The 56972-nt window shown below is 32.9% G+C and carries 65 protein-coding genes, 1 tRNA gene and 2 pseudogenes (1 of these 68 only partly in view); 37 read left to right on the top strand and 31 right to left on the bottom strand.

The genetic code is table 11. The annotated features are described in order from the left end of the window. Window positions 1–1999, top strand: partial view of a M56 family metallopeptidase gene (locus ES674_RS07095; protein ID WP_148403251.1) — the 3' portion only. Its footprint begins 83 nt before the window's first position; 1999 of the gene's 2082 nt are visible here — the last part of the coding sequence; the start codon falls outside the window, past its left edge; it ends in the stop codon at window positions 1997–1999. Window positions 2000–2068: 69 nt separating this feature from the next. Here ES674_RS07095 and ES674_RS07090 read toward each other — a convergent pair whose 3' ends face one another. Beyond that, a complete protein-coding gene (locus ES674_RS07090; RefSeq protein WP_148403250.1) occupies window positions 2069–4033 on the bottom strand; it encodes an endonuclease in 1965 nt (654 codons plus the stop codon). 107 nt (window positions 4034–4140) lie between these two features. Here ES674_RS07090 and ES674_RS07085 point away from each other — a divergent pair, with 107 nt between their 5' ends. The 7 genes and pseudogenes from ES674_RS07085 to ES674_RS07065 all read left to right on the top strand — a co-directional run bounded on the left by ES674_RS07085 (window position 4141) and on the right by ES674_RS07065 (window position 7355). Continuing rightward, a complete protein-coding gene (locus tag ES674_RS07085; protein WP_148403249.1) occupies window positions 4141–4293 on the top strand; it encodes an SsrA-binding protein in 153 nt (50 codons plus the stop codon). 56 nt (window positions 4294–4349) lie between these two features. Beyond that, window positions 4350–4423 (top strand) — tRNA-Arg (locus ES674_RS07080). A gap of 290 nt (window positions 4424–4713) precedes the next feature. After that, on the top strand, window positions 4714–4905 hold the full coding sequence (locus ES674_RS15575) for an Arm DNA-binding domain-containing protein (RefSeq protein ID WP_317132045.1): 192 nt from the start codon (window positions 4714–4716) through the stop codon (window positions 4903–4905). A 234-nt stretch (window positions 4906–5139) separates the two neighbouring features. Then, window positions 5140–5292, top strand: a pseudogene (locus tag ES674_RS15710) (phage integrase SAM-like domain-containing protein); the annotation flags it as partial. Continuing rightward, window positions 5272–5880: a site-specific integrase gene (locus ES674_RS15705; RefSeq protein ID WP_317132044.1), complete on the top strand. Its 609-nt coding sequence runs from the start codon at window positions 5272–5274 to the stop codon at window positions 5878–5880. The pseudogene ES674_RS15710 and the gene ES674_RS15705, both read left to right, overlap by 21 nt. A 161-nt stretch (window positions 5881–6041) precedes the next feature. After that, on the top strand, window positions 6042–6428 hold the full coding sequence (locus ES674_RS07070) for a hypothetical protein (RefSeq protein ID WP_148403248.1): 387 nt from the start codon (window positions 6042–6044) through the stop codon (window positions 6426–6428). Between the two features lie 87 nt (window positions 6429–6515). Continuing rightward, entirely contained in the window at window positions 6516–7355 is an 840-nt protein-coding gene (locus ES674_RS07065) for a universal stress protein (RefSeq protein WP_148403247.1), read from the top strand. A 379-nt stretch (window positions 7356–7734) separates the two neighbouring features. On the opposite strand, the gene ES674_RS07060 is transcribed toward ES674_RS07065, so the two are convergent. Next, window positions 7735–8607, bottom strand: coding sequence for a universal stress protein (locus tag ES674_RS07060; protein WP_148403246.1), 873 nt, complete (start codon window positions 8605–8607; stop codon window positions 7735–7737). 147 nt (window positions 8608–8754) lie between these two features. Here ES674_RS07060 and ES674_RS07055 point away from each other — a divergent pair, with 147 nt between their 5' ends. The 22 genes from ES674_RS07055 (at window position 8755) to ES674_RS06950 (ending at window position 23647) form a co-directional block, all read left to right on the top strand. Continuing rightward, on the top strand, window positions 8755–9213 hold the full coding sequence (locus tag ES674_RS07055; RefSeq protein ID WP_148403245.1) for an OsmC family protein: 459 nt from the start codon (window positions 8755–8757) through the stop codon (window positions 9211–9213). 29 nt (window positions 9214–9242) lie between these two features. Continuing rightward, the gene (locus tag ES674_RS07050) at window positions 9243–9701 is read left to right on the top strand and encodes a hypothetical protein (protein WP_148403244.1); all 459 of its coding nucleotides are present in this window, start codon (window positions 9243–9245) and stop codon (window positions 9699–9701) included. Window positions 9702–9743: 42 nt separating this feature from the next. Further along, the gene (locus tag ES674_RS07045; RefSeq protein WP_148403243.1) at window positions 9744–9965 is read left to right on the top strand and encodes a hypothetical protein; all 222 of its coding nucleotides are present in this window, start codon (window positions 9744–9746) and stop codon (window positions 9963–9965) included. A gap of 4 nt (window positions 9966–9969) precedes the next feature. Continuing rightward, entirely contained in the window at window positions 9970–10335 is a 366-nt protein-coding gene (locus ES674_RS07040) for an arsenate reductase family protein (protein WP_148403242.1), read from the top strand. Window positions 10336–10434: 99 nt separating this feature from the next. Beyond that, window positions 10435–10821 carry a hypothetical protein gene (locus ES674_RS07035; RefSeq protein WP_148403241.1) on the top strand — a complete coding sequence of 129 codons (387 nt, stop codon included), beginning with the start codon at window positions 10435–10437 and terminating at the stop codon, window positions 10819–10821. A 187-nt stretch (window positions 10822–11008) separates the two neighbouring features. Further along, a complete protein-coding gene (locus tag ES674_RS07030) occupies window positions 11009–11518 on the top strand; it encodes a ferritin (RefSeq protein WP_148403240.1) in 510 nt (169 codons plus the stop codon). 48 nt (window positions 11519–11566) lie between these two features. Then, window positions 11567–12385, top strand: coding sequence for a DUF1269 domain-containing protein (locus tag ES674_RS07025; protein ID WP_148403239.1), 819 nt, complete (start codon window positions 11567–11569; stop codon window positions 12383–12385). 35 nt (window positions 12386–12420) lie between these two features. Continuing rightward, the gene (locus ES674_RS07020) at window positions 12421–13131 is read left to right on the top strand and encodes a 2,3-bisphosphoglycerate-dependent phosphoglycerate mutase (protein ID WP_148403238.1); all 711 of its coding nucleotides are present in this window, start codon (window positions 12421–12423) and stop codon (window positions 13129–13131) included. A gap of 10 nt (window positions 13132–13141) precedes the next feature. Beyond that, entirely contained in the window at window positions 13142–13639 is a 498-nt protein-coding gene (locus ES674_RS07015; protein WP_148403237.1) for a hypothetical protein, read from the top strand. A gap of 28 nt (window positions 13640–13667) precedes the next feature. Further along, window positions 13668–14213, top strand: coding sequence for a hypothetical protein (locus tag ES674_RS07010; protein WP_148403236.1), 546 nt, complete (start codon window positions 13668–13670; stop codon window positions 14211–14213). 16 nt (window positions 14214–14229) lie between these two features. Continuing rightward, the gene (locus ES674_RS07005) at window positions 14230–14799 is read left to right on the top strand and encodes an HdeD family acid-resistance protein (RefSeq protein ID WP_148403235.1); all 570 of its coding nucleotides are present in this window, start codon (window positions 14230–14232) and stop codon (window positions 14797–14799) included. A gap of 164 nt (window positions 14800–14963) precedes the next feature. Continuing rightward, the gene (locus ES674_RS07000; protein WP_148403234.1) at window positions 14964–16229 is read left to right on the top strand and encodes an NAD(P)/FAD-dependent oxidoreductase; all 1266 of its coding nucleotides are present in this window, start codon (window positions 14964–14966) and stop codon (window positions 16227–16229) included. A 49-nt stretch (window positions 16230–16278) separates the two neighbouring features. Continuing rightward, complete coding sequence (locus tag ES674_RS06995; RefSeq protein ID WP_246125984.1) at window positions 16279–16881, top strand: DUF2238 domain-containing protein; 603 nt, start codon at window positions 16279–16281, stop codon at window positions 16879–16881. A gap of 78 nt (window positions 16882–16959) precedes the next feature. Further along, entirely contained in the window at window positions 16960–17436 is a 477-nt protein-coding gene (locus ES674_RS06990) for a Dps family protein (RefSeq protein WP_148403232.1), read from the top strand. Between the two features lie 213 nt (window positions 17437–17649). Continuing rightward, complete coding sequence (locus ES674_RS06985) at window positions 17650–18303, top strand: BON domain-containing protein (RefSeq protein ID WP_148403231.1); 654 nt, start codon at window positions 17650–17652, stop codon at window positions 18301–18303. Between the two features lie 173 nt (window positions 18304–18476). After that, window positions 18477–19151, top strand: a complete 675-nt coding sequence (locus ES674_RS06980) for a BON domain-containing protein (RefSeq protein ID WP_148403230.1) — start codon at window positions 18477–18479, stop codon at window positions 19149–19151. Between the two features lie 12 nt (window positions 19152–19163). Beyond that, the gene (locus ES674_RS06975) at window positions 19164–19796 is read left to right on the top strand and encodes a nitroreductase family protein (RefSeq protein ID WP_148403229.1); all 633 of its coding nucleotides are present in this window, start codon (window positions 19164–19166) and stop codon (window positions 19794–19796) included. 44 nt (window positions 19797–19840) lie between these two features. Further along, window positions 19841–20737, top strand: a complete 897-nt coding sequence (locus tag ES674_RS06970) for a 3-hydroxyacyl-CoA dehydrogenase (RefSeq protein WP_148403228.1) — start codon at window positions 19841–19843, stop codon at window positions 20735–20737. Between the two features lie 112 nt (window positions 20738–20849). Further along, window positions 20850–21503, top strand: a complete 654-nt coding sequence (locus tag ES674_RS06965) for a BON domain-containing protein (protein WP_148403227.1) — start codon at window positions 20850–20852, stop codon at window positions 21501–21503. Between the two features lie 14 nt (window positions 21504–21517). Next, window positions 21518–22171 (top strand): BON domain-containing protein, encoded by a 654-nt coding sequence (locus ES674_RS06960; RefSeq protein WP_148403226.1) that lies wholly within the window; start codon window positions 21518–21520, stop codon window positions 22169–22171. Between the two features lie 2 nt (window positions 22172–22173). After that, entirely contained in the window at window positions 22174–22938 is a 765-nt protein-coding gene (locus tag ES674_RS06955; protein ID WP_148403225.1) for an exodeoxyribonuclease III, read from the top strand. Window positions 22939–23032: 94 nt separating this feature from the next. Continuing rightward, entirely contained in the window at window positions 23033–23647 is a 615-nt protein-coding gene (locus ES674_RS06950; protein WP_148403224.1) for a WG repeat-containing protein, read from the top strand. A gap of 57 nt (window positions 23648–23704) precedes the next feature. Here ES674_RS06950 and ES674_RS06945 read toward each other — a convergent pair whose 3' ends face one another. Beyond that, complete coding sequence (locus ES674_RS06945; RefSeq protein ID WP_148403223.1) at window positions 23705–24154, bottom strand: pyridoxamine 5'-phosphate oxidase family protein; 450 nt, start codon at window positions 24152–24154, stop codon at window positions 23705–23707. Between the two features lie 113 nt (window positions 24155–24267). Here ES674_RS06945 and ES674_RS06940 point away from each other — a divergent pair, with 113 nt between their 5' ends. Continuing rightward, window positions 24268–24993 (top strand): LOG family protein, encoded by a 726-nt coding sequence (locus ES674_RS06940; protein WP_148403222.1) that lies wholly within the window; start codon window positions 24268–24270, stop codon window positions 24991–24993. 3 nt (window positions 24994–24996) lie between these two features. Here the strand turns inward: ES674_RS06940 and ES674_RS06935 are convergent, their stop codons facing one another. The 5 genes from ES674_RS06935 to ES674_RS06915 are packed head-to-tail and all read right to left on the bottom strand — an operon-like array spanning window position 24997 to window position 27913. After that, on the bottom strand, window positions 24997–25356 hold the full coding sequence (locus ES674_RS06935) for a hypothetical protein (protein WP_148403221.1): 360 nt from the start codon (window positions 25354–25356) through the stop codon (window positions 24997–24999). A 35-nt stretch (window positions 25357–25391) separates the two neighbouring features. Continuing rightward, window positions 25392–25691, bottom strand: a complete 300-nt coding sequence (gene trxA / locus ES674_RS06930; protein ID WP_148403220.1) for a thioredoxin — start codon at window positions 25689–25691, stop codon at window positions 25392–25394. 58 nt (window positions 25692–25749) lie between these two features. Beyond that, the gene (locus ES674_RS06925) at window positions 25750–26157 is read right to left on the bottom strand and encodes a hypothetical protein (protein WP_148403219.1); all 408 of its coding nucleotides are present in this window, start codon (window positions 26155–26157) and stop codon (window positions 25750–25752) included. Window positions 26158–26170: 13 nt separating this feature from the next. Further along, window positions 26171–27127: a DnaJ C-terminal domain-containing protein gene (locus ES674_RS06920; RefSeq protein WP_148403218.1), complete on the bottom strand. Its 957-nt coding sequence runs from the start codon at window positions 27125–27127 to the stop codon at window positions 26171–26173. A 15-nt stretch (window positions 27128–27142) separates the two neighbouring features. Continuing rightward, a complete protein-coding gene (locus ES674_RS06915) occupies window positions 27143–27913 on the bottom strand; it encodes an RNA polymerase sigma factor (RefSeq protein ID WP_148403217.1) in 771 nt (256 codons plus the stop codon). A gap of 152 nt (window positions 27914–28065) precedes the next feature. Here ES674_RS06915 and ES674_RS06910 point away from each other — a divergent pair, with 152 nt between their 5' ends. Beyond that, window positions 28066–28770, top strand: coding sequence for a BON domain-containing protein (locus ES674_RS06910; protein WP_317132043.1), 705 nt, complete (start codon window positions 28066–28068; stop codon window positions 28768–28770). Window positions 28771–28842: 72 nt separating this feature from the next. Here ES674_RS06910 and ES674_RS06905 read toward each other — a convergent pair whose 3' ends face one another. The 3 genes from ES674_RS06905 to ES674_RS06895 form a co-directional block, all read right to left on the bottom strand. Further along, window positions 28843–29601 carry an SDR family NAD(P)-dependent oxidoreductase gene (locus ES674_RS06905; protein WP_148403215.1) on the bottom strand — a complete coding sequence of 253 codons (759 nt, stop codon included), beginning with the start codon at window positions 29599–29601 and terminating at the stop codon, window positions 28843–28845. A 220-nt stretch (window positions 29602–29821) separates the two neighbouring features. Then, the gene (locus tag ES674_RS06900) at window positions 29822–30481 is read right to left on the bottom strand and encodes a carboxymuconolactone decarboxylase family protein (RefSeq protein ID WP_148403214.1); all 660 of its coding nucleotides are present in this window, start codon (window positions 30479–30481) and stop codon (window positions 29822–29824) included. 135 nt (window positions 30482–30616) lie between these two features. Continuing rightward, window positions 30617–31105 (bottom strand): hypothetical protein, encoded by a 489-nt coding sequence (locus ES674_RS06895; RefSeq protein WP_148403213.1) that lies wholly within the window; start codon window positions 31103–31105, stop codon window positions 30617–30619. Between the two features lie 226 nt (window positions 31106–31331). Between ES674_RS06895 and ES674_RS06890 the strand changes: the two genes are divergently transcribed. Further along, complete coding sequence (locus ES674_RS06890; protein WP_148403212.1) at window positions 31332–31664, top strand: YtxH domain-containing protein; 333 nt, start codon at window positions 31332–31334, stop codon at window positions 31662–31664. A 347-nt stretch (window positions 31665–32011) separates the two neighbouring features. Next, on the top strand, window positions 32012–32251 hold the full coding sequence (locus ES674_RS06885; protein ID WP_148403211.1) for a DUF6327 family protein: 240 nt from the start codon (window positions 32012–32014) through the stop codon (window positions 32249–32251). A 21-nt stretch (window positions 32252–32272) separates the two neighbouring features. Here the strand turns inward: ES674_RS06885 and ES674_RS06880 are convergent, their stop codons facing one another. The 8 genes and pseudogenes from ES674_RS06880 to ES674_RS15700 form a co-directional block, all read right to left on the bottom strand. Then, window positions 32273–33343: a response regulator gene (locus tag ES674_RS06880; protein WP_148403210.1), complete on the bottom strand. Its 1071-nt coding sequence runs from the start codon at window positions 33341–33343 to the stop codon at window positions 32273–32275. Next, window positions 33321–36557 (bottom strand): PAS domain S-box protein, encoded by a 3237-nt coding sequence (locus ES674_RS06875; RefSeq protein ID WP_148403209.1) that lies wholly within the window; start codon window positions 36555–36557, stop codon window positions 33321–33323. Before ES674_RS06875 ends, ES674_RS06880 begins: the two co-directional genes overlap by 23 nt. Window positions 36558–36587: 30 nt before the next feature. Then, the gene (locus ES674_RS06870) at window positions 36588–37325 is read right to left on the bottom strand and encodes a mechanosensitive ion channel family protein (protein ID WP_170233974.1); all 738 of its coding nucleotides are present in this window, start codon (window positions 37323–37325) and stop codon (window positions 36588–36590) included. A gap of 510 nt (window positions 37326–37835) precedes the next feature. Further along, window positions 37836–38603: a patatin-like phospholipase family protein gene (locus tag ES674_RS15725; protein WP_148403207.1), complete on the bottom strand. Its 768-nt coding sequence runs from the start codon at window positions 38601–38603 to the stop codon at window positions 37836–37838. Between the two features lie 71 nt (window positions 38604–38674). Next, the gene (gene cls, locus ES674_RS06860; RefSeq protein WP_148403206.1) at window positions 38675–40105 is read right to left on the bottom strand and encodes a cardiolipin synthase; all 1431 of its coding nucleotides are present in this window, start codon (window positions 40103–40105) and stop codon (window positions 38675–38677) included. A gap of 6 nt (window positions 40106–40111) precedes the next feature. After that, window positions 40112–40708 (bottom strand): DUF6134 family protein, encoded by a 597-nt coding sequence (locus tag ES674_RS06855; protein WP_148403205.1) that lies wholly within the window; start codon window positions 40706–40708, stop codon window positions 40112–40114. Window positions 40709–40876: 168 nt separating this feature from the next. Then, window positions 40877–41044, bottom strand: a complete 168-nt coding sequence (locus ES674_RS06850; protein WP_170233973.1) for a hypothetical protein — start codon at window positions 41042–41044, stop codon at window positions 40877–40879. A gap of 141 nt (window positions 41045–41185) precedes the next feature. Then, window positions 41186–42443, bottom strand: a pseudogene (locus ES674_RS15700) (cation:proton antiporter). A 186-nt stretch (window positions 42444–42629) separates the two neighbouring features. On the opposite strand from ES674_RS15700, the gene ES674_RS06840 reads away from it, so the two are divergent. Then, complete coding sequence (locus ES674_RS06840) at window positions 42630–43352, top strand: peroxiredoxin (protein WP_148403204.1); 723 nt, start codon at window positions 42630–42632, stop codon at window positions 43350–43352. A 41-nt stretch (window positions 43353–43393) separates the two neighbouring features. After that, window positions 43394–44122 carry a superoxide dismutase gene (locus ES674_RS06835; protein WP_317132039.1) on the top strand — a complete coding sequence of 243 codons (729 nt, stop codon included), beginning with the start codon at window positions 43394–43396 and terminating at the stop codon, window positions 44120–44122. A gap of 180 nt (window positions 44123–44302) precedes the next feature. Here ES674_RS06835 and ES674_RS06830 read toward each other — a convergent pair whose 3' ends face one another. Continuing rightward, window positions 44303–44737: an Hsp20/alpha crystallin family protein gene (locus ES674_RS06830; protein ID WP_148403203.1), complete on the bottom strand. Its 435-nt coding sequence runs from the start codon at window positions 44735–44737 to the stop codon at window positions 44303–44305. Window positions 44738–45661: 924 nt separating this feature from the next. Then, window positions 45662–47224: an IS1182 family transposase gene (locus ES674_RS06825; RefSeq protein ID WP_246125982.1), complete on the bottom strand. Its 1563-nt coding sequence runs from the start codon at window positions 47222–47224 to the stop codon at window positions 45662–45664. A 230-nt stretch (window positions 47225–47454) separates the two neighbouring features. On the opposite strand from ES674_RS06825, the gene ES674_RS06820 reads away from it, so the two are divergent. Next, a complete protein-coding gene (locus ES674_RS06820) occupies window positions 47455–48132 on the top strand; it encodes a T9SS type A sorting domain-containing protein (protein WP_148403202.1) in 678 nt (225 codons plus the stop codon). A gap of 1486 nt (window positions 48133–49618) precedes the next feature. Here ES674_RS06820 and ES674_RS06815 read toward each other — a convergent pair. The 10 genes from ES674_RS06815 to ES674_RS06765 form a co-directional block, all read right to left on the bottom strand. Continuing rightward, complete coding sequence (locus ES674_RS06815; protein WP_148403201.1) at window positions 49619–49798, bottom strand: hypothetical protein; 180 nt, start codon at window positions 49796–49798, stop codon at window positions 49619–49621. A 1-nt stretch (window position 49799) separates the two neighbouring features. Further along, a complete protein-coding gene (locus ES674_RS06810; protein ID WP_148403200.1) occupies window positions 49800–50024 on the bottom strand; it encodes a hypothetical protein in 225 nt (74 codons plus the stop codon). A 26-nt stretch (window positions 50025–50050) separates the two neighbouring features. Beyond that, on the bottom strand, window positions 50051–50479 hold the full coding sequence (locus ES674_RS06805; RefSeq protein ID WP_148403199.1) for a DUF5675 family protein: 429 nt from the start codon (window positions 50477–50479) through the stop codon (window positions 50051–50053). A gap of 1 nt (window position 50480) precedes the next feature. After that, window positions 50481–51236 (bottom strand): hypothetical protein, encoded by a 756-nt coding sequence (locus ES674_RS06800; RefSeq protein WP_148403198.1) that lies wholly within the window; start codon window positions 51234–51236, stop codon window positions 50481–50483. A 726-nt stretch (window positions 51237–51962) separates the two neighbouring features. Further along, the gene (locus ES674_RS06790; protein WP_148403196.1) at window positions 51963–52238 is read right to left on the bottom strand and encodes an ATP-dependent Clp protease adaptor ClpS; all 276 of its coding nucleotides are present in this window, start codon (window positions 52236–52238) and stop codon (window positions 51963–51965) included. A 45-nt stretch (window positions 52239–52283) separates the two neighbouring features. Further along, window positions 52284–53123, bottom strand: coding sequence for a 50S ribosomal protein L11 methyltransferase (gene prmA / locus ES674_RS06785; protein WP_148403195.1), 840 nt, complete (start codon window positions 53121–53123; stop codon window positions 52284–52286). Window positions 53124–53135: 12 nt separating this feature from the next. Further along, a complete protein-coding gene (gene tpiA / locus ES674_RS06780; protein ID WP_148403194.1) occupies window positions 53136–53885 on the bottom strand; it encodes a triose-phosphate isomerase in 750 nt (249 codons plus the stop codon). Window positions 53886–54004: 119 nt separating this feature from the next. Continuing rightward, the gene (locus tag ES674_RS06775; protein ID WP_148403193.1) at window positions 54005–55081 is read right to left on the bottom strand and encodes an ABC transporter permease; all 1077 of its coding nucleotides are present in this window, start codon (window positions 55079–55081) and stop codon (window positions 54005–54007) included. 33 nt (window positions 55082–55114) lie between these two features. Next, window positions 55115–56209 (bottom strand): BT_3928 family protein, encoded by a 1095-nt coding sequence (locus tag ES674_RS06770; protein WP_148403192.1) that lies wholly within the window; start codon window positions 56207–56209, stop codon window positions 55115–55117. A gap of 75 nt (window positions 56210–56284) precedes the next feature. Beyond that, window positions 56285–56833 (bottom strand): DUF1599 domain-containing protein, encoded by a 549-nt coding sequence (locus tag ES674_RS06765; RefSeq protein ID WP_148403191.1) that lies wholly within the window; start codon window positions 56831–56833, stop codon window positions 56285–56287. Between the last annotated feature and the right edge of the window lie 139 nt (window positions 56834–56972).

Genomic DNA, 56972 nt, shown 5'->3' with positions numbered 1-56972 from the left:
TAATTCTAACCGCTGGTTTTTATTTAGCGGCCTTATTATAGGTCTTTTTCTTCCTTTACTTGTTATTCCTGTTTACATGGAAGTGGCGCCACAAAATTTCACCCCCATAATAATATCAGATGGGTCTTTCACGGAACAGCAAATTCCAGAAGGCATCAGTTTAACAGAGGTGTTATTTTCTATATATGGCGCTGGCGTTTTATTTTTCTTCGGAAAATTTACGATTAATATGTTGTCCTTATTCACATTAATAAAACGGACTTCTCCAAAAAGAAGCAATGGTATTCATTATGTCACAACAGAAGCTGCCCTTGCACCATTTTCATTTTTTAATTGGATTGTTTATAACCCAGACTCATTTAAACATGAAGAACTTCAGCTTATTTTAAACCATGAGCGCGTGCATGTAAAACAATGGCATTCTCTGGATGTTATCTTCTCACAACTCTTCTGTATTATCTTTTGGTTTAATCCAATAATCTGGTTTTACAAAAAAGAACTTCAGCAAAATTTAGAATTTATCGCAGATCACGAAGCACAGTCGGAAACCGACTGCAAGCAAAGCTATCAACGTCTTTTATTAAAGGCAAGTATACCAACTCATCAATTGGTGATGACAAATAATTTTTATAATTCATTAATCAAAAAACGAATCATTATGTTACACAAATCAAAATCAAACATTTTAAACAGCTGGAAATATGCATTAGTAATTCCTGCTTTAGCCTTATTTCTAATGAGTTTTAATACGGAAACTGTATATGTTGCCAAAACCGTTTCTCTAAATGAAACTCTAACTAAATCCTTTACGGTTTCAGCAAATACTAGCAATTCGGAATTAAAAGAAATTGAGACTTATTTTTCTGATAAAACGGCGAAAATCAAATTCACAGCAATTTCTAGAAATTCAGACCAAACTATTAAGGAAGTTACCATACGAACCCATCATGATGGTGATACGAAATTCATAAAAAGAATGACTGTTGAACCAGATAATTCAGAAACCATCAAGCCGTTTTCAATAAGACTTTCGGAAGATGAAAAGGATATTCTATTTCAATTTTCAGAAAAAGAAACCACTTCAGTCAGTAAAGACTATTTGACTTTTGGTGAAAAAGCCACACGATTGAAGAGTAAGAAAGTTTTAGGAGAAGATGATGGTTTGGGGGAAAATCCGCTTTATATAATAAATGGCAAACACTACAGACAACAAGATTTAAACCAGCGAAAATATAATATTTCAGAGAGTATAGAAGTCATTAATAAAAAGGATGCTATAAAAACATATGGCGAAGCCGGAAAAGATGGTGTCATTATTTTTAATGGTAAAACTACGTTTGAAACCAAAAAACCTGAAAATAATTTCATTGTGGTTATTACCAAAGACTTGTCGGATAGCGATTTAAACGCTACTAAAAAACGCTTTTTAGAAGAAAACGTGACTTTGAATTTTGATAAAATAAAACGTAATTCTGATGGCGAACTAATAGGAATCCGCATTAAATATGAATCTAAAGTTTCAAAAGGAGCGCATTCCGTTAACGGTGAATCCGCCATTGAACCTATTCAGTTAAAATTGGACGTTGAAAATTTTAATTTCAATGTAAGTAATATGCAGCCGATTTCACAAGATGCAAAAATTCTAATCTTATTAAATGATAAAGAAATATCAAGAAAAGAAATGGATGCTATTGATCCTAGTACCATTATCAAGACTGATGTTATAAAAGATAATGACCTACTTGAAAAATACGGTGACAAAGGAAAAAATGGCGTCATCCTAATTACCACTGGTAACGCTCAAAACAAAGTGATGGAAATCCAAGAAAACGTATTGATTTTTATTAATGGTAAAGCATCCACTAAAAAAGACATGGAAGCTTTAGCGCCTAATGCTATACAGGACATGCACGTATTAAAATATGAAGCAGCCAAAGCTAAATACGGCGATAAAGGAAAGTATGGCGCTATAGAAATTACGACAAAAAACAAAAAATAACCTGATTTAACTTTAAATAAAAAGCCCAAACAAAATTGTTTGGGCTTTTATTATGACTTCAATTTATGATTATCTCACCACAATCTTTTTAATTGTAGTGCCTTCACCTGACGTTATTTGTAGTAAATACATACCACTTGACAAGTTTAAATCTAAATAGGGGTTATGAAGAGTTTCTGTAAATAATGCTCTACCCTCTAAAGAATAAACTGTTGCTTTCGCATTACTATTAAGTCCTTTTATAAATACGCGTCCGTTGGTTGGATTAGGATAAACCAAAACAGCGTCTAACGTGTTTTCAGGAATACTTAAAGACTGATTCCAATTATTACCTATATTATTTCCCCAAATATATTCCACCATCTCTGGTTGATCAATAAAAGGGTTTCTGTTGTTTTGCCAAGTATAGATAACATTGTTTCTATTCATTTCAAAATCATCTGGTGGATCATTTCTATGCCATTCCAATAAGGTTTGCAAATCGCCAAACTGGCCTGTATTTCCATCAGGAAAACCGTCAACAAGATCCAGTCCGTTATAACGAACGGCCAAATAAAATACGCCTCGCGCTACATCACCTTTAAAACCACCAACCGTTCCAGCTGGGCCATTATATTCACCGTAGAATTGATTTCCACGAGAACTATTTTCAGGACCATCTGCGGCTCTTAAAGCATGCGCATCTGAATTTCCATGTCGCAAAGAATCGGCGTTAGTTGCCCAAAAAATATCTTTTCCGTCAGCTATTTCATCATCTGCAATGCTGTAATATCCCGCTCTAGATCTAGGAAAGGTATGTTCGCGATTCCATTTGCCCGTACTTACAGAACTTAATTGATAATCTAATTTAGCACGACCTTTTTCTAAATACACCAACCAAACTTCATTACTTCTTTCTGGATTCTGGTCTGCCTCTTTTAAAATATCAATCACATCCGCATAAGTTTGCGCGCGAACCTCATCAGGATTTGCAATAATATCTTGAATGGCTTGCTTTAAATTCACATCAGCTAAACCATCTAAACTATCATAATAGCCATTTGCTTGTGTGCTAGCTACAATTCCGTAGGTTGAATTTAAGGGCGTGCCAAAATCGGCAACCGTGAAATCATCATCAATAGCACGAAGTTTGATGAAATTATTAAATGGAATATATGGATATGGTAGATTTTGAAATTTAATAATAGGTTCTTCATCACCTTCATCTTCAGTATCATCTATAATAGTAATAGCTGTTGAAACTGTATTTTCACCATTAAGAATAGTTACGGTTGTATTTCCAGAGTAATCAGCAGCAGTAAAGCCTTCATTATTTAGAGAAAAAGAAAATGTGACATCCGCATCTACATTGGTTTGAGATGTGAATGTAATATTCATAATATCACCTTCATTATATTGCTCTGCATCTGTTGAAATTGCAATACTATTATAAATAATGCCACTTCCATCATTTAAAACGCGTGGTGTTGGTGTCGTTGCGGTATAAGTACCATCATTATTTAACTGAATCGAATTGGTATTATTCCCTGGACCTTCATTTATTTGTTGAATATCCGTAAAGTTAGGATGTGCACTAAAAATAGTTAACAAACCTACAGCATCAGGATCTGAAGTGCCATAAACAAGTACATCTACTAAATTAGTGATGGTTGCCAAAGTTCTATCTGGAAAATCAGAATCACTGCCTTGATAAATAGCAACTGCATCTGCACCGTTCTGAATAACGTTTGCAGGAATCAATAATTGAGGAAACGGCGTAACCGTATCACTACCTATTAGCAACAATCCATTATCATCTGTTGTATAACCATTTAAATTAACAGTGAAGTAACTGGTATTACCTCCAGAGTTTGATCCATTGAAAAAGACAACCACATAACCATCTAAATCGAAATTTGCGTCATCAGATTTTAGTTCTAAAAATTCCTTATCATCTATTCCGGGATTATCACAATCCAGTTCGTTAATAACAATTTGGCTGAAGGACTGTAAACCAATAAAAAATAAGAAAATAAAAAGTAAATTATATTTCATAAAAAAGGGGTTTTTACAAATGTAAGCAACTACTCTAGGAAAAATTATTTTAAACATTATTAAATTGCTAATTTTAACATCTGTAACGCAATAATTTTGGTGAACATATGAAAAAACAATTCTTTAAATTATTAGCTAAAATTAATAAAGTCATATTACCGAGTTTCACGAAACAGCGGCTCGATTTAGCAAAGGCTAGCAAATTTCAAATGGCTATTTTTGGTTGGAAATTGTATGTAACAAAAAATGCTTTAGATTAATTCACATTTTATTTGGCTTATTCTATAAAAACGAATATATTTGCACCCACAAAAAAGGCCTCGTGGCGCAACTGAATAGCGCACTTGATTACGGCTCAAGAGGTTACTGGTTTGAATCCAGTCGAGGTCACTAAAAGCTTTATCAAAAAGCACCAAAACCGCGCAAATCCTAGGATTTACGCGGTTTCTTGTTTTTCAGACATTCATAAAAATTCTGTATATTTGATTCAAAGTGTCTGCTATTTGGGTACCACTTTGTATAAGTGTCTGCTAAGTAGACACTTTCAGAAAAAAACCTACAGTTTTGAATTAGCACAGTTGATTTGACTTTCGTCCTAAAGATATTTAACTCTAAAGACGACAACTATGCAAGCAAAACACACATTCTCGACACTCTTTTGACTTCAAACCACTAGAGCAATTAACAATGATGCACTAATTTACATTAGAATTACTGTAGATGGCAAAAGAGTAAACTTCAGCTTAAAAAAAATAATCCATCTCGATTTACAGGATTTGACAAAGAAAAAAGTAAAAGGCACTACTGCTCATGCCAAACAAACAAATTTGTATTTAGAGGAAGTAAAATCCCAACTCTTCCAAATATACTAGGACTTTAAGTTCAAAGGTCAGCTCATTACCGCACAATTAATAAAGTCGCATTATACCAATACAAATATTGATGAAGGTAAAACCATCATCAATATTATAGAAAGCCATAATAAAAAAATCTCCAACACCCTTGCAGCAGGTTCCATTAGAAACTTCGGTGTTACCTAAAGCTACGTGAAAAAATTTTTAAAGAAAGAGAAACATACCAGCGATATATTTTGAAAGCAACTCAATTTTGAGTTTTTATCAGATTTCATAATATATCTCACTAATTTATACCCAGCTGGACACCCCAAGGCTTTAAGTCATAATACAGTGATGAAACACATTCAAAGTTTACGTAAAATAATAACGCTTGCCTTTCATATGGAATGGTCCGAGAAAGATCCTTTTGTACGCTTTAGAATGTCGTTTAAAAAAATCAACAGAGAATTCCTGTCAGAAACTGAATTAGATAATTTAAAGAATAAAAATTTTATTTCTGACAGACTAGATCGCGTGCGCGACCTATTTATTTTCAGCTGTTACACAGGTATTAGTTACGTTGATATTATGTTTTTAACTCCAGATCATTTAACAATGGGCATTGATGGCAATAATTGGATAATAACAAAAAGACAAAAAACAGATTCGGTTGTAAAAGTTCCCCTACTCCCCCAAGCATTAGAAATCGTTCAGAAATACCAAGACCATCCAGTCACAGCCGTTTCCGAGACTTTACTACCCAAATTAACAAATGAAAAACTAAATATGTATTTAAAGGAAGTAGCAAACTTCGTTGGGATTAAGAAAAATCTAACGTTCCACATGGCACGTCAAACCTTTGCTACAACTATAACCCTTTCAAACGGTGTTCCTATTGAAACCGTATCAAAGATACTCGGGCATACAAAAATTACAACGACTCAAATATATCCTCGAGTGCTAGAAAATAAAATAAGTTCAGATATGAATCTTTTAAAAACTGTCTTATAGACAAAGGGCGGTAACGATAAACAAAAAGACCCATTTCATGATACCATTTATTATTTGATTCAAAATTATTTCCTTTTAAAAATCACACAATGACCTGCATCATTTTAAAAAAAAAGGACTTCCTATATATTTGCTTATATAATTAACTTTAAGCAAAGTCTATGGCTAATTCAATTTTTCTTGGGAAGTTTTGGGGATGGTATCTTATTATCTTTTTTGTAATTTTAACATTTAATCCTAAACGCATAAAACAAATTTTCAATGATTTAAAGGATGAAAAATTTCTAATCCTGTCCTCATTTATGGCTATTATTATTGGGTTGATAAATATTCTATTGCATAATATTTGGGAGCCAAACTGGAAACTTATTATTACATTAATTGGTTGGAGTTCTCTTTTTATTGGTCTAGCGTTATTTATACTACCTAAACAAACTGTTACTTGGCTAGAGGTAACTAATGTTAAATTTGTACAAGTTTTATATACTTTATTACTTTTTATAGGTCTTTTCCTTCTTAATATAGTTTACGGTATCATTCTTATTTAACTTTAACTTTGGTATTCAAGCCACAAAAAAAAATCCAGGAATAGCGTAACGTGTTATTTTAATTAATTTTTTCTAAATAAATATTCTATGAAAAACATACTACTACCAACAGATTTTTCAGAAAATGCTTGGAACGCTATTTCATATGCATTACAATTATTTCAAAATGAATTATGTACGTTCTATGTATTAAACATCTACACACCTACTATATATAATGTGGAGTACATTTTATCAAATCCTGTTGCCTATGAATTAATGGATATAGCTAGCAAAATATCTACAAAAGGATTAGATAAAATTACCCAGCGCATTGAAAAGGAATTTAAGAACCCAAAACATATAATTTCTCAAATTTCATCTTTTAACACTTTGGTTGGAGAAATAGAAGCTTTACACAAAGGGCATGTTATGGACTTAATTGTTATGGGAACCAAAGGCGCAACAGGAGCAAAAAAAGTGCTTTTTGGATCGAATACAGTGCATGTTTTAAATGGTGCGAACTATCCTGTTTTAGCTGTGCCAGAAAATTTTAATTTTGAAAAACCACATGACGTATTATTTCCTTCCGATTATAATATAACTTTTAGAGAATCAAAACTAAAACCCATTTTAGATATTGCTAAACAACACCATTCAAGAGTAAATATTTTACATGTTTTTTATGGAGAAGCTTTAACGCAAAAACAAGAAAGAAATCGAAAAAAACTAGAAACCTATTTTAAAGATACGGCCTATATATTTCATCGTGTAAAAAATAAAAATATTCCTGAAGCTATTTCAGAATTTCAGTTTAAAACTCGTGTCAATTTATTGGTAATGATTAACAATAAGCATTCGTTTTTTGAAAACTTATTTTTTAAAAACAAAATAAATCAGATAGGGTTTCATTTAAACATTCCAATTTTAGTAATTCCATCTGAATAGGACATATTATCACCAATTTATTAGGCTTATTTTGCGTCACTTTATTGTTAGATGTTTTCTCAAATATTCAGCAAAAAGTCTGGACAATAAATAGGAATAATCAAAAACACAAATAACAAAAACATGATAGCCCATAGTACCCACATTAAAAGCGGGAATGTAATCAATTCCCCTTTGTTATTTGGCGGACGTAAAGAATGAGCAATTAATCCGTGAATTCCAAAACTTAATATTAAAAATGTAAGCGATGAAAAAATCAGTAGAAAGCTTTTGGAAAATGATTCCTTCGTAAAGAAGAGTATGATTCCTAATACAATGGCAATTACAATTACTATTCTAAATATTTTTCTAGACATTTTATATTTTTTAAGTTTATATTTTAGTTTAAATGGAATATCCCAAAATTCTTCGCATTAAAACTCATTAGAGGTATTTTACCATATGATTCAATTCGTTTTACCAAATCACGATGAAATATTTTGGAATTATAACCTTCACTTTCTCGTTCAAGCATCGCAATAAGGTCTGCATTTGAATTTCCAAAATATGTCCGTAATGTATCAAAAGCATCATCTGAATATAAAATATCCAATTCAAGATTAGGATAATCAATAAAATCGTGAATTTTGTTTTCAATGTCTTTTTTTTGTCCTTTTCCCATTTTCTCTTTCAATGGAAGGACATGCACAATCTTAATTTTGGCATTGTAAGGCTTTGCAATTTCCACTAGAACATTAATAGCACCAATATCTTCTTCTTCAAAATCAGAAGCATAAAGTATTGTTTCAATTTTCGTATTTACAGAATCACTAGGAATTGTCAATACAGGACAAGATGCCTTTTCAATAAGATGTTTAGCAGTACTACCCATAACTATTTCTCGTAATGCGCTCATACCTTTTATTCCAGTAACAATTAAGAGTGTATCCATAGCATTGGCTTTTTTAACAATGCCATTAACTACAGATTTATTTTCAATAGATTCTATGTCAAAATTTAATACATTCATATCTTTTTTTAAGACATTTTCACAAAATACTTTAAGTTTCAAGTTATGTTTTTTGAAAGCATCGCCTTCGATATCTGGAAATGGGTCTTCAGCCTTTAAGCTTGAATTGTCTAATAGTGTTGGATAATCAAAAACGTGAACCACCATCAATTTAGTTTTCATTTTTGCACTCATGTTATAAGCATATTTCAACGCTAATTTCGAGTTATCTGAATAATCTGTGGCGTAAAGTATTGTTTTCATCAAACAGGGTGTTTATAATTAATAATCAAATTTAAGTACCAGGTAATGAGAATGAAATGACCTAGGTCATTTTTTTGAGAGACTCTTCTTTTTATTTTTACAATACTCATTTTCAATAAGCTTTATAGCTAATTTAAACAAAGTACTATGGAAAAACATACCTATATTGTGAATGTTAAATGGACACAAGACAGAAAAGGGATTATGTGTTCCCCAGAATTAAAGAATAACGAAACTGGTGAAACCAATTGTTTAGAAGTTGCAACACCACCAGAATTCCCTGGTGGAATGCCAAGCATTTGGTCGCCAGAGCACCTGTTTACGGCAGCTGTATGTAGCTGCTTAATGACGACTTTTTTAGCTATTGCCGAATTTTCAAAACTGGACTATGTGAGTTTTAAATGTGATTCAAAAGGAATTTTAGAAAAAGTAGATGGTAAGTACTTAATAAGTGAAATCTTATTGTTTCCCGAAATAGTTATCACAGACGCGTCTAAAAGTGACCGAATGAAACGTGTAGTTGAAAAAGCAAAAAAGGCCTGTTTAATTTCAAATTCTATTACTTCAAAAATTACTATGGAAGTTAAAATTAGTGTGCAAAATTAAAATTTAGAAACCTATTAAATATATTCAAAATGAACGATTTCAGATACAGACCAAAAGACAATTACATCCAAGAAGCTACTTGGGAACAACTCTATGTCCTCACAGAACATTGGAAATCAGATATCTTATTCTATAAAGACGATTTAAGATTTTTACATCATTTAATCGACAAGTATTTTATGTGGATTTCAAAAAAAGAAAATATTGATATGGTAAGTGCTATAGAAGTAGGATTGATAGAAATGGATAAAAAGTGTGTTTCGTTATTAGAAAGCCTAGATAAACATTTACACCACCTTGCAGAGTTGATAGACGACCCTTTTATTTTTGTAGCAGATACCTTTAGAGTCGAACACGAAGGCCTTGAAGACAACCTCTCTCAATTTTTAAAAGACTTCAGAAAAAACAGAAAAGAGGTTTTTGCTATTACTGAACATATCATTGATGGGGAAGAAATGTTGCGACAACTTAATGTTACTTCTAAATAGTTTTATATTGTCAAATATATAATCTGTAAAATAACAAGCACTATGAAAGAACTACATAACATATTAAATGAAATTACACGACTCACAACAGACATAGAAACCAATTATCCTGAACTCTATCGTTCTTTGGATGAAAACCCAATGACTTTGCCCGTTAGCAAACACCCACATATGGATAAAATAGTAATGCAGGAATATCTTGAGAGTTTAAAAGACTTATTAAAAAGTTATGTTGAAGAAGAAAACATAAAAAATAACCGATAATACTATGGGTGAAATAGCTACATCAAACAGACAAATTACACTGTTTTACAGTTCTAAATCTGTACGAGCAAAACAGACCTTGGCGTATGCCAAAGCAGAAGGATTAAAAATCGAAGAAATTGATATCCTTAAAACAAAACTCACAGGAACCCAATTAGTAGAATTAGCCGAAAAATTACATATAGAAGTCGCTGACTTGGTTAACCAAAACCACCCAGCTTATACCTCAAATTTTGAACATCATAATTTTTCTACAGATGATTGGATAAAAATGATTCAGCACAACCCAGAGATTATGAAGCAGCCAATTGCCTTACGAGGAGATGTTACCATTTTAGTGGAGACACCTACAGATATAATTAAAATTTAAACATCTTAATTTGAGCATTTTTTTCAGAATGACCTAGGTCATTCCATACCTATATAAAAATTTTAATCTTTGTGAAAAATAACAACAATACTCACAATCATGGAAAAAGAAATTTTATATAACGAAAATATGCATTTTGAACACCAACTATGGAAAGGAGAGCTCGATTTCTGGAAAGATGAACTAAAATCTTTCAACAATAGATTAAGTGAACTGGCAACACGTTGGACTAAGAAAGATGTTTTAGCTCAATTGGAACATTATCAAAATGAATTTATACTTCACGGTGGCGTCATCGAGGATTTAAAAGAAACTATTGAAGAACACGAAACACGTATTGCAGGACAAAGCAAAATGGGCGAAGATGCCATAGATACAGAATTGGCCAAAAGGCATATTGAATTTAGAAACCGCATAGAAACCCAAAGACATATTTATTCAGAACTCAAAAAAAAGTTTTTTAAGTTTCTTGAAAAATCTATGTAAAGTTTATCTTGGTAATTATCTAATCTAAAAATAAGACCTCACGGATAGAACAATCCATAAGGTCTTTTTTTTATCAAAAACTTTTTCATAAGGCTGACCTAGGTCAGTGTAACTCTCTACATATCCATTTAATTTTGACCTATAAATATGAAGTTATACAGTAAATAAATTTTTTAAAATATATAGTATGAAAACGAAATCAGAATTTTTAAGCGAAGCAATGGTCAAACTACTCAATTATCGTGTAGAACAAGAAGAATTTTCTTCAAGAGTATATCTAGCTATGTCCATCTGGTTAGATGATAAAGGATTTTCAGGAGCTACCAAATTATTCAAGCAATATAGTGATGAAGAAATTATACACGCAAATAAGGCCAAAAATATGCTGTTTGCCAATGGCATCAGACCTATTACGCCTGCATTAAAACAACCAAAACAAGAATTTTTGAGTCTTACAGATGTGATACTATCAGCAATGGAACACGAAAAAGAAATTACTACCCAATGTTATGCACTTACCAAAGCAGCTCATACAGAAGAAAACTTTATGGTAGTAGAACTTGGCTTGTGGTATTGTAAAGAACAGGCTGAAGAACTCAACAAAGTTCAATATCTCATAGATAGACTGGAAACCTTTGGAGAAGAGCCAAGTATGTTGCGAGAATTAGATGAAGAAATGGGCGAATTAGCAGCATAACTAACCTGCAAAAGTAAAATATAATTATAATATTTAAAAAAGAAAACCATGGCAAATATAATCGTCATTCCTTTTAAGGAAAAAACTAAAGCAATAGATGCTTTACACAAAATCAAAGAATTAGATGTGTATGGAGACATTACGCTTTACGAACATATTATGATTCGTAAGGATGATAAAAACCACTATGAAATATTAGATAACAAAACAGATAGCGAAGGCTGGAGAACATTTACAGGGATGGCTCTTGGTGGTCTTGTAGGCGCATTTGCAGGACCTATAGGATTTATTGTTGGGCTTTACACAGGTACAACAGTAGGTGCTGTTTGGGATATCAACCACTTTAATTTTGAAACTGATTTTATTAAAAAAGTGAGCAATACAATGACTGTAGGAACAATAGCTATTATTGCTGAAGTTGGCGAAGACAGCTCCGTATTTATTGACACTGCACTAAAACCTTATAGTTCAGAAATTATTAGAAGCGAAGCAGGTGTAGAATTTGATGATTATATAGATGAACAAATTGAAGAACTTGAAGAGGAGATTGATGACGAACGTGAGAAACTTACAAAAGCAACCGCAAACGAGAAATCGAAAATCAAATTAAAAATTACGGAATTAAAATCAAAGCGAAAAGCTAAAATCGCAGCACTAGATGCTAAAAGTAAATCAGCTTTAAAGGAACTAAAGGATAAGACAAAAGCAAGAATCAATACGCTTGAAACCCGACTTAAAGGCTATGAAAATTCAGTTTCGGAAACTTACTCTAAAGCGAGAAAAAATAGACTGCAAAAGAAAATAAAAAAGCAGGAAGAAAAACTGTACCAACTGCACAACGCATTAGGCGAAGATATTGTGGATTGAGCGTAAACAATTCTTAGATATCAAAAAAAAAAAAGATGGGCAAGCTAATACTGGTAAGACACGGAAAAAGCTTCTGGAATATTAAAAACATTTTTACTGGATGGACAGATATCGACCTTGCGCCCAAGGGAGTTGAAGAAGCAAGAATTGCTGGAGAGATTATTAGAAGTCAAAATATAACAATTGACATCTGCTTTTCATCATATTTAAAACGAGCAATTAGAACTGCTTCAATAATTCTGGATTATGCCAATTTGATGCATATTGATTTCTTAAAAAGCTGGAAATTAAATGAGCGAAATTATGGTGCATGGCAAGGTCGAAACAAAGACGAAGTAAAAGAAGATGTTGGAGAAGATCTTTTTTGGGCAATTAGAAGAGGTTATAGCACACCTCCTCCTAGTCTCTCAACAGATGATGAAAGACATCCAAAGTTTGACTACCGACATCATAACCTCAGCAAAGGTGATTTACCAGTAGGAGAGTCTTTAGAACAAACAAAACAAAGAGCAGTTCAATATTTTTTTGAAGCGATTGTTCCAGAGTTAGTAAAAGGTAAGACTGTTTTGGTTTCTGCGCATGGAAATTCTATACGAGCATTAATGGGTCATATTGAAAATATTGTTCCTAAAGAATATCCAAAAGTTGAAGTCCATACTGGAGTACTAAATGTTTATGAGTTTGATAATGCTATGAAATTAAAAGATAAATATTCATTAACTCAAGAAAGTCTAGTCGCAATTTAAATAATGAGATATGAAAACAAATATGTTGTCTTCGCTGGTAATAGTATTGATGATAGTAATCGTGTCAACAGGCTGTGAATCATTTACAAGTAAAAATTTAAAATCAACTAAAGAAAACACAGAGGAGCCTAATGTGAATTTAAATAAAGTAATAAAAGAGTCTCAAGAAGAAATTAAAGCGACTGCAAAAGTAGATTGGGAAAAATTTAATAAAGACTCCCAAATTGCAATTAAAGAAAGACAAATTCAAATTGAAGAATTAAGAGGAGAAATTTCAGAAATCAGCAACAAAGAACAACAAAAATTAACCTCAATACTTGATTCGTTAGACCACAAAAACAAAAATCTCAAAGAGAGATTGGCTCAAATAAATAAAAAACTTAAAACAAATATGGAACATCTTAATGAATCTGATGAAGTCTTAAAAATAGCTTTTGAGAGTACTTTTGTTCACGAGATGAACGAGCTTATAGCTGGAATTAGAGATTTTTGGAAAAACAAACAGTAAAATCAAATAACACTTAAATTAATTAATTATGAAAACAATGATTCACGAATACCGAAACAAATTTTTAGCGATGGCTAAAACAAACATTTTATTCTTAACCGCAGTAATGCTTATGGTAGGAACCATTTTAATCAGCTGTGGAGATACATCTAAAAAAGATGCAGAAAATGTCAAAGAAGACACACATCAACTGAATAAAGATTTAAAGCAAGGTGCAAAAGACACCAGTGAAGAGATTAAAACTGCAGTAAATTCAAATTGGCAAGAATTTAAAACTAGTTCAGAAACTGCTATAAAAAATTCAGAAGAACAAATTCAAGAACTTCGTTTAAAAATAACTAAAGCCAATAAAAATGAAAAAGAGAAATTGTCAAAGCAACTGGATAAACTCGAAGAAAAAAACAAAGAACTTAAAGAAAAATTAGCCCAAAGAGGCAGAGAATTTAAAGAAAATATGATCGAATTTAATGAATCTGCAAAAGACAATGAACGAGAATTTGAACGAGAGTTTAAACACGATATGGATGAATTAGGAACGGCCTTAAAAGATCTTTTCAAAAATAACGTTGATTAACTTAAAACACACAAATATGGCAACCACAATTTTAAGTTCAGCACAATCTGCAGTAAAAAACTGGTGGGTCTCCCTCCTTCTAGGTATATTATATATTATTGCAGGAGTATGGGTGTTTCAAACACCACTAGCAAGCTATGTGTCTTTAAGTATCATTTTTAGCATATTTATCTTTGTTTCAGGTATCTCTCAAATTGTATTTTCAATTTCTAATAAAAGTGATATACAAAATTGGGGTTGGTATTTAGCAGGCGGTATTTTAGATCTTATAATTGGGATATTATTAATATCACATCCATTAATGACCATGGCAATACTGCCTCTTTACGTAGGTTTCTGGTTATTGTTTCAAGGATTTATGGCAATTGGATTATCGTTTCAGTTTAAATCTGCTGATATTCCAAATTGGGGATGGTTGTTGTTTTTAGGCATTCTTACTTTAGTGTTTGCTTTTTTGTTATTAGCTAACCCAGTTTTTGCAGGTTTAAGTATTGTGTATATGACTGCTATGGCATTTGTAACTGCAGGTATTTTTAGAATATTTCTAGCATTTGGTTTGAAAAAAATGAAGAATGCCATTGATTAAAAATAGAGCAGTGCAATTCTGGTCAGCGGACTTAAGCTTTTTTATTATAGTATCGTATTCGGTACCGTTTGGGCAAATTCTTTAATTAGCATTACAAATGTTAAAAATTGGCTTATAGGAATGACCTTGACGATTATAACACTGCTTTTTTTATATTTAAAATTATGAAAGACAAGAAAAGAATTTTAGTCCTTGGATGCAATTTTGCAGGACTTACCATAGCACGTTATTTGCATAAAGAAGCTGGTAAGCATATAAAGATAACAGTAATTGATCGTAAGAATTATATTAATTTCATTCCTAATATTCCGATTGAAGTTTTTAATAATCATAATCCAGCAGATACTTTAGAATTTCAATTTCAAAAGTTTTTAAAATCAGATGGAAGTGAGTTTATTCAAGCTGAAGTTGAACATATAGATGCTACCAATAAAAAAGTATTTTACACACCCAACGAAAGAAATGGGTCTGCGCAAGAATATATAACATATGATTATTTGGTCATTGCTTTAGGGTGTAAATTAGCCTACGATAAAATTGAAGGTTTTGCTGAATTTGGACATACGTTTTCAGATACATTCTACGGAAATGAAGTTCGCAACTATTTATATAACGATTACAAAGGTGGTCATATTGCTATTGGTTCAGACCGTTTTATTCAAGGTCAAAGTCCAAAACTTCCTAAAATACCTACTGCATTTGCTGCTTGTGAAGGACCTCCAGTTGAATTGGCTTTTTCTATGGCAGATTGGTTAGAAAAACATAAAAAAGGAGATGCAAAAAATATCACTTTATTTACCCCAGGAGATGTTATTGCTGAAGATGCAGGTAAAAATATTTTAGACCAACTACTTCCAATGTTCACAGAAATGGGTTATGGATATAGAAATAATACGGTTGGGATAAAAAGACTTTACAAAGAAGGTATAGAATTTAAAGACGGAACCAGTTTAAAAGCCGAAATGAAAATTGTTTTCCCTAATTGGGAACCGCATGGTTTTTTGAAAAAACTTCCATTTGTAGATGACCAAGGATTTGTTATTACCGATTTATTTATGAGAAATCCTGATTATCCTGAAATTTTTGCAGTAGGCGATGCAGCCGCTATAACCGTACCTAAAATTGGTTCTTTAGGCCATATGGAATGTGAAATTGCATCAAAAGTTATTGCAAACGAGATTCTTGAAAAAGAAGCACACATAAACCCGCTAAGCCCAATGTTATTATGCTACGGAGATATGGGAAATCACAAAGGGTTTTATATGCATACTAATGAGTGGTGGGGCGGAAACACAAGCATCTTAAAAATGGGATACACACCTTATATTTTAAAAATGGGCTTTAAAACCATGTACCAAACGTTAGGTGGAAAAATTCCAGGTTGGGGATTACCACTGTCTGAAATCGTTGGCGACCATTCCATAGTGTGATGGTAGGTAGCAAGTTATTGACGCATGTAATTATCCAGCAGTGTTAACCGTGAATAGATATAAGCTTTTTTTGTTTGGTATCGTATTCGCTACCGTTTGGGCAAATTCTTTAATTGGCACCACAAACGTCAAAAATTGGCTTATAGAAAACACGTTAACAGTAATAGCACTGCTTTTTTTAATTCTTACCTATAAAAAACACAGATTCAGTAATTTTAGTTATTTGCTTATCTGTGTTTTTTTATGCCTACACGTTTATGGCTCTAAATATACCTATGCAGATAATACCTTTGGTTTCTGGATTCAGGATGCGTTACATTCTTCAAGAAATCAATATGATAGAATCGTACATTTCTCTTTTGGCTTCCTGCTCTACTTTCCATTGCAAGAATGTTTTTCAGAATGGATTAAAATTCCGAAGTATTTAGCATTAAAACTACCTATTTTAATAATTCTTTCAGCAAGCGCTTTATATGAAATGATTGAATGGTTAGTAGCAGATGTGTTTTTTGTAGAAGAAGGCATTTCCTATTTAGGTACTCAAGGTGATGTATGGGATTCACAAAAAGATATGGCAGTGGCATTCTTAGGTGTTATGATAGCAGCTTTGTTCTACAATTTATATTCAGTATTAAAAAAAAACAGAAAATAGTTTAGACTGACCTAAGTCATAATATTTAGTTTTAACAACTAATACCTTTATATAATTATTAATTTAAAATATTATAAAATGAAAACGCCAAACATCGGAATTTCAGCAGAAAACAGACAAGCTATTGCAGATCAATTATCAAAAATATTAGCAGACGAATTTGTATTATACTCTAAGACTTTAAATTTCCACTGGAATATTGAAGGTCCAGATTTTCATTCAGTACATGTTTATCTTGAAGCGTTATATGAAGAACAACAAGAGGTTGTAGATACTGTAGCAGAAAAAATACGTATGATAGGTCATTATGTACCTGCTACTTTAGAAAAATATTCAGAATTAACACACCTTACCGAAAAAACAAAAGGTAAAAATGATAGTCAAAGTATCTTCGCAGAATTGCTAGAAGATCACGAAAGCATTATAATTTTTATTAGAGAAGAAATAAAACCAATAGCAGATAAATGGCACGCTGATGGAATTAGTGACTACATTACAGGACTTATGGAACAGCACGAAAAAACTGCATGGATGTTAAGATCACATTTAAAATAAGCATTATATTTTTATAAATGTATTTCAATTAAAAACCCAAATGGTATATATACCATTTGGGTTTTTAAGTTAGACTAAACTAGCAAGCTATGAAATTGTTCGTTTTGTTAAAGTTTTTAGAAAAAAAATCAGAATGATGTAGGTCAGTGTTAGAGCTTTACAATCATAATATCTTTGGTGTATAATTATTGTTTAATTTAAATCATAGAAATCATGAGAACAGATTTAAGTATCAAAGAAGATGTGTTGGATGAATTAGAATGGCAACCACATATCGATGAGACCCAAATTGGGGTTGTTGTAAAAGATGGTATTGTTACACTATCGGGAACTGTAGATAGCTACGTAAAAAAGCGCGAAGCAGAAAATGCAGCTAAAAGTGTACTCGGAGTAAAAGCAGTAGCAGAAGATATTCAAGTACGATATAGTAGCGGTCAAAAAAAATCAGACACAGAAATTGCGGCAGCGGCAGTAAATGCCTTAAAGTGGAATATTTCAGTGCCTGAAAATAAAGTAGAGGTTAAAGTCGAAGATGGATGGATTTACCTAACAGGTGAAGTGATGTGGGAGTTTGAGAAAAATGCTGCTAAAAAAGCCGTGGAGAATCTGCAAAGTGTAAAATATGTGGTTAACAATATCACACTTAAAAATACGGTAGATGCCAGTAACATCAAAGAGAAAATCAAAAAAGCATTCGAGCGTTCTGCTGATATTGACTCAAAGGATATTACGGTTAAAACCGATGGCCATACTATGAAATTAACAGGTAAAGTACATTCATTAAAAGAAAAAGATGATGCACGCAGAACAGCCTATTACTCGCCAGGAGTCTGGACTGTGGACAATGAGTTAGAAGTTGTTTACTAATTTTTTGAAATTCCATATATGAAATTAACACTATTATTTCTTATAGATAATTGCCCTAATTTTTTGTATAGAATTAGGGCAATTTTTTTGCTCTGACCTAGGTCAGTTTAAAACATAACTAACTAGAGTAATTTTGCATAGACCTATTGATAAGTCCATAAATTTTAGAAATCATGAAAACAGATTTAGAAATAAAACAAGATGTATTAGAAGAACTAGAGTGGCAACCAATCTTGAGAGATGCTCAAATAGGAATAGAAGTTAAATTTGGTATTGTTAGGCTTTCTGGTATCGTTCGCAATTTGGCTGAAAAATTAGTAGCTGAAAATACGGCAAAAAAAATAATAGGCGTTAAAGCAGTTGCGGATGATATCGAAGTTAAAATCCAAGGCAACTTTACTGATACAGACTTAACAACAAAAATCAATTTTGATTTAGAATGGAACACATCTGTACCTGAAGAAAACATTGACGTAAAAGTTGAAGATGGCCATGTGTTTTTATCAGGTAACGTTAAATGGGGATTTCAAAAAAGTGAAGCCGAAAAAAGCTTACAATATATTGATGGCATAAAAAGTATTACCAATACCATTAGTATAAATAGTATAAACTCTGAAAAAGAATCACCCATTAACATTGAGCAAAATATCAATAGAGCATTTGAACGTTCTGCAAGCATTGATGCTAAAAATATTACAGTCCTCGTTGAAGGAAATACCGCAATATTACAAGGCAAAGTAAATTCAATTAAAGAAAAAGACGATGCTCAAATTGCAGCATATTTAGCAGAAGGCATAACGAATGTAAAAAATGAATTAAAGGTAGAATACGATGCTATTTACCTATAAACACAAGCAAATATGAAATTATTAGAAAAATTAAAATGGCGTTATGCTACTAAAGCAATGAACGGCAAAAAGGTGCCACAATCTAAAGTTGATAACATTATAGAAGCTGCAAGATTAGCACCAACTTCAAGTGGCTTGCAGCCTTTTGAAATCATAGAAATAACAAATTCTGAAATTAAAAAAGAAATCAGAAAAATAGGATGGGACCAATCCGTTATTACAGATTGTTCACATTTATTGGTTTTTGCCGCTTGGGATAATTATACCGTAGAACGTATTAATTACATGTTCGATTTAACCAATAAAATCCGTGGTTTTGAAAATAAAGGATGGGAAGATTATCGACAAAAATTATTAAGTATCTATCCGCAAAGAAATCCTGAAGTGAACTTTAATCATGCAGCCAAACAAGCCTATATCGGTTTTGGACTTTCTATTGCTGCGGCAGCCTTCGAAGGTGTTGACAGTACTCCTATGGAAGGTTTTGAAGCAGATGCATTGGACAACATTTTAGGATTGAAAAAAAAAGGACTTCGAAGTTGTATTATGCTGGCTTTAGGATATAGAGATACAGAAAAAGATTGGTTAGTCAATCTTAAAAAAGTTAGAAAAAGTACCAAAGACTTTGTAACGATTATTGGTTGATACTAAATTTTAGAGTAACTAATTAATAACAAAAAGCTATAAAAATGAAATATAAAAATATAACCGTAGCAGGCAGTGGTGTTTTGGGCTACCAGATTGCATTTCAAAGTGCATTTCACGGATTTAAAGTAACTGTTTATGATATTACTGATGAAAATCTAGAAAAGGCAAAAGCTAAATTCAGTAGTTTGAGCCTAGATTACAAAAATGATTTGAACGCTACAGAGCAACAAATAGAAAAAACACGCCAAAACTTGAGGTATACTTCAAATTTAGCTGACGCTTTAAAAGATGCCGATTTGCTTATCGAAGCAGTACCAGAAAATCCAACATTAAAAATTGATTTCTACCAAAAACTAGCAAAAGTTGCACCAGAAAAAACAGTTTTTGCAACAAATTCTTCAACCTTATTGCCAAGCCAATTTGCCGAAGCGACAGGAAGACCTTCAAAATTTTTAGCATTACACTTTGCCAATACAATATGGATTCATAACACAGCAGAAATTATGGGTCACGCCAAAACAGACCCAAAAGTATTTGAGGATGTTATTGCATTTGCCAAAGCTATTGGGATGTTGGCCTTGCCTCTACATAAAGAACAGCCAGGATATATTCTAAATTCACTATTAGTACCATTATTAAGTGCCGCAACTAATTTATTAGTGAGTGAAGTGGCAGACCCAGAAACCATAGATAAAACCTGGATGAAAGCAACTGGTGCGCCTTTAGGACCTTTTGGCATTCTCGATGTTGTAGGTATTACTACAGCCTATAATATTGATAAAATGGCGGCAGAAAAAACCAAAGATCCCTTAAAAATAAAGATAGTAGCATACTTAAAAGAAAACTACATTGATAAAAATAAATTAGGAGTTTCTACAGGAGAAGGGTTTTATAAATATCCAAATCCAGCTTTTAAAAATCCAGATTTCTTGAAATAGATGTTACCTGATTTTGATTCCTTTTTAAGAATTATAATATTAATAAATTTCTTTCTTCTCAATTGATTAAAGAAACAAGTTAGGAATAGATTGTGAATTAAAACTAATTAGGATGAAAACGGATTTAGAAATTAAAAACGATGTATTAGAAGAACTCGAATGGCAACCAAACATTGATGAGACCCAAATTGGGGTTGTCGTTGAAAATGGGACTGTTATGCTCACAGGTGTTTTAGACAATTTTCAGAAAAAGGTAGCTGCTGAAAATGCAGTTAAGAAAGTTAAAGGTGTAAAAGCTTTGGCAGGAGATATTCAAGTGAAATATGGTACAAACTATCAAAAAACTGATCTGGAGATTAGCAAAGCTATTGTAAAAGCTTTTGAATGGAATACGGCAATACCAGAAGACAAAATTTCCATTGAAGTACGCGATGGCTGGATTAATCTATCTGGTGAGGTTGATTGGTCCTATCAAAAGGATGCAGCAAAACGAGTGGCAGAAAATATAGTGGGTGTAAAATGGATAAACAATACTATTACCATAAAAGAAGCCGTATTACCAGCTGATGTTAAGGAAAAAATAGCTAAAGCTTATAAACGTTCGGCAGATATTGATGCCAACGCCATTACAGTTGAAGTAATAAATAGTTTAGTGAAACTAAGTGGAACAGTTCATTCAATAGCAGAAAAAAAAGCAGCTGAAAACGTAGCGTATTTAGCGCCAGGTGTTCATATTGTAATAAATGATTTAGATGTAATAGATTAATAATTTATCAAAAAATGAAAACAGATTTAGAAATAAAACAAGATGTTCTAGAGCAAATAGAATGGCAAAATAAATTAGACAAAACTCAGATAGGTGTCATAGTAAACGATGGCATTGTAACACTAACAGGTCTTGTTTTTTCTTATGCCATAAAACTTGAGGTAATAGATGCTGTAAAAAAAGTAGCTGGTGTAAAAGCAATAGCCGAAGAGATTAAAGTAGGCTATATTTCAACACTTAATAAAACGGATACAGAAATTGCAAATACGGCCATAAAAATGATAGAATGGAATGCTTCTGTGCCTAATAACAAAGTAATTGTTGAAGTTGAAAATGGATTCATTACACTTTCTGGGACATTAGAACATGCCTTTCAAAGAGATGCTGCAAAACGCACCGTGGAATATTTAACTGGTGTAAAAGGGGTTACAAACAATATTACATTGCAACAAATAATTGAACCCAAGGATGTACAAGAAAAAATTAATAGAGCTTTTGTACGTTCTGCAGTTATTGATGCCTTAAATATTACAGTTGAAGTAACTAATAATACTGTAAAGTTAACAGGCAAGGTTCATTCCATCTCAGAAAAAGAGGAAGCTCAAAAAGTCGCTTTTAACGCACCAGGAGTTTACGAAGTACAAAATGAAATAGAAATAGTACACTAAAAATGATTATAATTTCTTGGAACGTAAACGGTATAAGAGCCATTGTAAAGAAAGATTTTTTTGAATCTATCGAAAAACTAAACCCAGACATTCTATGTTTACAAGAAACAAAGGCACAAGATAATGAGGTGAAAAAAGCCCTGTTACCAGTGAGTGATTACTTCCAATTTTATAATTCCGCAGAAAAAAAAGGATATTCAGGAACAGCAACTTTAAGTAAAACCGAGCCCGAATCCTCTACGAATGATATGGAAATTACAAGACACAATGCTGAAGGAAGATTACAATGTACAGAATATAAAGACCTCTATTTGGTAAACGTCTATGTTCCCAATTCCGGACAAGAATTGGCGCGACTTGACTATCGAAAAAAATGGGATGTAGATTTCCTCGAGTATTTAAAAACTCTGGAGAAAACCAAACCTGTAATTGTTTGTGGTGATTTTAATGTGGCTCACAGAGCAATAGATTTAAAAAACGACAAATCAAATTACAACAAAACCGCGGGTTATACACAGATTGAAATTGATGGCATGGATAATCTTATCAAAGCAGGATTTGTAGATTGCTTTCGATATTTGCATCCAGAAGAAATTGCTTATACTTTCTGGAGCTATCGTTTTAAGTCCAGAGAACGCAATACGGGTTGGAGGATTGATTATTTTTTGGTCAGTAATGCTTTGGCTGAAAAAATAAATTCAGTAGACATATTATCGGACTATTATGGTTCAGACCATTGCCCTATTATGCTGGATATTGATTTGTAAATTTCAATTAAAAATATAATTTAGTATGACCTATATCATTTCGCAATGATAAATTCTACACTAATTTTGAATTATTAACTATAAAATAAAAATTATGAAAAAGTCAGCAATCTTGTTCCTATCCTTCATTATAATTCCAATTTTCACAATTGCACAATCCATTTCAGATGTTGATTTTATTTCCCCATTTCACAACGACGTTGCAGCCATTCAAAAAGATGGAAAATGGGCGTTTATCAATAAGGAAGGTAATGTAATTATAGATTTTAGAACCGATTTAGTTGTTACAAATACTGAAGATGGCGACTATCCGATGTTCAATGATGACAGATGTCCAATTGAAGAAATTAAAGCTGGGATATACTATTTCGGGTTTATTGATAAAACTGGACAAGCGGTTATTAAGCCACGTTTTTTAAATTGTAGTGACTTTAATGACGGTTTCTCAATTGCATTAGAAGTAAATAAACATGTCATGGGCCATAATGCAGCTTTAGACAAAGACATGGTTAATTATAGGTATTTTGAAGTTCTAATCGATACTAATGGAAATATAAAGCATTACCTCACTCAAGATGGCGTTAACGTTGTTTTGGATAAAGACTTTTTAAGAGTTGTTCCACAAATCACTTCAAAACGGATTACGGAAAATCTTTACGCAGTTAAAAACAAAAATAACTCCTGGAACATTATTAATGTTAAAGAGTAAACTTAAAGTGAAAGCAATTTAAGTTAAGCCTGTATTTCGGAAGATAAAACCATAGAATTAGGTCTTCTCATAACGCCCAGTTTTTTCTGTAAGCTTAATTTTATAAACAACTCCTTGCAAAGCCTCAATGGTTTTCTGTTGGAAATCCATCATAGAATAACTAATTGTCGTTTCTCCAGTCATAAATGGCATTATGGTGTCCGTCAATATTCTCATACCTTCTATGCGCTGTTCTGTTGTTATTAATTCTTCAAATTTTCCCCAGGCAATGACACTTCGCCAATTGCTCATATTTTCCATATCGTCAACTTCAAAACAGACCATCGGATTTTTTCGCATCATATCAATTTTCAATCCTTCTTTGGTATGCCCATAAATATATGTTCCATCATAAGCATATGTTACAGGAACTATATACGTTCTACCATCGGCATGACAGCCAATTCTACCAACAATTAAACTAGATAAAACATGTTCAATTTGTCTACTATTAAGATCGCCTAACATAAAAATTTTGTTTTAGTTAACAGCAAATTAAGGTATAAAAACAACTTCTCAAATGACTTAAATCAGTTTAAACCATGTGCATTTCAATTATTTTTGAAAAACATTTATCATATATGAAACAGAATCATGACGAAGCTAAATTTCTTGGGGGGAGAAGAAGTCGATTAAAAGAATTTATAAGTGTGGTTTCAATAGTATTTGAATTTATCAAAGGATTTAGAACGCTTCATTTTGTAGACCCATGTATTACTGTTTTTGGTTCTGCAAGACTTGGAGAAGATAACTTATATTATAAAAGGGCTCGGGAATTTTCTAAATTGGCTTCAAAAAAAGGGTTTACCATTATGACTGGTAGTGGTCCTGGTATTATGGAAGCTGCCAATAGAGGTGCTAAAGATGTTTCTGGTAAATCCATTGGCTGTAATATAAAACTACCGAAAGAACAACAACCCAATCCGTATCTTGATTTTGACTTATCTATGAATCATTTTTACGTTAGAAAAGTGCTGCTTTTAAAATATTCATATGCTTTTGCTGTGTTTCCAGGTGGTTTTGGCACTATGGATGAATTTTTTGAAACATTGACACTGTTACAGACCAAGAAAATAGCTGATTTCCCAGTTGTTTTATTTGGTACCGACTATTGGTCTCAATTACTAAAACAACTTAAAGTAATGCAAGATATTGGAACTATTTCTAAAAATGATTTACAGTTATTTTTGGTTACAGATTCCGTTAATGAAGGAATGGATTATATCAATGCAAAATTAGAAAAAAAATACGGCGCACCTCTAAAATTCAAACCTACGAGAAAAAAATGGTGGTTTGGAGAATTATAAATTTTAAAAATCTACTTTTAGATAATTCCTCAAGACATCCACTTGAAACTCGCTAACAACCGACAAGTTGGAATTCGCATTCATCAATACCAATCCATATCCTAAATGAGAGAGCTTACAATCTTGAACAATTCCTTCATTTAACCCACTAAAAACAGGCATAAAATGTTTGTGAGCTTCAATACCTGAAGAATTGACCACTTTAATAGCAGCAGAAACAGCATCAGAAATTTGAACTGGAGACAATCCTTTATCTAAAAGATCGCTTGCCAAATGCTTCATATTTGTAGCGTAATAAAAATTCATAAAATTTTGAACGCTATCCGCTACATCATATTCTCTTTTATATATCAATAGTTCCATAGTATATAATTTTTAAATAATAGTTACCTAACTACTCACGTATGTTGTTTAATAACATCCATTAGCTGTAATTTACTTTGCACGCCAGATTGGCGCCAAACAATTTTTCCCTCTTTAAACAAAACCAATGTTGGCACGCCTTTTACATTGTAACGCTGTGCGACTGCTTGATTTTTATCAATATCTATTTTTATAACACGCACTTTTCCATCCACTTCTTCTGCCAATTCTTTAATAATTGGTGATTGCGCTTTACAGGGACCACACCATTCTGCGAAGAAATCTATCAAAACAGGTGTTTTCTCATTTACTATTTTATTGAAATCGCCTTTCATAATTTCTTATTTTTAATCCAACTATCCATTCGCTAATTAATAGTTGGTCAATTTGATGTTAAAGACCTTTTGAATAATCAAAAACTATTCTTTTAAAGACTTTGAAATCGTTGGTAAAAGTGTTCATTCTTAATTGAATCTGTTGGTGTTTTTTTCTATACTCATTATCTGATAAACCTTTTTCAGCTAGTTCTATTCTAGATAATAACTGTTCGTGCTCTATGATGCTTTCTTCTAAATCTTCAAATAAATCTTTGTGAATTTTATCTAGGTTTTTAAGCATTCTTTCATAGTCTGGATTGTTATTTTTTGAAGCTTCTTTTTTCTTTAATAAATCTTCAAAAAATCTAACTTCATCTTTGTAAAAGTCAATAGTATCTAACCACTCTCTACTTTCGAAGTGTAAAACATCTAGTCCAGCACCTAATAAATAGTGTGCTTTTGGGTTTGAATTTAATTTGTCCATAATATTCTATTTTTTAATTTGTATCTACGGTTTGAGGATCTCTTAAACCTTGTAATTTTTCAAATAATTCTTGTTCTTCCTTGATAAGCTTTTTAGGCAGATTTACATTTAGTTTCACTAATAAATCGCCATGCGATGTTGGTTTACTGTATTTAGGCATTCCTTTACCTTTTAGTCTCAAGATTTTTCCAGTTTCGCTCCCTTTTGGAACGGTAACTTTAACCATTCCTGTTAGTGTTGGAATATCTGTTTTTCCACCTAAAATGGCCGTATATAAATCTACCGAAGCATTGTAGATGAGGTCATCGCCTCTTCTTTGAAATCGAGGGTCTTGTTGTACTTTCAAAATAATATATAAATCGCCTCGGTTTCCGCCTTGTACGCCTTTCTGTCCCTTGCCTTTTATCTTTAATTGCTGGCCATCATAAGCGCCTTTTTTAATGGTTATGCGCAACTTTTCATTATGGATTTCAAAGGTTCGTTTACTTCCTTCATAAGCTTCCAAAAGTGTAATGGGCATTTCAGCTTGCGTGTCGCCTCCAGAGTATGCTGCTTGTTGTCCTCTAGCACCTCGTCCACCTGCGCCAAAAAAGGTTTCAAAAAAACTCGAAAAATCTTCGCCACCTTGAGCGCCTTGTCCATAAAAACCTGAAGGGTCTCCTTGATAAGAATAGCTATTTCCGCCACTTTGTCTTTGTTTAGCTTGGTTAGCATAATCGCGCCAATCATCGCCTGTGTTTTGGTACGCTTCCCAATTAGAACCTAAGGTGTCGTATTTTTCACGCTTTTCTTTATCGCTTAAAACTTCGTTAGCTTCATTTATTTCCTTAAATTTTTCTTCGGCAGCTTTATCATCCGGATTCTTATCTGGATGATGTTTGGCAGCTAATTTCCGGTAGGCTTTTTTAATATCCTTTGCGGTGGCGTCTTTTGAGACTCCTAATATTTTATAATAATCTTTGTAATTCATCTATGATGAAGTTTATTATTTAAGCGGATATCTATTGAAAAAACTAACTTGCAATGCTTTTTTTGCATCTGTTAAAAGTTGTTCAACTTCATCAAATGTGCTATTTCTTAATTGAGCAATTTCGTCGAGTTCTAAATGTTGTTGGGTAGCCAACTCAAACACTGTACGCATAGGCGATGGTAAATTGTACAACACCATTGCAATGTGATGTTGAATATCTTCGGACGTTAAATCTTTATCGATTTTTTTAATCCAATCATTTTCATCATTCTCAATAAATACATGGTTTAGCGTATAGTCATTATGATTGTACGAACTATCATTCAGTTCTTCAACCATTATTAAATCGCCACCACCATCGATACTATATTTCTCCTGCATTTCATCCCATTCAGGTTTGGTGTAATCATCAATATTTTTAAAGAAAAATTCATCAAATTCCTCTTCTACGATAATATCATCAAGCAAATCATTGGTCTTTTTAAACAACCATAGGTAGAAATCTTCTGCCTGTTTCACATCATCTATATGGTCATAGATTTCAATAAACAACTGGTCTATGATTTCATCTGCTTTGTGTTTGTTTTTAGAAAAATGCCCTTTTCGTATCGCAGTATTTAATTGTGTATTCACATACTGCCGTATTTGAGGCATTATTTTCAGCACTAAATCATTAAAAGAAGTTTGATTTCCTTCATTTTTTAGCTGACGTAAATTTGTGTAAGTTTCTGTTACAAATAATCGAAACTCTTTTTTGTTTTGGTAATAAGAATCATTCGTTTGCATAAGATGCGCGTTTAAATATTATAGTGTAAAGGTGCAAATTGTGCTACTGAAAAAAACTGATGTAGGTCAGTTCATAAAAATTATTCATGCTGACCTGTATTATTTCATACTTTATTTGTCCAAGATACATTTGAACAAATTATAAAAGTTGAATCAAAATAATAAATATCATAAAATCAGATTTTAGAATAAAAGAAGATGTTCTTGCCGAATTAGCTTGGCAACCAAACATTGATGAGACCCAAATTGGTGTTACTGTGAAAAATGGGGTAGTAACGCTTAATGGTGTTGTGGATAATTACAGCAAAAAGCGTGCTGCGGAAGATGCTGTAAAAAATGTTTCTGGTGTATGTGCTGTAGCAGAAGAAATAAAAGTTAATTATGGCAGCAATCATAAAAAAACAGATGCAGAAATTGCAAAAGCAACCATCGACTCCTTAAACTGGCATTCTTCAGTTCCACATGATCAAATTGAAGTAAAAGTTGAAAATGGTTGGGTCTATTTATCTGGTGAGGTTGAAGGCGATTATCAAAAAACAGCTGCCAAAAGCACTGTTGAAGATTTAATTGGTGTTCATGGCGTAACTAATACTATTTCCATAAAATCAGTAGTGGAAGCCGTTGATATTAAGGATAAAAATAAAAGAGCTTTTGAACGGTTAGCAAATGTAGAATCTAAAAACATTTCTGTTGAAGTTGATGGACAAACCGTGAAATTAAAAGGTAAAGTAAATTCAATTTCAGAAAAAGATGACGCTAGAAAAACCGCTTATTACGCACTTGGTGTTTATGTTGGAAATAACCTAACATATGAATATCCAACAGAACAGAAGCAACCAATATGTAAAATTATATAATTTACAGTAAGTTATTGCCTCTGTTTAGTGGAATGGATATATCATAAATTGTTGTTACTAAAGATTACTAAATTATATAGCAGTATAGCCACCATCAATAACTAATTCACTACCAGTGGTAAATTTAGATTCGTCTGATATCAGATAAAGAATGCCATAGGCCACATCTATTGCTTCACCAATATGTCCTATTGGGTGCAGACTATCAAGTTGTTTACGGAATCCTGGTTTTTCTTTACCCAATTCTTCTACTAACGGTGTCCAAATAAAACCTGGATGCACAGAGTTCACTCTAATTTTATCTTTCGCATATTGTATGGCATCGGTTTTAGACATTACTCTAACAGCTCCTTTTGAAGCATGATATGGTGGCAAATCTGCCGCACCAACAATTCCATAAATAGACGAAATATTTACAATACTTCCTCCTCCCGATTTTTTCATAAAAGGAATGGCATGTTTGGAGCAAAAGAAAACCCCTTTTAAATTAATATTCATAACAAGATCCCATTCTTTTTCGGTTACTTCATGAGATGGTTTGTCTGGACCTGCAATTCCTGCATTATTAACAGTAGCATCAAGCTTGCCAAATTCTTTATAAACATTGGTATATACGCTCTCAACTTCTTTTTCATTTGTCACATCAAGATGCCAGAATTTTGATACACCACCTAACTTTTTAATATCTTCAACTAACTTTTGACCTTCTTTATCAAGAATATCAGCCACTGCAACTTTTGCTCCGTGCTTTGCTAACAGAAGGCACGTTTCACGTCCAATACCTAATGCACCACCTGTTACAACTACAACTTTGTTTTCAACTCTTTTCATAATTTCTAATTTGTTATGAGATTACTATTTATTTATACAGTGAATTTAGAAAAACGTTAAGGAGTTAACAATGATCCAAGTCAGTGTTTATGATGTTTTTCGATAATCATATTTTGACTTTAATTATTGTAGATATTTTGTTTACTGCTAATCATATGCTTAGGTGGTGAAAATTTGAAATTGTTGTTATGTTTTTTTAATAAATTTCGTTTCATTATTTTTAAAAGTCGTCTTGTTCTTCAGTAATACTTTTATCTAATCTTACATTAGGTAAACCTATTAAACCTCTTATGAGCCCATGAACAACAGCAATTGGTATTAAAAATATACCAACTATTAAAAGCCCTAATTCAGCTAGTATGGAACTATCTTTATAAGGTTTTCCATGTAGTCGAGATTGAAAGGCACTAAAAGGAATTCCAAACATATTACCAATAGTCATTACCTGAATTATGGCAAGTATAATAAGTGCTTGCCGCTTTCCATATTCGGTGACAATGGCATCATACGTGAACTTTTTAGGATACCCTCTCGACTCTGCATAATGTTGAGCAAACATAATTGCTTTAGCTTCTACTGGTTTTATGAAATCATCTTCACCACTTAAAAAACTACTTATTTCATTTCCACTCATACCTTGACGCAAAGCCAATTTAGCATGTCCATAGGAGCATACAGCACATCCATTGACTTCTGTTACTGCTAATTGTAAACGTTTTGTAAAATCAGTATTGATTAATTGACTTTTACTATTTTCAACCATTTTAATTATAGCCCTAGGCATATAAACGGTGGCACGATACATTTCCTTTAAACTGAATTTATTTTTAAATTCTGTTCGTGAGCTTATGGATTCTGGTATTTGTAAGTCTGTTTTCATTTTTATGATTTAACTGCGTTTTTGACCAAAGAATTTTATAGACAATTCAAATAATATCCAAACCATAGAACATAGGATTTTAATAAAAATGCAAATTGTTTAGGCTTTTCATTGCTAATTTATTAGAATTATTTTCTAATCCAATTCCTTGATATTATCTTCTAATTTCATTATTTCATCTCTAGAACCCCTAACTATAAGCAGGTAATTACCACTACTCAACGATTTTGAGCAAGCAGTTACGCGGTCCTGGTCTATTCCCAAGCCTCTTAAAATACCATAAAGACCTGTTGACATGGACCCTATTTTTTTTCCATTTATTTCTTGCAAGAAAATAGGTGCAAGAAATCCTACGATAAAAAAAGCACCTATTTCAGGATTTGAGACCATCCCAGAATTTGAAGTGAGTATTAATTCATCCTCACAATGGTTTTTTAGCTCATTCCAAGAAACGGCAGGATGGGTGTCTAGATTTATTCCTTCCAACTTACCCAATACAGAAATTTGAATACCATCATTATTCGTATGACAAATACGGTCAATGACATTTTCTATTTGCTGAAATTTTGGAAATGATTTTAACAAAACACACTTTTGTCTAGTTTCTTCAATATTAGATTTCATTAACTATCTTCTAATGGCAACGTAATTACCTATTGTATTGCTAATGTATATAGATAAATATCTTTTAGAAATGACCCACATCACTATTGATTTAATTTTTACAATATTTTAATTTTTCTATACTGATTTAGGTCATTCTAATTAAAAGCCTGTTGACTTAATTTTGGGGTAAACAAATTAATTATTAATCTATCTGCCATCGTGCAGGTCTTTAAAAAATAGAATTATGAATTACAATAGCGAAAAAACACTACTGGCTTTATTAGCTGGGGCAGCAATAGGTGCCGGAATTGGAATTTTGTATGCACCAAACAAGGGTACAGAAACAAGAAAAAAAATTAAACAAAAAGTCATAGATACGGAACACGACATTGCTGAACGTATCTCTCATGCTAAAGCAGAACTTACAAAATCAGTAAATGATAAAAAACAAGAATTTGAACAAAAATTAGATGATACCATTTCTAATATGAGTGGCAAGGCTGATGATATCATTTCTAGTTTGGAAAGTAAGTTAGAAGAACTTAAAAGCAAAAATGCACACCTTCAAAAAAACTAATTATGGCTTTTGAAACATTGAAAGAAAGCTTTTTAGAGAGGATGTTAATATTCAAGGCTATATAAAAAGTAGTGAAGACTACATTAAGCTCAAGAGTTTTAAAGCACTTATGATTGGTATTACTTTTATTACCAAAACACTTATTATAGGTGCTTTGGTTTGTATCGCTTTAATAATAGTTTCATTTGCAATAGCCTTTAAGTTCGCTCAAATTTTAGAGAATACGTTTTAGGGTTTTCTAATTGTGGGTTCGTTTTATGTTTTGGCAGTTATACTTATGTATCTGTTTAGAGATCAAATTAATGCACCTTTAATTAGAAAATTTTCTAACTATTATTTTACGAAAGATGACACCAAATAGCTTTAATTCGTTTGAGGAAATAGATAATCAGTTACAAATTTTAAGTCTGCAAAAGCAGATTTATAAAGAACGTATAAAATTAAGTATTAAAAGTTCTAAAATTAATTTGAAGCCTGTTAACATAAAAAATGAGTTTAAAGGGTTGTTGCAAGAGCAGTTAATAACATTTTTAAGAGATTTTTTACTTGAAAAATTAAAAGGACATCTAAATAAAAAAACTATTTAAAATATTCTAAAGTGTAATTAACTATCCACATTCGGCAATATTTATTATACGCTCTTTATCCAATAAAACAAGTCTTCTATTTGATTCCATACAAATTAATCCTTCGTTTTTAAACTCGGTTAGCATTCTAATAGCTGTTTCTGTTGCGGTCCCAATAAGTCCGGCAAAATCATCTCTAGGAATATTAATACCTGTATGATCTGCATCTTTAATCATTCCTCTTTCATCTAAATCTAAAAGTGTTATTGCAGTTCTTTGTCTTACTGTAGCAAATGCCATGTTTGCTAGTTGCGTCTGCAATTCAATGACATTATTAGAAATCATTTCAATAAACTTATTTGAGATTTCTTTTTTTCCGTAAAGTAGTTGTGTGAAATCTGCTTTAGGAATAGCGTAAATTTCTGCATCTTCTATTACAACCGCTGTTTTTATATATTTCCTTTTTTTATTTAGAAGTGATAGCTGTCCTATAAAATCTCCAGGGCCATAAATACCAATCACAAAGTCTTTACCAGTTTCTGTCGTTTTGAATGTTTTTATAGTACCACTTTGAATGAAATATAATTTATGTGCCGGATTTCCCTCTCTAAAAATTTCTTCTTTATTTTTATATTTTATAAGATTTCTTTCTTTATAAAGTTCTTCAAGGTTTAAGTGTTCTGAAGCTTCATTCAGAAAATCACTAATACCTTGAATGTTTTTAGAAAATTCTTTCTTTAAAAAATCATTCTTTTTAATACGACATTCAATGGCTTCCAGTAATTCACTATCTAAAAAAGGCTTGGTCAAATAATCGTCTGCACCAAGATTCATTCCTTTTCTTAAATCTGATCTTTCTGATTTTGAAGTCAAAAAAATAAATGGAATGCTTGCTGTTTTTGAATTATTGTTTAAACTTTCAAAAACACCATAACCATCCAATTCTGGCATCATAATATCGCAAATAATGATATCAGGGATATCTTCCAGTGCTTTCTGAACGCCTATTTTGCCATTTTCAGCAGTCGTAACTATGTAGTTTTCCAGTTCAAGGATTTCAGCGGTGTTTTCCCGAACATCTTGATTGTCTTCAATTATTAATATTTTTTTCATTTTGACTGGTATTTAGCGGAAAATCAATATAAAAAGTTGAGCCCACATTTAATTCACTTTTTAACTTTATGCTGCCTCCCATTAACTCGGTGTATTGTTTGACGATACTCAAACCCAAACCAGTGCCTTGAATATTAGTGACATTGTTGGCACGGTAAAAACGTTGAAACATATTAGTTATATCTTCTTGTGGAATGCCGATACCTTGGTCTGTTACTTCCAATAACAATTGATGATGGTTCGTTTCTATTTTAAAGATTATATTCTTGTTTTCATCCGAATATTTGATGGCATTAGACAATAAATTAGAAATAATATGCCTAACTAATTTTGGGTCTAAAAAAACTATTAGTTCTGACAATTGGCATTCAAACACAATGGTTTGCCCCTTTTTTTTGTTGCCTTTAATATCATCAATTATGGATTTTGATAAACCAATAAAATCAAATTTTTCTGGTTTTGCTATTACTTTTCCTTCTTCCAATTTGCTCAAGGATAGAAAATCATTAAGAATCACAACAAGGTTTTGAACGTTGGATTTTATTTTGGCTACGTGACGCAACCTTTTCTCTTCTTTTCCTGGAGCATTTAATTTTTCTATTAAAATACCCGAAGATAAAATAGCACTTAACGGTGTTCTAAACTCGTGCGAAGCCATTGAGATAAACCGTGATTTTAATTCACTCAACTCCTGCTCTTTTTTTAGCGTGTTTAGCATTTCAAGTTCTGCCTGCTTTTGTAGTGTGATATTATTATGAACTAACAATACTTGTTCTATGTTTTGGTTTTCATTAGGTAAAGGCATCGTGTTTACCAAGTAAAATCTATTTTGAAAAGTTATTTCGAAAGTACGATGTTCGCCTCTAAAGGTTTTTAATACATTGGCCTTTACTATTTCCTTCACTTCCTCAGAAAACCCCAAAACGTCATCGATTATCGTTTTTGAATTTGATAGCCCTTTAAATCCTAATTCCTTTAATTCTTCCCCTTGAATATAAACAATTCTAAAATTAGCATCTATTACTGCCACATATCCCAACGGATAATTTTGTGAAATTTGCTCAATTAAAATTTTACTTTTTAACGCTTTTCTTTCGGCAGATTTGGTTTCTTTTATTTGGTCTTCAAGGCTCAAATTAGATTCTGTCAACTTTTGAACCATCTCCTTCAGTTCGTCTGTACGCTCTTCAACAGTCATTTCAAGTTCGTCGGCATAGGCTGCAAGTTTTTCTGTGCTACGTTTTAAGGCATTATTTGCGTTTTGCTTCTCAATCGCCACACTCGCCACACGAGTAATGTCGTAAATGAAATTTTTTTCTGTAGGTATCGGTTCTCCTATTGTGTTAGAATAAATAGCGAAAGTTCCCAATACCTCTTTGTTGGAAGAATATATTGGGAAAGACCAACAGGCTCTCAAATCTTCTGCTAATGCTAATTCTGTAAAATCTTCCCATAATGGGCTTTCTGCAATATTCGGTACGATAATTTCGTTTTTTAAAAAGGCTGCAGTACCACAAGACCCCATTTTATCGCTAATTGCAATTCCTTCGATAGCGTTGCTAAAGATTTGGGGAAGATTTGGTGCACACAACTTATGAAGCGTTTTTTTGTCTTTATTAAGCAACAAAATAGAACCAATACAGTTGGGAATTGCAATCTCTATCGTTTCAACAATTTTATTGCCAATATCTTCTAAAGGCTTTTGCTCAATAATCATATCCATCACTTGCTTAATGGAATTTTTAAAAATCTCGTCTTTTTTACGTGCAGAAACGTCATTTTGCACACTTATAAAGTGAGTCAGAATATCATTATTATTGAAAATAGGTGTTAGCGAAATTTCATTCCAAAACAAGGTGCCATCTTTTCTATAATTTCTTAATACAACATGACAGGATTCACCTTTTTTTATAGCTGAAGACATGATTTTAATTTCTTCTTGATTTTGGTCTTCTCCTTGTAAAAAGTTACAATTTTTCCCAATAAAATCAGCACTTTCATAACCAGTTGTATCCTTAAAGGCCTGATTTGCGTAAATAATAGGATTATCTCGTTGTCTGGAATCGGTTATAACAATACCATTTATGATAGCTGCCAATGCACTATTTCTTAGATACAAACTATCGTCTACAGATCTCTTCTCGGTAATATCACGCACAATTGCCAAAAAATTCGCATTATCTTTCTTCACTATTCGCCCTTCATAAAAGCGTACCTCTTCTTCAAGAGAAAATGAATATTCCAAAACTTGAGTCTGGTTCGTTTTGTCACTTTGAACGATTGCTTTCATGATTCTGTCAGCGAGTTCTTCAGGTAGAATATCATAGATACTCTTACCTACTAAATCTTCTTTTGCGACTGGTAGAATTGCAGTTTCAGGTGCATGTGCATCAAGATAAACACCATTTCGGTCGAGTGTATAAAGAAAATCCGGAATCGCCTGCAGCATAGCCTTATTTCTGACCTCGCTTTTTGTAAATTGTTTTTCAGCAAGTCTTTGTAAGGTAAACTCTCTTACAATGGTCAATAGACCATGTTGATTTAGATGAACGATTCGTGCTTCAAAAAACTGCTCGCCATTTTCATTCTTAACACTATATTTTACAATCTGTACTTCTCCGGTTGCAATGGCTTTATGTTGCGCCTCATCAACAATTTCGAAAACATGCGGTGGTAAAACCTCTTTTGTGTTTTTACCTATAAAATCTTTAACAGGCATAAACAATTTTTCAGGTTCTGATGCAAAACAATCTGTATATTCTCCTTTAAGATTTTGAATAAACATCATATCTGGCATGGCGTCCAACAATGCCGTGTTTTTTGCTTTTTCTTCTCGTAGTTTATGTTCGGTTTGTTTCTGTTTTGAAATGTCTTGTACAAAACCTTCTAAAGCAATTAACTTGTTATTAGCAGCATAAACACCTTGTCCTTGTTCCCTAAAATGTTTAATCGTTCCATTTTTATGCGTGATGCGGTACTCAATATGAAATATTTCTTTGACTGCTATAGCTTTTTCTATTGTTTCTCTAACTTTATTGCGGTCTGCTTCCAGAATTATTTCAGCAAAATGCACCTTGCTATTAGTTAAATCTTCAACGGAATGCCCTGTTAATTTATAAAAACCTTGACTTGCGAATTCTGCCGTCCAATGCTTGTCATTTTTTGCACGGTAAAAAAAACTTGGCAAATTATTAATGATAGTATCTAATTGCATTTAGCGAGCAGTTTGTTTTAAATTTTGGCTTTAAGATATGTTATTTTGAGTATTCCTCAAATTTATTTGTCTAATTTTAGGAAGGCAATCTTCATGATTTTCTTGAATAAATTCAATTAATTTTTCTCTTACTTTACAACGGAGATTATAAATATCTGAAGCATTTCTTGCACTAAAGGTTGCTCGCAGTTCCATGCTGGTTTCGCCTGAATTAGTAACCAATAAATTGGCTACATTCTTATCCCATAAGTCATCATTTTTTAATATTTCCAAGAGTTTCTTTCTCATCTCAACTACTGGAAACATATAATCGACATGAAAAAAAACACTTCCAATTATTTCCTGTGAATTGAAAGTCCAATTTACAAAAGAATTGTCATTAAAATAATTGAGCGGTAATACGAGTCTTCGCCAATCCCAAATTTTAACAACTACGTAGGTAAGTGTAATATCTTCAACAGTCCCAAATTCTCCTTCAACAACAACCTCGTCATCAATTTTAATAGGTTGTGTAAAGGCAATTTGAAAACCTGTAATGAGATTTGATATTGATTTTTGGGCAGCGACACCGAAAATAATTCCTATAACACCAGCCGATGTTAAAATAGTCGTACCCAATTTCCTTACTGCTGGAATATTCCATAAAATGACCGCTATGGCAAGGGTTAAAATAATAACAATGGAAATACTCTTTATAAAGCGCAATTGGGTTATTACTTTTCTTTCTTTTGCTTTATGAACTCCATTAATATTGAATTTTTGTTTCACAATTTCTTCCACCGCATTTAATAACACAATAAATAGCCAGGAAAAATTTATGATAATGAAACTTTCTATACTCTTCTTCCAAAAAATGTTGAGTTCAAGAGTGCCAAAAGCGCTAAAAATAAATAGTATTGGAAATAGAAGTTTTACGGGTGTTTTTAAATGTAAGATGAGTTGCGCTTTTAAAATGGAAGGTCTTTTTCGATTGGAAAATTTAATGAGCCAAAAGAATAACCATTGTGTTACAAGACCGAGTAAAATGCACGTCAAGATTGTTAGCACATAGGTAATCCATGAATCGAGATTGAATTGCATTTATCTGACGTTGAAAATTATATAGAAATGCAAAATTACACGAACCTTTTTCAACTACAAATGATATAAGTCAGCTTCCAATTTGAAATAATCACTTTAGCAAATTTCAAATTTAGACAATAATAATAATAATGAGAAAATGTCTCGTAGCGTTGAATATCAAAATATTAGCAAAGATTGCAGTCCGTTTTTATGTGATTATTTTGAAAAAACCGTTTTATCTTTTTCCAAAGCGCTTTTTGTAGAAGTATAACCAAGTTGGAAGATAGCGTCGATGCTGTTCATCCCAAAGGTTCCGTAATTAACTAATTCTTGTGGGCTTATAACCATATCACATTCTGGGAATTTTGACATGGATTCTGCCGCAACTTTGATTTTATAGGCTCTTTCTACCACGGAATAGGAATGTTTTAAATCCTTGATGCCAATCTTCTTTAAAGGATTTACATAAATACCAATTATTTTATCACATTTTTCTTTCAAGGGCTCTACGGGAAAATTATTTAATGTGCCTCCATCAACATAAAATTTTCCATTAATTTCAGTAGGTGTAAAAACACCTGGAAACGAAGCAGATGCTATAATTGGTTTTATAAGTTGTCCCTTGCTAAATATCTTTGAATTGCCATCAATAATGTTTGCTGCGGTAATAAACAGCGGTTTTTTTAGAGCGTCAAAATTATCGTCTGGGAAATAGGCTTTGAGGTCATCATAAAATTTTACTGAATTGATGAAGCCAGGTTTATTGCGTGCATATCTATTGGTTTCAAATATAGAAATGGTTTTAAAGAAATTTAATATTTCAGACCAGCTTACATCTGCTGCATACAAAGCACCTACAATAGCGCCAGCACTTGTACCTGCAATGTGTGTTGGGAATATGCCATGCTCTTCCAATGCTTTAATGGCGCCAATATGCGCTGCGCCTCGTGCTCCTCCACCAGAAAGGGCTAATCCTATGTTCATTTTTCTAATTTATAGAGTTTTAACAAAGGTAATGGTTTGATTCCATATAAATAATAACATACATCAGCCCATTATAAAACTGGACTAAATATTTTAGCAACACCCTCTTTTAATCGCTCAATTTTATGCCTTTGTTTAAATTGTTGATAGTTAATCTGACTGCTTTTTTTGCAATATCTTAAAAAATCGTGTTTTAATTCATCTGTTATCCCGTTATCATACATCAGGACATTTACTTCATAATTTTGCTCAAAGCTTCGAATGTCCAAATTGGCAGTTCCGATGGAACTTAATTCATCATCCGAAATGAGAATCTTACTATGCAGAAATCCATCTGGATAGAGATAAATTTTGACGCCTGATTCCAACAAGGCTTCAAAATGGGAACGCACTGTCCATTTTACCAAAAAGCTATCAGAATTTGCAGAAAGCAATAGTCTTACATCTATACCACTCATTGCTGCAACTTGTAAGGCTTCCGATATTGCCTCGCCAGGAATTATATATGGATTGGTAATGTAAACATAGTTTTTAGCACCACTAATTATTGAAAAATAGAGTTGCTGTATCGAAGAAAAATCAGAATCAGGACCACTTGCAACCACTTGAGCTATTGAGTTTCCTGAAGTGGAGTGCTTTAAAAAATATTGAGCGTTTAATAAATTGTCCGTGCCACTCGCAAAACTCCAATCCATTGCAAAAACAGCCTGCAAACTGTTTACAACAGTGCCTTTTAACTGTAAGTGCATATCGTACCATTTCCCTAAAACAGGGTCGCCAGATATGTATTTATCAGATACGTTTATACCACCTGTAAAGCCATAAATGCCATCTACAATAACTATTTTTCGATGGTTTCTATAATTTATTGAAGAGAGAAGCCTGCCCAAACGCATTGGCAAAAAACCGTACACTTGAATCCCTTCAGCTTTAAGGTTGTTTATATATTTGTTGCTCAACGTTCTACTTCCCAAGGCATCATAAAGAAATCGTACTTCAACACCTTCTTTTGCCTTTCGAATTAGTATAGATTTAAACTTGTCGGCCAAATCGCCTTCTTCATAAATGTAATACTGAATATGAATAAATTTTTTCGCCGTTTCCATAGCCTTAAAAATGGCTTCAAAAGTGGCTTTGCCACTTTTTAAAGGAATTAACTCATTACCTACACTTGGTAAGAAATTTGAACCTTTGGTTATCAGCTTGACGAGCTTAATATGATTTTTAATCGTTATTGGAACATTCTTATCTGTAGCAACGGTATTGTAGTAATCTTCAACTCTATGAAGGTATTTTGACATATCTTCAGTTTTCCTAAACGTATAGAATTTGTTTTTTTTCCTATTTCGACCTAAAGCTAAATAAAAAAGCATCCCAGCTACTGGAATTGTGGAAATTGCTAATAGCCAAGCTAAAGTTTTTGTAGGTCGTATGCCGTAGAGCAACAATCGGCCCATTAACAAAAAAGCGATAAGAAAATATAAAATAAGAGCTAGCGTCATAGTGCATTATTCTTTTCTAGCAATAATTTTGAATTTGATTAATCCACCATCAATAACTGCTTTTGTTAAAGTGCCCATTTTATAGTAGTAGCTATTTTCTCTTCCTTTAGAATTCACTTTTTTATAAGAATGATTTCCTAATGCCCTAATTGTATTAAAACTACCATCTTGTTCAGAAAAACATTTTTTAACACTTTTAGGCTCTTCGAAGTAAAGCTGAATTGTGGCATAAAAAATAGAGTCTTTTACGATTTCTTTATCTTCTTCATCTCTTACAACGTGATAATCTTTGCCGCTCCACTGCGTGTGCGTTTTGGCGTGTGGTATCTCATTTACCGTTATATCAACATTAGCGGTTTCTAACATTTTATCATCAAAAGTCACATCGTATTTATAATTTACACGAATTGCTTTTATAATATGTGTTTCGATAGTTGTAGAACTTTGATAATAGGTTTTAGAATTTGTGATAATTTTCGTGGCTTTGAGACTACCAATAACTTTTTTATTGTGCACTATATCAAAATAGAGGTTTTCATTTTTGAGATTAGAAGAGCTTCCTAAACTCAAGAAAAACATAATAAGTATTAAGCTCCGAATCATAAAATTCTAATAATCATTTTTAGTCAATTGTCGCAAATTACCATTTTATAATATAATAAAAGCTGATTTAAGTCAGCACGAGATATTCTTATTTCCTTTTTATATATGTCACATAGAGCGTTAGATATAGATGGGAAACGTTAGACGTTCGAGACCGCCGATTTTTATTTATCCAAAGTGCGTTTCAGCAAAGTAGCGTAAATAGGTTCGTTGCCCAGCATTGCCGTGAACACCGATGCGGTTACTGCTGTGAAGATTAAGGGCAATATCAATTCGTAATTTGCTGTCATTTCGATGGAAAGCGCCAAACCTGTAATATGAAAATATCAGTTTCATGCTGTGCTTTAAGCTTCGCATGAAACATAATTATTATTGTTATTAAAATTAATAAGTGTTTCATAATGTTCTGCTTTTAGTTTAAACTTTTAATTAGGGTACAAAGTAATGGCAGGAATATTAATAATAAACTGTCTTATTCTATCTTGAATCAGGTTGTGTTTCTGGCAATAATTTCTTTATGACTTTTTCAATAGTGAGCCCTTGGACTAAAATTGAAAACACCACAACGATATAGGTTATTACTAAAAACAATTCTCTATTCATCATATCTGAAAAGGCTAAGGGCTAGTGCTATTGAAATTCCGCCCCTTAAACCGCCCCAAGTCATTATTAAGTTGGTATGAGGTGTAAATTTTAATTTCTTTTCAAAGAGTTTTATGGGAAACCATAATGATGCATATCGGCAGAAAAGTATAATTGGTATGGCTAACAAACCGGCAAGAATATAGCTTGGACTATAAGTCAATGCCAACATTTTCATGCCTATTAAAACGAATAAAATCCATTGAGTAAAATATCCATTAATTCTCAAAACTTATCGACATAAAGTTCTGTAGTTTTAGACTTTGCCATATTTCTTGCTCTATTATTACCAACAAGTAATCCAGCTGAAACCATCGCCAAGGTGCTGATAAATGCAGTTGTTGTGCAATTACAGTACCTACCATTACAGCTGCCAACGTAAGAATGACCTCAATACTAAAATCGTCTATGGACTTGAGAAGCCATAAGGTAATCCACCCAATGCATATACCTAGCAGTATGCCACCAAATACTTCTTGGCCGAATAATTTTATAATATCCATAGCGTTAACAGATTCGGCACTAGAATTTGCCATCCTTATTAGTTTTATGAATACCACTACACCAACACCATCATTAAACAGCGATTCTCCAACTATTTTTGTCTCTAAGTTCTTTGGTGCTTTTGCTTTTTTTAGTATGCCTAGAACTGCAATTGGGTCGGTTGGCGAAATTATGGCACCAAATAGCAAACAGTTTATATAACTTATTGGAATATCTAATAGTTGAAGTAAATAGAAAATGGCTATTATTACCAAGAATGTAGAAGCCAAAACTCCTCAAGTGGCAAATACTATAATTGGCCAACGCTGTTTTTAAGTTCTTGAAAATTGGCATGTAAGGCACCTGCAAACAATAAAAAGCTCAACATATAGTCCATTAAAACCTTTTCGAAGTCTATTTGTTGAATAAATTCCACTTCTACTTTTAAGAGCGTGTCGTTAAAATAGCTTAAAGCCAAAACCCCTAATGTATATAAAATGGTAATCAACATTAAGCCTATTGTAATAGGAAGTTTCAAAAACTGAACATTGATATACCCGAAAACTGCCGATAAAAAAATTAAACCTGTAATGATTAGATAATAGTTCATAAGCGTGAATTTTTATAAGTATATCTCCTTTTTAAATTATCCATAAACGCTTATTTTAAATAATTGGCAATTTAGATTTAATGCAAAGTACCGTATTCATAAACTTAAAAATCCTGACCTAGGTCATTTTAAGTAGCGGCTCCTATTCATAATTTTGACTGAAATACAACGATAAATATTATAAAAATGGAAACAATACAAGAACAAGAACAAATTACAGCAATGCCAAGAATTGGTGACGAAGCTCCAAAATTCAAAGCTGTAACAACGCAAGGTGATATTAATTTTCCAGATGATTATGCTGGCAAATGGGTCATCTTATTTAGTCATCCAGCAGATTTTACACCAGTGTGTACTTCAGAATTTATAACGTTTGCACATCTTGAAGATAAGTTTAATAAAGCTAATTGCCAATTAGTTGGTTTATCAATTGACGGTTTATACAGCCATATCGCTTGGTTACGTACCATTAAAGAAAAAATTGAATTTAATGGGATGAAGAATATCAATGTTAAATTTCCATTAATTGAGGATATCTCTATGGAAATTGCCAAAAAGTATGGCATGGTTCAGCCAAACGAAAGTAAAACGCAAGCCGTAAGAGCCGTCTTTTTTATTGACCCGAAAGGTTTTGTTAGAGCGATTATTTATTATCCTTTAAGTTTGGGTAGGAATTTTGATGAAATATACAGAGCACTAATTGCCATGCAAACGGCAGATGCATTTAATGTTGCAACTCCTGCCGATTGGAACCCTGGAGATGATGTGATTGTATCGCCTGCAGGTTCTTGTGGTATGGCTGAAGAACGAATGACTGCCACTTCTGATTTGGATTGTAAAGATTGGTTTTTTTGTACTAAACCTTTGGACAAAAATACTGTGTTAGATAAAATTCTTAAGAAGCAATAGTTTGCTTTATGATGTAAAAAAAATTAATAAATAAAAGAGCAATGATGAACAAGCGGAAATTTTTAAAGCAAGCCATGTTGGTATCAGTAGGTGCTTATGTTGCACCTTCGGTATTATTATCAGCTTGCAAATCAGAACCTAAAGAAAATAAAATTATGAAAACAACTTCAACTACAACAGACGTTTTTGAATTACCCAAACTTCCTTATGGGTATGATGCCTTTCCTGATGTTATTGACCCATTGACTATGGAAATTCATTACACAAAACATCATCAAGGATATACAGACAAACTTAATGCGGCTTTAAAAGAAAATAATATTTCAGGAAAAACGATAGAAGAAATTTTAAGCATGGATACTCTCCCTACTGCGATTCGTAATAATGGTGGTGGCTATTATAACCATAATTTGTATTGGGACATTTTAACTCCTGGTGGCACGATGAGCGACACCTTTAAAGCCAAAATCATTGAAGACTTTGGTTCAGAAGATGCCTTTATTAATGAATTAGCAGAAGCAGGTGCAAAACGTTTTGGGTCAGGATGGGCTTGGGTTGTTCAAGGTAATGATAAAAAATTGCGTATTTTCTCAACTCCCAATCAGGATAACTCGTTAATGAAAATATCAGAGATAAATGGAACACCAATTCTAGGTATTGACGTTTGGGAACATGCGTACTACCTCAAATATCAGAATAGACGAACCGAATACCTTAAGAAAATTCTAAATATTATAAACTGGAATAAAGTGGAGAACAGAATGGTATGATGTATGGTATCTCGATGAATATTAATTCGAGTATGCGATTTTAAGCATGAACACATGAACAAAATCGTTTCAATTGATGTTTAATATCGATTCAAACTTAAAATATTTTTTAAGATTTTTACAACAAAAAAAGGAGATGACTATTTTTCATCTCCTTCCTTTTTAAAATAGATTTTACAATTAGGCAATCTCTATTTTCTTTGGTTTGTGATGTTTAGATTCCTCTTTTTTAATAAGATTAAAGCTTAAGACGCCATCTTTGTATTTAGCTTTTACGTCTTCCGCTTTTACGGAGTCAGGCAGTTGTAATCTTTTTTGAAAAGAATTATAACTAAACTCTTGACGCGTATAGTTATCTTCTTTTTTTTCTTTAGAATGAGAACTTTCTGCAGAAATATTCAAGCAATCGCCATCGACGGTTACCTCAAAATCTTTTTTCGCGAATCCAGGCGCAGCCAATTCTACCTCAAAGCCATCAACGGTTTCCTTGACGTTTAATGCGGGCTCATTTAATCCTCTGGCCAATAGACGATTGTCAAAAAAATCATCGTTATCAAAAAAATCTGATGCGACAAGATTACCAAAAGGTCTTCTGTTAAATTTTACTAATGACATAATTCAAAATTTTTAAGTTAAACATTTATTATATCACTAAATTATAATGAAACTGGCCTACCTGAAATGACCTAGGTCAGACGAGTCCAATTTTCATTTTTTTACAATAACATTCAATAAGTTTAGACCCTCCTGGATTATGCCGTATCAATCAAAAGAAATAAACTTTCACAGCCTGCGAACTAGGTCATTTTTTAGATTCCATCAATTTAACAAAATTTTCAAGGTCTTCTTTATTAAAAAAATAATATACTTTTCTTACTCTACAGTGTTGTTTATACTTCATTTTACTTGTACTTACTAAATTGCCTCAAATTCCACTAAAATACGTAGTAGTACTTATTTTTTAAAATATTAAAAATATTAAAAATAGTTATATTAGACTTTTTAATATTAAAGCAGAAAATTAATAAAATGTTATTATCCCTATTAATATTTAAGATAAGAACACTTTATGTTTCTATATAACAAGTTGTGTACAATTAAAAAGCTCACTCAAACGGAATCTAAACTTGTGATTTTTGACAAATATTATGCAGATATCACTCTGGTTTTACGCTGCCGATTTATCACTCAAACGTAAAAAACAAAAACCGATATTAGCCTGGTTTCCGATTCCACTCTGACGAATAAAAAATTAAAAACACACTTTCTGATTATTCACTCAAACGGAGATTTGACTACGTGATGAATAAAAACTACCGATTTTACTCGGACGCCTAAAATATTAATCAAAATTTTATCGATAACTTATAAATCCGAGCTATTTCAAAAACTAAATCGCAGGAAATAGAGCTGTTTTTAGATTAAAAAAAATAATAACTGTACACAACAATGGTAACCGTTGCACAACGCTCTAAAAATTTATGACCAAAACACAATTAAGCCCTTTTTAGGGCTTTTTTAATTTTCTGCAACTGCCATTTAGTTAAATTTTGGTTGGCAGAAATTAAAGATTATTACGTTTTGGAGTCCATTTATTTTAGAAAATATAAGACCAAGTGCTTTTGCCTTGGTTTTTGACAGTGTCTGTGTAAACTTCAAGTACTTTTTAAGATTGTATGCCATGGCTGCTAAATGCATGACCTTATTTGCCTGTTTTATTCCTATGGTATTTATTTTCCTTAAACCCATAAATTGGGTGAGTATTCCAAAAACGGGTTCTACCGTACTCTGACGTTTGCCTTTCATATAGCTGCCTTGCGGACTATTCACACGTTTAATATTACGTTCATATTCTGCTTTGTAATACGTGACAGAAAACTTTTTCTCTTTGGCAGTTTTACCCAAACAGCGCAACTTTATTGGGCAGTCCTTACATTGATGCGTTGTGCCGCGATATTCCTTTTTTAAGGTTCCAGTACGATAATCATTAAACACTTTTTTAAAGGGAATAATCTCGCCTTGAGGACAAACATAATGGTCTTGATCTCTATTGTGGTGAAAATTATCTGGACCGCCTTTATAGGTGCCGTGAGGTGGAATAAAACTCTGTAAATTAATCTGCTCCAAAAAGGCATAGTTCTCACCACTACTGTAGCCTGTATCAGCCACGCAATTATGCCAAAGCAATCCTGAACGGTTTAATCTCGGCTTTAAACGTCCGACTATATCTTGTAAATATTGATTGTCTCTTTTATCGGCATGGTAAGCCCAAATATCCGTTATAACATGGTGTCCAGTATCTACACTTAATTGACTCATGTAATTAAGCTTTCTAGCCTTTCCTGGTTTAACACTAATACGTGCATCTGGGTCTGTAGGACTATAATGGGTTTTATTGCTTGTGTATTTACTGCCTTTATTTCCTGCTCCTTGTCGCTGGTCTTGGTCTTTTGCCCACTTTTTATTCCTGCTCTTTATTGCTCCAAGTTCCTGCTGATTGGCACTTATTGTTTGCTGTTCTTTACTGGCCTTATTTTCTTTACTTTTTCGTAATGGAACTTCTTTATCCATCGCACTAATGTGCCGTATTTTCTGTAAATGTGAAGCTAAATCTTCTTCAGGTACTTTAAGTTCTAAACTATCCATGGAAGCATTCGCTTTTATAGGTGCTGAATCTATTGCTTGAGTATGACCACTAACCATACCTTTTTCAATACACATGTGCAGCACATTGGTGAAAACTTCTTCAAATATATCTTCTGGAAAGAGTTGGCGTGTTCGGCTAATGGTAGAATGCCAAGGCAATTCATCATCCAAATCATAATTGATAAAAAATAGAACATCCAAACGCATACTGCTATGTTGGATTAATTTTCTATCGCTGATAATGTTCTCCAGATAGCCAACCAAACACAGTTTAAAAAAAACCACAGGATCAATACTCTTTTGTCCTGTAACACCATAAAAAGGCTCGGTTAATTTGTATAAATACTTTAAATCTAATACACTTTTAAGCTGTCGATAAAAGTTGTGCTCTGGTACACGTTCACTCAATAAAAATTCTGTAAACAGCTTCTCCTGATATGTCTTTTTGCCTTGCATATCAGTAAGTTAATGATTTTTATTGCAGATTTATAACCTTTGTGGTAACTTTATCAACAGAGTTGTGCAACAGGCACAATGTGTATAAAAAATGCTTACTTTAGTGCTTAAACAATGGTAGTTGCACGTTTGCTTTCTTCCGATTTTCCTTCGGAAAATCCTCGGACACAAACCCGCACTTTTCATATACGAGCCGTTCATTTTAAAGTAATTACGAAAAACAAAAAACTATGAAAAATTCATTGATTACGGCAATTCTAATTTTTATTGGGTTAACAGTAAAATCTCAAACCATTAGATATTTTGAATTTAGACAACCTTTTAACACGACATTTACATCTTTTATAGTCGCAACTTCAGACCCTATGGTTATAAATGATGTTCTAAATGATATTGCTCTACCTATTGCTGACCGCAGATTTATTAGCGGAAATATAACTAATGGAGATGGTGGTTTTAATAATGATGGAACTAATTGGTATTCTTGGCATTTTATTACTAACCAATGGTTATTAACATCATCTAATGTTGAATATTGTGATGGTATCTCATCAGCCATTGGAAATCATCCATCAGTAATTGCGGGAAACATATTTTATTTTTGTCCGTGGAATTCTTATCCTTATCAAGAAATTTCTAATCCAGTTCTATCAACAATAGACTTTGATACCAATATTCAAATTAATATCTATCCTAATCCTGCTTCAGATATAATATACTTTGAATTGACAAGTTCAAATTATCTTGAAATAGAAATTTTAAACATGATGGGACAACATATTATTTCAACAAAATTAACAAAACAAAATAATATAATTGATGTAAGTAATTTAAGAAATGGATTATACTTGATAAACTTATCAGAAGGAAATAAAAAGGAAGTTAAAAAAATAATTATAGAGCATTAATGGTAAAAAAACGACCCGCTTACAAAGTACTGTGTTAAAAAAACACGTGAAAATAAATTAATCTCTAACTAGAGTACTTCTATATATGTTTGTTCAAATATTAATCCTTCCTCAATAAGGAAATCGTATTTTAAATGTGGTTAATATCCTAATCCAGTTTATAAAATATATGCAATCAATTTGTAGCTCATTAAGTAGAACTACAAAATGCAGGAAGGCAGGTAATAAGGTGTTCGTCAGTCGTTCCATTTTGTTCCATAAAACATATCTGCAAGCCAATTCGGTATATGGTCGGTATACCGTTTTTTAAAAACAACTCTTATCTCCTACTCCATTTAGCAATTATAAGGCTTGCATATACCATAACTAGTACCACTGCGGCGAAACGTCCTCGTTGGCACTATTTATTTGTTTTATTGCACACATTCTCTCCCTCCTCACCCGTAGCTACTTTTTTACCCCAAACCCCAAATAGGTTTGCGCTATCGCGCAGATATAATGTTTGGGGTAAAACCGCTACTTCATATGATGCAAGCCTGTGGGTCGCTTCGGGCAAAACCCACATAAAAGTTAGCTTCAAAAGTTTATTTAAAGCTTTTATTGAAATAACCAGATTCTATAACATTTGATCTAATAAAGCATGTGGGTCTGCGGGTGTCACATTTTTTGAACAATTTAAGCTTGCAAATAAGATAACCCCGTCCTCGCGAACGCGGGGACCTCATTAATATTAATCACAATTTTTATTTAAAACCAAATTATAGTAAACTTAAGGTTTATCATATTTCGCAAGAAAAGCAAGAGCACCTCTTTCAATCGGTGCACTTGCCAAAACTTGAATATCCAGTAAACATCCAAACAATTTCATCCGACTAGAAAGAAAAATCAAAAAAATCCGCCACCCTTGCGGTAAACCGTTGCTGTGGTACGCACTTTTGCCGAAAAGGCAACGTGCTATTTACCACAGCACCCTCGCTCCTCTCGCAAACGGCTCGCACCTTTTAGATTACCTGCCAAGAATAATCTTTCAGAAACATTAAAAAAAAAGCTGATATTGATATTATAAAAAGGGAAACTTTAAGATTAAAATAAAAAAACAAGCAAAGATAGTAGCCTTTCTTTAGCCAACGCTATTACCCTATAAAGTTCAAGCCCTACGGGTTTTGAACAAAACTTTTTTAAGTAAATTCCATAGTTTGCATTATACCTTTTTCGATAAAAAACTTTTATCCAAAAAACTTGACAGGGTATCCACGGCTACTTTGCTCTGGCTTTCTTTTTTCTTTTCTTTTTTTCCGAAAAAATAATGAAGGGGAAGTTTTAGTCTTATAAAATATGAATTGGCACCTAAACAACCTACTGGTAAAAATGCTCAAACCATTTAAACTGAAATAAAAAATAAAGGCCCTTAATTAAAAGAGCCTTTACTTTGAAAGTATATTCTTGAAGTTACTCGCGAACTTGTTTCATTTAATAAATTTACGAATTACTTTTTAAAATATCTAAAAATGAAATTAAGGAATTTGGATACAACATAACTCACAGATGCGCCAATACTGGCCATAACAACAGTAAACAAAATATCATCCAAACTAATATTAAAGACCATAGATAATAAAGTACCACCAAAAATCCCAGCTTTAGTATTTATGTTTGTTAATTCCATACTATTCTTGTTTCTCCGATTTCTCGTCGATAACCACTGCCTGACTCACTGCCGTAATTACAGTTCCCGCAACCGTCAAATAAGTAGCAATGGTAAGGACCAAAGCAGGGATACTGATTGGAGCTGCAATAATAGCACCACCAGCAGTTGCCAATGCAATCCCTATGTTTCGTAAAACTCTGAAAAACTTCGGAGTAGGATTCGTATAACGTTCTAATATATTCATAATGATATGGTTTTTGTTTAACTCCTCTACATTCCCTCTCCTTTGGGGAGGGTTAGGGAGGGGCCTTTAATAATTAATGAAATGTCTTCTTTGCGTTCTATAGCTTGATGACAAAGTGAAAGTGTTTTTTGCATAGCCAGTCTAGAAGACCAACCTTTCCCAATCCCTGACAACTGACTCACTGGAGCCAAACAACCTTCCAATTCCTTTAAAGCATCATTAGCTGGGTGAATCAATATCAAATTGCGTTGATAGACACCAACAACCTGCAAGTGATCCTTAAACCGATTGGAGAAACGAGGTTTCAATTCATAAATCCCTTCAGGAATACAAGAAACTTGTCGTTTATTTTTTAGCCAGGGTAACTCAATCATAAAACAGATAAAATGTCCATTGACAAAGAGGGCACTATTCGTACCCTCTTTAAAATACTGTCTATGAAGTAACAAATCCATTCTACAGAGTGTCTACAAGTGCCACAGAAAGCGCATTGAAAGCACCATTTTTCAATGGATACATTTCCCCATTCACTTCCTGATAAAACTCAATACCAACCACTTCCATAATTGGTAACACCGAGTTTGGAGTTAGTCCAACATTCAAAGCTATAGGAGCCGTTTCTGGAGCTGTGTAAGGTAAAATCTCTGAACTTGCAGTTTCAAAAACAAAAGTCTCATTTACGAAATCCACCTCAACAGCACCCATTACAAGGTTAAAATGCGTGGTCCCTGAAGGCGCTGCAATTCGTACCGTAGGACTAAAAGCCGCTATAGTAACATCAGCATCCCCAGTCACTCGATGAAGAGCAACAATAAAAGGAGCAAATAAAGTGGAACCCAGTTTCCCGTTGAGGTTAAATTCAAAGCCTAAAAAGCTACTCAAATCCCCATCCTGAACTGTACGATCACCTCTAAGATTTACAGGATCCGTTTTAATAATAGCTACCAGATCTTTAGTTAATCTACTAACCACACGTTTGTCTTTTGCGTTTTGCAACAGCACTCTAATAGAATTCCGAATCAACTTACCGGCTTTCCCGGCACGCCCAAATTCAGAACCATTCTCACGAGTACGTTGAAACGCAGGATCATTAGCGATACGTTTGCCATCAATACCACCTTTGGTACGTGCTAAATGTCCGTCGCTACTTTTGTAAAAGGAAATATCATCCAGAGTTCCCTTTAATTTAATAATACCAGTTTGTCTTGCCATGGTTTCAAAATTTTTTATTTAATCAAAACTCCGTATATTTATTAAGCCATCACAAAAACACATCCCTCCCATGCCGAAAATGACTTTTTTTGCCATTTTAAACCAAGTATGATAGTAGTTTCATGTATAGATAAAGTATGGATAGAGTATGGGCAATATCAAAAGACTATGTATTTACCTAAAAGATATTATGCGTATCACTGGTAGATGTGAAAGATACGGCCGTAAGCTATTAACCGAGGTTAGGGAATACTTTGGCAAGCAAACACATCAATTTATAACTACAGAAGAGTTCGCCGAATATAGTGGCATTAAAGAGGAAGATATTAAGCATTACCTTGAATAAAAGGCATACGTTTTAATATTATTTGATACAATCTGACTAGGTTTGAATTTTAGTTTTTCGTAACTTAATAGAAAGGTTTGAAAGTCATTTAAAACCAAACTCGTTCATTCAAGAAGTCTGCTATTCGGTTTCCATTTGCAATGCAAATCTGTAAACCTCAACAATATCAACTGTTTGCCGATTGGGTATGAATCCAGTTGAAGTCACGAAAAAAGAAAAAAAATCCAAGCGTTAAATCAAGCTCGTTTAAATTTGTAAGTTTGGATTTTTTGTTTTCAAAGCGGAGTTTTATAGATTAGAAGCAATCCGAAGGGAAACAAAAAAAGCAAGCTAAAAATATAGCTTGCTTTTTTAATTTTGTAAAATTGTTTTGACCTGATTTAACTAATTTCAGCACTTAAACCGGCCTCTAAAAGCATAGTGCACATAGGTTCCAGTTTTTTATAAGATCCTGTTTTAACCGTGCATTGACCTTTATAATGAACTAAAATAGAACATTGCTCGGCTTGTTCCGCCGTATGATCGCAGGCGTAGATTAATGTATTAATAACGTGATCAAACGTATTGACTTCATCATTATACAATATTATTTCGTTTTCAACCAAAACATCTTCCTGTAGTAAAACTTCTTCTAATGTTTGTTCTTTGGTACTCATGATTTTTAATTTTTACTAATCACTAAATTAACATTTAGTAAATTATTATTCTTTTTCAAATTTTAAGGCAACCCATTTGTTTTGCTCTAATTTGTCAACGCGTTTTAAACCTACTTTATTACAAAGCGCTTCAATTGCCGAAATATCCTCGTTGTAAAATCCACTTAAAAATAATAAACCTTTGGCATTTAAGCAAGTGACATAAACAGGAATATCTTGAAGTAATATATTTCTGTTGATATTGGCAATAATCACATCATAAGATTTTCCCTGCAATAGACTGGCATCACCTTCTAAAACCTTAATATGATGACAATTATTTCGCTCTACATTTTCCAAACTATTTAAATAACACCAGTTATCAATATCAATAGCATCTAATGGTTTCGCGCCTTTCATTTCGGCCAAAATAGCCAAAACACCTGTTCCGCAACCCATATCTAAAACAGATTTATTTTTGAAATCGTTTTTAAGAATATGCTGAAGCATCATATGTGTGGTTTCATGATGTCCCGTACCAAAACTCATTTTCGGCTCGATAATTATATCGAATTCTGTATCGAATTTCTCATGAAATGGCGCGCGAACTGCACAAATCTCATCCACGACTATTGGGCTGAAATTACGCTCCCACTCGGCATTCCAGTTCACTTGTTCAATTTCATGGTATTCAAAAGTAATTTCAAATTCATTCGAATCTAAAATTTGAATATCTTCTAAAATATCGGCCTGCCATTCTTCCTTTTGGATATAAGCAGTCACACCTGTTTCCGTTTCAACAAAACTTTCAAAACCAGCGTATCCTAGCTCTGCAATTAAAATTTCAACACCAGGCTGTAAAGGTTTTACTGTGAAATCGTATCCTAAATAAATTGTATTTGACATAGTTTTTTTTACTTAAAAAGCATTAACAATAGCCATGAAATCGGCTGCATTTAAAGCGGCACCTCCAATTAATCCGCCATCCACATCGGGTTTTGAAAAAATTTCTTGTGCATTGCTAGGCTTGACACTTCCACCATATAAAATGGAAACAGAATCTGCCATTTCTTGACCATATTTATCGGCCAACGTTTTTCTAATAAAAGCATGCATTTCTTGAGCTTGTTCTGGACTAGCAGTTTCACCTGTTCCAATAGCCCAAACGGGTTCATAGGCTAAAACAATATGTTTAAAAGCAGCAGCATCCAAATGAAATAAGCCGTTTTTAATTTGATTTCCTACCACATTTTCTTGATTCTCTCGTTTTCTTTCGTCTAATTCTTCACCGAAACAAAATATAACACACATGTCATTTTTCAGGGCCGTATTTACCTTTTTAGCAAGCAGATCATCCGTTTCATTAAAATAGGCGCGACGCTCACTATGACCTAAAATGACAGTATTAATACCGATACTATTTAACATGGAAGCGCTAACCTCACCAGTATACGCACCATTTTCCGCAAAATGCATATTTTGAGCAATTACCTCTACTCCATATTCTTTAAGCGATTCAAAGGCTGTCCATAAATTGGTGAATGATGGTGCAATCATTACTTCAGCATTCGACGTTTTTTTAGCGTTTTTCAATTCGGTGATAAGCGTTTTCGTTTCCACCAAATCCTTATTCATTTTCCAGTTTCCTGCTACTATTTTTTTTCTCATAATCTTATTCTAAACCTTCAAAATGAGAAGGGTATTTTTAAAAACTATTTTATCTCTTTCGATTTATAATTAACTGAAGTGCAATTCTCTGTGCTATGAGACTTCTGCCTTCACAAGCATTAGTCCAATGTCACTTTTGGATCCAACCAAGTATAAATAATATCTACAAAAATATTGATAATTATGAAGATAACCGCAATTATCAGCACAGAACCCATAATAACCGGTAAGTCTAATGTATTTAAGGCATTTACAATTTCTTTTCCCAAACCATTCCATCCAAAAATATATTCTACAAAAACAGCACCAGCCAACATAGACGCAAACCATCCAGAAATTGCTGTTACAACAGGGTTCAAAGCATTTTTAACGGCATGTTTTCGAATAATTTGATTCTCACTTAAACCTTTTGCTCTTGCTGTTCGAATAAAATCTTGATTATAAACTTCTAATAAGGAATTTCGCATTAATTGAATAACTACAGCCAATGGGCGAATTCCCAAAACAAGTGCCGGTAAAATTAAATTTTTCCATTGCATATGCATAGCTTCACCATAGTCGTCCAACTCATAAAGACTACCTGTCATTTCTAAATGAGTGTATTTATGTAGTACAAATCCAAAAAACCATGCAAATAAAATAGCACTAAAAAAGGAAGGCACACTCATGCCAACCGTACTAACTATCTGTATGGTTTTATCCAACCAAGTATCTTTATAAATAGCCGAAACAACGCCTAAAATTAATCCTAAAAAAAGTGCGATTCCAATAGCCGAAACAGCCAAAACAAAGGTATTAGGTAAGGTTTCACCAATTACTTCGGAAACCTTTTTACCTTGTTTAGTAAAAGATTCGCGCAAATAGGGGAATTTTAAAACCGTTGTGGTATTTCCAATAGTGAATAAAGTCGTTGCAGTATATTTTCCGCTGCGCAAAAAGGTATAATCACTTTCATTTTTAGAATGAAATGAGATGGGCAATAAATCATTTATATAATAAAAATACTGCGTCGTTTTCGGTTTATCAAATCCATATTTTTGCCGCACCGCCTCTACTTGATCTGCGGTTTGATTTTGTCCTAACATCATTTGAGCCGGATCGCCAGGCAAAACATTAAATAATAAGAATATCACCGTGACAACTCCAAATAAAGTGAGTAGCGCGTAAAATATTTTATTTATGAGGTAACGAATCAGACGTTTAAAGATTTATGATGAAAGCGTTTATAATTATAGTTTAACATTTTCAATATCATTCCAATGAGCTTTTTGAACAACCGTTCCTTTTTCAAGTTTCACCACGCCTGGACTGGCTCTTACAACAGTTTTCAAAGCCTTTTCATCACATAAATAAAAATCGAAATTCAATTTATGAGCAGCTTTAAATTGTTGTTTTTCAGCAGCACCTGAAGCCGATAATCCAATTACAGTATAGCCTTTTTTAAGTGCAGCATCTGAAAATGTTTTTAATTTGGCTACACCATCTGGTTCAGCCGTTGCTAGATTATACATGACAATCATGATGAGTTTATCTTCTTTTAAGAAATATTCAGTTAAATCTTCATCTTCCGTTTCAATAGAAAAATCTACAACAGGTGGCTCGTAACCAGCATCGATGATTTTAGATTCTACGCCTACGTATTCGCCATTTACCGTTGGATAACTTCCGTCGGTTACAAATTCTTTCTTTTCACCATCTACCATAAAAACCCACGTAAATTCTTGGACTGGTTTAGCTGCATCATCAGGAATTGTCATGCCATCTTGAATGTTGGCACCTACTTTATACGCCCGGAAATCGATAGCTGGTAAATGCATCAATACATAATAAGCAAAAGATAAAGAGGCTAGAAAACTCAATAAAGCCAAAACAGTAGTTGTTAATTTTCCAAATAAGGGTAGAACATGCTTTACCCCAATAACTAAAATTACTATGAAAAATAATAACACAATATCTTTTGTGAAACTTTCCCATGGTGTTAATTTTAAAGCATCACCAAAACAACCGCAATCTTTTACTTTATCAAAATATGCCGAATAAAATGTAAGAAATGTGAAGAAAACAATCATAGCTAACAAGCTATATACCGTAAATTTAGGCTTATATCCTATAAGTAGAAAAACACCTAAAACCACTTCAAAAACGACCACTAAAATTGAAATGATGAGCGCATAAGGTGCCAAAAACGGCAGATTCAAAACGCCTTCGCCAAAATATTCTTGCAGTTTATATGAAAACCCTAATGGATCGTTCAACTTAATAAAGCCGGAAATAACAAAAAGAACTCCAACGAATATGCGACTAAAACCTACTATATATTTCATGCTTCTATTTTTTTTAAAATTAAAACCCCTGTTTTAATACAGAGCCTTTGGAATTTAAGATTTGGAATTTGGCATTTATTTTGTGTCCATCGCTTCTAAATGGATTAGCGCAAAAACTGCATAATTTATCATATCTTGATAATTAGCATCAATACCCTCACTTACCAATGTTTTTCCTTGATTATTTTCAATTTGCTTAACGCGTAATAATTTTTGAAGGATTAAATCCGTTAAACTACTAACACGCATATCACGCCAAGCTTCGCCATAGTCATGATTTTTATTCATCATAAGTTCTTTGGTTCGCACTGCTTGTTCTGTATATAATTTTACAGCTTGATCGGTGGATAAATCAGGTTGTTCAACCACGCCTTTTTCAATTTGAATAAGCGCCATAACACAATAGTTAACGATTCCAATAAATTCACTCACTTCGCCTTCTTCAACTTTTTGAACAGCATTTTGTTGCAAACCACGAATACGTTGCGCTTTTATGAAAATCTGATCCGTAAGCGATGGTAATCTTAAAATGCGCCATGCACTTCCATAATCCGACATTTTTTTTTCGAAAAGGTTTCTGCAAATGGAAATTACAGCATCATACTGTTGGGATGTATTTGGCATGTGTGATATAGAATTTGGCGTAAATTTCGCTTAAATAGTTTAAAGTTCAAAGTTACGCGATGAATGTTTTAATTTAGCCACAAATACCCACCTATTTTAGTCTGAATATCTTAATTTTACACAGGAAACAGATTGAAAG

Source organism: Bizionia myxarmorum (assembly GCF_008086205.1).
Classification (GTDB): domain Bacteria; phylum Bacteroidota; class Bacteroidia; order Flavobacteriales; family Flavobacteriaceae; genus Algorimicrobium; species Algorimicrobium myxarmorum.
The sequence above is the reverse complement of the archived record's forward strand: the minus strand, read 5'-3'. Positions and strand labels throughout refer to the sequence as shown.

What these genes read in the sequence shown, in the direction of transcription:
- ES674_RS06850 (WP_170233973.1), bottom strand. Translation starts at nt 41,044, where the DNA reads ATGAAACTGATATTTTCATATTACAGGTTTGGCGCTTTCCATCGAAAT.
- ES674_RS07020 (WP_148403238.1), top strand. Translation starts at nt 12,421, where the DNA reads ATGGGCAAGCTAATACTGGTAAGACACGGAAAAAGCTTCTGGAATATT.
- ES674_RS06985 (WP_148403231.1), top strand. Translation starts at nt 17,650, where the DNA reads ATGAGAACAGATTTAAGTATCAAAGAAGATGTGTTGGATGAATTAGAA.
- ES674_RS07030 (WP_148403240.1), top strand. Translation starts at nt 11,009, where the DNA reads ATGAAAACGAAATCAGAATTTTTAAGCGAAGCAATGGTCAAACTACTC.
- ES674_RS06965 (WP_148403227.1), top strand. Translation starts at nt 20,850, where the DNA reads ATGAAAACGGATTTAGAAATTAAAAACGATGTATTAGAAGAACTCGAA.
- ES674_RS06790 (WP_148403196.1), bottom strand. Translation starts at nt 52,238, where the DNA reads ATGAGTACCAAAGAACAAACATTAGAAGAAGTTTTACTACAGGAAGAT.
- ES674_RS06975 (WP_148403229.1), top strand. Translation starts at nt 19,164, where the DNA reads ATGAAATTATTAGAAAAATTAAAATGGCGTTATGCTACTAAAGCAATG.
- ES674_RS06950 (WP_148403224.1), top strand. Translation starts at nt 23,033, where the DNA reads ATGAAAAAGTCAGCAATCTTGTTCCTATCCTTCATTATAATTCCAATT.
- ES674_RS06770 (WP_148403192.1), bottom strand. Translation starts at nt 56,209, where the DNA reads ATGAAATATATAGTAGGTTTTAGTCGCATATTCGTTGGAGTTCTTTTT.
- ES674_RS06880 (WP_148403210.1), bottom strand. Translation starts at nt 33,343, where the DNA reads ATGAAAAAAATATTAATAATTGAAGACAATCAAGATGTTCGGGAAAAC.
- ES674_RS06920 (WP_148403218.1), bottom strand. Translation starts at nt 27,127, where the DNA reads ATGAATTACAAAGATTATTATAAAATATTAGGAGTCTCAAAAGACGCC.
- ES674_RS06855 (WP_148403205.1), bottom strand. Translation starts at nt 40,708, where the DNA reads ATGATTCGGAGCTTAATACTTATTATGTTTTTCTTGAGTTTAGGAAGC.
- ES674_RS06905 (WP_148403215.1), bottom strand. Translation starts at nt 29,601, where the DNA reads ATGAAAAGAGTTGAAAACAAAGTTGTAGTTGTAACAGGTGGTGCATTA.
- ES674_RS07060 (WP_148403246.1), bottom strand. Translation starts at nt 8,607, where the DNA reads ATGAAAACAATACTTTACGCCACAGATTATTCAGATAACTCGAAATTA.
- ES674_RS06805 (WP_148403199.1), bottom strand. Translation starts at nt 50,479, where the DNA reads ATGGATTTGTTACTTCATAGACAGTATTTTAAAGAGGGTACGAATAGT.
- ES674_RS07045 (WP_148403243.1), top strand. Translation starts at nt 9,744, where the DNA reads ATGAAAGAACTACATAACATATTAAATGAAATTACACGACTCACAACA.
- ES674_RS06945 (WP_148403223.1), bottom strand. Translation starts at nt 24,154, where the DNA reads ATGTTAGGCGATCTTAATAGTAGACAAATTGAACATGTTTTATCTAGT.
- ES674_RS07005 (WP_148403235.1), top strand. Translation starts at nt 14,230, where the DNA reads ATGGCAACCACAATTTTAAGTTCAGCACAATCTGCAGTAAAAAACTGG.
- ES674_RS06815 (WP_148403201.1), bottom strand. Translation starts at nt 49,798, where the DNA reads ATGGAATTAACAAACATAAATACTAAAGCTGGGATTTTTGGTGGTACT.
- ES674_RS06940 (WP_148403222.1), top strand. Translation starts at nt 24,268, where the DNA reads ATGAAACAGAATCATGACGAAGCTAAATTTCTTGGGGGGAGAAGAAGT.
- ES674_RS06915 (WP_148403217.1), bottom strand. Translation starts at nt 27,913, where the DNA reads ATGCAAACGAATGATTCTTATTACCAAAACAAAAAAGAGTTTCGATTA.
- ES674_RS07035 (WP_148403241.1), top strand. Translation starts at nt 10,435, where the DNA reads ATGGAAAAAGAAATTTTATATAACGAAAATATGCATTTTGAACACCAA.
- prmA (WP_148403195.1), bottom strand. Translation starts at nt 53,123, where the DNA reads ATGTCAAATACAATTTATTTAGGATACGATTTCACAGTAAAACCTTTA.
- ES674_RS06835 (WP_317132039.1), top strand. Translation starts at nt 43,394, where the DNA reads ATGATGAACAAGCGGAAATTTTTAAAGCAAGCCATGTTGGTATCAGTA.
- ES674_RS06895 (WP_148403213.1), bottom strand. Translation starts at nt 31,105, where the DNA reads ATGAAATCTAATATTGAAGAAACTAGACAAAAGTGTGTTTTGTTAAAA.
- ES674_RS07055 (WP_148403245.1), top strand. Translation starts at nt 8,755, where the DNA reads ATGGAAAAACATACCTATATTGTGAATGTTAAATGGACACAAGACAGA.
- ES674_RS07025 (WP_148403239.1), top strand. Translation starts at nt 11,567, where the DNA reads ATGGCAAATATAATCGTCATTCCTTTTAAGGAAAAAACTAAAGCAATA.
- ES674_RS06900 (WP_148403214.1), bottom strand. Translation starts at nt 30,481, where the DNA reads ATGAAAACAGACTTACAAATACCAGAATCCATAAGCTCACGAACAGAA.
- ES674_RS06800 (WP_148403198.1), bottom strand. Translation starts at nt 51,236, where the DNA reads ATGGCAAGACAAACTGGTATTATTAAATTAAAGGGAACTCTGGATGAT.
- ES674_RS06810 (WP_148403200.1), bottom strand. Translation starts at nt 50,024, where the DNA reads ATGAATATATTAGAACGTTATACGAATCCTACTCCGAAGTTTTTCAGA.
- ES674_RS06990 (WP_148403232.1), top strand. Translation starts at nt 16,960, where the DNA reads ATGAAAACGCCAAACATCGGAATTTCAGCAGAAAACAGACAAGCTATT.
- ES674_RS07070 (WP_148403248.1), top strand. Translation starts at nt 6,042, where the DNA reads ATGGCTAATTCAATTTTTCTTGGGAAGTTTTGGGGATGGTATCTTATT.
- ES674_RS06960 (WP_148403226.1), top strand. Translation starts at nt 21,518, where the DNA reads ATGAAAACAGATTTAGAAATAAAACAAGATGTTCTAGAGCAAATAGAA.
- ES674_RS06980 (WP_148403230.1), top strand. Translation starts at nt 18,477, where the DNA reads ATGAAAACAGATTTAGAAATAAAACAAGATGTATTAGAAGAACTAGAG.
- ES674_RS06885 (WP_148403211.1), top strand. Translation starts at nt 32,012, where the DNA reads ATGACACCAAATAGCTTTAATTCGTTTGAGGAAATAGATAATCAGTTA.
- ES674_RS07015 (WP_148403237.1), top strand. Translation starts at nt 13,142, where the DNA reads ATGAAAACAAATATGTTGTCTTCGCTGGTAATAGTATTGATGATAGTA.
- ES674_RS06955 (WP_148403225.1), top strand. Translation starts at nt 22,174, where the DNA reads ATGATTATAATTTCTTGGAACGTAAACGGTATAAGAGCCATTGTAAAG.
- ES674_RS06890 (WP_148403212.1), top strand. Translation starts at nt 31,332, where the DNA reads ATGAATTACAATAGCGAAAAAACACTACTGGCTTTATTAGCTGGGGCA.
- trxA (WP_148403220.1), bottom strand. Translation starts at nt 25,691, where the DNA reads ATGAAAGGCGATTTCAATAAAATAGTAAATGAGAAAACACCTGTTTTG.
- ES674_RS07085 (WP_148403249.1), top strand. Translation starts at nt 4,141, where the DNA reads ATGAAAAAACAATTCTTTAAATTATTAGCTAAAATTAATAAAGTCATA.
- ES674_RS06970 (WP_148403228.1), top strand. Translation starts at nt 19,841, where the DNA reads ATGAAATATAAAAATATAACCGTAGCAGGCAGTGGTGTTTTGGGCTAC.
- ES674_RS06840 (WP_148403204.1), top strand. Translation starts at nt 42,630, where the DNA reads ATGGAAACAATACAAGAACAAGAACAAATTACAGCAATGCCAAGAATT.
- ES674_RS06825 (WP_246125982.1), bottom strand. Translation starts at nt 47,224, where the DNA reads ATGCAAGGCAAAAAGACATATCAGGAGAAGCTGTTTACAGAATTTTTA.
- ES674_RS07090 (WP_148403250.1), bottom strand. Translation starts at nt 4,033, where the DNA reads ATGAAATATAATTTACTTTTTATTTTCTTATTTTTTATTGGTTTACAG.
- ES674_RS06830 (WP_148403203.1), bottom strand. Translation starts at nt 44,737, where the DNA reads ATGTCATTAGTAAAATTTAACAGAAGACCTTTTGGTAATCTTGTCGCA.
- ES674_RS07040 (WP_148403242.1), top strand. Translation starts at nt 9,970, where the DNA reads ATGGGTGAAATAGCTACATCAAACAGACAAATTACACTGTTTTACAGT.
- ES674_RS07065 (WP_148403247.1), top strand. Translation starts at nt 6,516, where the DNA reads ATGAAAAACATACTACTACCAACAGATTTTTCAGAAAATGCTTGGAAC.
- ES674_RS06820 (WP_148403202.1), top strand. Translation starts at nt 47,455, where the DNA reads ATGAAAAATTCATTGATTACGGCAATTCTAATTTTTATTGGGTTAACA.
- ES674_RS07050 (WP_148403244.1), top strand. Translation starts at nt 9,243, where the DNA reads ATGAACGATTTCAGATACAGACCAAAAGACAATTACATCCAAGAAGCT.
- ES674_RS15725 (WP_148403207.1), bottom strand. Translation starts at nt 38,603, where the DNA reads ATGAACATAGGATTAGCCCTTTCTGGTGGAGGAGCACGAGGCGCAGCG.
- ES674_RS06875 (WP_148403209.1), bottom strand. Translation starts at nt 36,557, where the DNA reads ATGCAATTAGATACTATCATTAATAATTTGCCAAGTTTTTTTTACCGT.
- ES674_RS06765 (WP_148403191.1), bottom strand. Translation starts at nt 56,833, where the DNA reads ATGCCAAATACATCCCAACAGTATGATGCTGTAATTTCCATTTGCAGA.
- ES674_RS07000 (WP_148403234.1), top strand. Translation starts at nt 14,964, where the DNA reads ATGAAAGACAAGAAAAGAATTTTAGTCCTTGGATGCAATTTTGCAGGA.
- cls (WP_148403206.1), bottom strand. Translation starts at nt 40,105, where the DNA reads ATGACGCTAGCTCTTATTTTATATTTTCTTATCGCTTTTTTGTTAATG.
- ES674_RS15705 (WP_317132044.1), top strand. Translation starts at nt 5,272, where the DNA reads ATGGAATGGTCCGAGAAAGATCCTTTTGTACGCTTTAGAATGTCGTTT.
- tpiA (WP_148403194.1), bottom strand. Translation starts at nt 53,885, where the DNA reads ATGAGAAAAAAAATAGTAGCAGGAAACTGGAAAATGAATAAGGATTTG.
- ES674_RS07010 (WP_148403236.1), top strand. Translation starts at nt 13,668, where the DNA reads ATGAAAACAATGATTCACGAATACCGAAACAAATTTTTAGCGATGGCT.
- ES674_RS06935 (WP_148403221.1), bottom strand. Translation starts at nt 25,356, where the DNA reads ATGGAACTATTGATATATAAAAGAGAATATGATGTAGCGGATAGCGTT.
- ES674_RS06925 (WP_148403219.1), bottom strand. Translation starts at nt 26,157, where the DNA reads ATGGACAAATTAAATTCAAACCCAAAAGCACACTATTTATTAGGTGCT.